The following is a 57,671-nucleotide window of genomic DNA, read 5'->3' as shown; positions in this document are numbered from 1 at the left end:
CCCAGGTAACGGGTGGTGCCTTCAGGACTCAGTTCCACGACCTGTGTGGCCACCTGGTTAATGAAGTACCGGTCATGAGAAACGAACAGGATGGTGCCGTCGAACTCATTTAAGGCGGTCTCTAAGACTTCACGGCTGTCGATGTCCAAATGGTTAGTAGGTTCGTCGAGCATCAAGAAGTTATCGTGACGGAGGGCGAGCTTGGTCAACAGTAAGCGGGCGCGTTCACCACCACTCAGGCTGTGAACGCTCTTGTCGACATCGGCCCCGGTGAAGAGAAAGCTACCTAGGATCGACCGAATATCCCCCTCAGGAGTTGTCGGATGGTCATCCCACAACTCGTGGAGGACGGACTTCTTGTCATGCAAGGTGGCTTGGTCTTGGTCGTAGTACCCAGTATCCACCCCGGTGCCAAAGATAATTTGGCCCTGAATGGCGGGGATACGACCCAGAATCGTCTTGAGCAGGGTGGACTTTCCAATACCGTTAGGCCCCACGATGGCGACCGACTGGTGTTTCTTGATATCCAGGGTGACGGGAGCCGCCAAGATATGGCCATCGTACCCCACAGCGCCATTGACGACGTCGAGCACGACGTTTCCACTTTGACGACGGGGCTTAAAGCTGAAACGTGCCGCCTTGTCGTCGCCCTCGGGTCGGTCAAGCTTGTCCATCTTTTCCAATTGTTTTCGCCGGGCCTGCGCGCGTTTCGTGGTCGAGGCTCGGACGATGTTCTTATTCACAAAGTCCTCGAGCTTACTGATCTCAGCCTGTTGCTTGTCGTATTCCTTCCAGGATAACCGAAGGCGTTCAGCCTTGGCGGCGATGTAGTGGGAATAGTTGCCGGGATAGTGGTCCAGCCCGCCGTGAGCCATGTCGTAGACGTCATTGACCACATGATCGAGGAAGTACCGGTCATGGGAAACGACCAGAATGGCACCAGGATAACCTTGCAGGTAACCTTCTAACCAGGTTAAGGTTTCAACGTCCAAATGGTTAGTGGGTTCATCTAAGATGAGCAGGTCAGGTCGTTCTAGCAACAGTTTGGCCAGGGCCAACTGGGTTCGTTGCCCGCCGGAAAGTTCGTTGATTGGCTTATCATAGTAGTCTTCATCGAATTCGAATCCATGCAGGACGCCACGAATTTCGGCCTGATAGCCGTAACCGTTCTGGTCGCTGAAGTCTTGTTGGAGTTGATCGTAGCTACTGGAGACCTGGGCAAACTGCTCCTGATCGGCGGTAACGTTGGGATCACTCATCTGAGCTTCAAGTTCATGCATGCGTTTTTCCATGGCAATCAGCTTGGTAAAGACACTGAGCATCTCATTCCAAACGGTCTTGGTGGATGCCAGGCCGGCGTTTTGTGCCTGGTAGCCCATGGTTAGGCCTCGTTTCGTGGTGATTTGACCCACGTCCGGTGTCGTTTCGCCGGCGATCATTTTCAATAGAGTGGATTTCCCCGCACCATTACGGCCAACTAAGGCCACGCGACCGTGCTCGGGAACGTCCATGCTCACGTTTTCGAAGAGCACACTGGCCCCGAAGCGCCGGGTGACTTGTTGAACTTGTAAGAGTATCACGGTGAACCAACCTCCTTTTTTCATTTCACTGAGTTAATACCCACTATTTTAGCATATTCTGGAGTCAGACCGAAATCCAAACTAACTTGTGAAAACTTTTTGCAAATTCTTTCACAAGGAGAGTGGTTATGCTATAATTTGTAAGAAAGTTAGTTTCACAATCCAGACAAATAGGCCGTAAAAAACCGGTGCTTGTGAACACCGGTAAGAGATTTTGATTAGGAGGTTTCAAGCTTTGACTGAACATAAGATTCCCCGGGCGACAGCGAAACGACTGCCCATTTATTACCGTTATCTGAACATCTTACTGGATGCGGATAAGACCCGGGTCTCATCGACTGAATTATCAGATGCCGTAAAGGTAGATTCAGCCACTATTCGCCGGGACTTTTCGTATTTTGGTGCGCTGGGTAAGCGAGGCTACGGATACGACGTTGAAAGTTTAATTAAATTCTTTAAGAAAATTCTGAACCAGGATCGCCTGACGAGTGTGGCATTGATTGGGGTCGGGAACCTGGGTCATGCGCTGTTGAATTTCAACTTCCATCAGGATGGCAATGTGCGAATCAGTGCTGCCTTTGATGTGAAGGACTCGATGGCTAACACCGTTCAGAGTGGGGTGCCCATCTATCCCATGACCGATCTGCGCAAGCAATTGGAAGAACAGCAGATTGAAGTGGCGATCTTGACGGTGCCCGCCGACGTTGCCCAACAAGTGACGGACGAAACGGTTGCCGGAGGTGTGAAGGGAATTCTAAACTTCACGCCACTGCGGATCACGGTGCCTAAGGGTGTCCGGGTTCAAAATGTTGATTTGACCAATGAATTACAGACGTTGATCTACTTCTTGGAACACTACAACAACTTAGGTTAGACGACTGAAGAGTCTGGGAGAAATCCCGGGCTCTTTTTTGTTGCCTGGGTCGAGTTAATTGAATCAAAAGCCGGAAGACAAGTGCCCGTAAGCTCCGGGCGTGTCCTCGGAAAATTCGTCTACCAAATTCCTTGATTTTTAAAACGAAAAACCATATATTAGATATTGTGATTAGCACTTATGTTAGTCAAGTGCTAACAGTGCTAAAAAGTAAGTTCATTGGAGGGATTTAAGTGTTAAAACCATTAGGAGACCGTGTCATTTTAGATCAACCAGAAGAAGAAGAAACGACGGTTGGCGGCATCGTGCTCGCAAGTAACGCCCAAGAAAAGCCCCAAACGGCGAACGTTGTTGCTGTTAGCGATGGCCGGGTATTAGACAATGGCGATAAGGTGGCCCCAACTGTTAAGGTTGGCGACCGAGTATTGTTTGATAAGTACGCTGGTACGGAAGTTAAGTACCAAGGCAACACTTACCTTGTTTTACACGAAAAGGACTTAGTCGCAGTGATTGACTAGGACTTTCCCACTGATACCAAATCGACAATATAAAAACTAATATGAGGTGAATTGGAATAATGGCTAAAGAATTGAAATTTTCTGAAGATGCACGTAGCAAGATGCTTGCTGGTGTAGATAAGTTAGCTGATACTGTTAAGACCACCTTGGGACCTAAGGGACGTAACGTTGTTTTGGAACAAAGTTACGGTAACCCAACCATCACCAATGATGGTGTGACGATTGCTAAGGCAATTGAACTTGAAGATCACTTTGAAAACATGGGCGCTAAGTTAGTTTCCGAAGTTGCTTCCAAGACCAACGATATCGCTGGTGATGGGACGACGACTGCAACGGTTCTGACCCAAGCCATCGTTAACGAAGGGATGAAGAACGTCACTGCCGGTGCTAACCCTGTTGGCATTCGTCGTGGGATTGAAAAGGCCACGAGTGCGGCTGTTGAAGCCTTACACAAGATGTCTCATGATGTTAAGACGAAGGAAGACATTGCGCAAATCGCTTCTATTTCATCAGCTAGCCAAGAAACGGGTAAGTTGATTGCCGACGCCATGGAAAAGGTTGGTAACGACGGGGTCATCACCATTGAAGAATCCCGTGGGGTTGATACCAGCTTGGACGTTGTCGAAGGGATGCAGTTCGACCGTGGGTACATGTCACAATACATGGTTACCGACAACGACAAGATGGAAGCTAACCTGGACAATCCTTACATCCTGATTACGGACAAGAAGATTGCCAACATTCAAGACATCTTACCATTATTACAATCCGTCGTTGAACAAAGCCGTTCACTCTTGATCATCGCCGATGATATTACTGGTGAAGCTTTGCCAACGTTGGTTCTCAACAAGATGCGTGGGACCTTTAACGTCGTTGCTGTCAAGGCTCCTGGCTTTGGTGATCGTCGTAAGGCCCAATTACAAGACTTAGCTATCCTGACTGGTGGGACGGTCATCACTGATGATTTAGGCCTCAACTTGAAGGACACCACGATTGACCAATTAGGCCAAGCCCAAAAGGTTAACGTCACTAAGGACAACACGACTGTTGTCGAAGGTGCTGGTGCTAAGGACCAAATCGCTGAACGTGTTGCTGAAATCAAGGGTCAAATTGATGACACGACCTCTGACTTCGACCGTGACAAGCTGAAGGAACGTCTGGCTAAGTTAGCCGGCGGTGTTGCTGTGGTTCGGGTCGGTGCTGCTACCGAAACCGAATTGAAGGAACGTAAGTACCGGATCGAAGATGCCTTGAACGCAACGCGTGCCGCTGTTGAAGAAGGCTTCGTTGCTGGTGGTGGGACTGCCTTAATCAACGTCATTGGTGACGTGGCTAAGGTTGAAGCCGAAGGCGACGAATTGACCGGGGTTAACATTGTCCTCCGTGCCTTGGAAGAACCCGTTCGTCAAATCGCTGAAAATGCCGGTGTTGAAGGCTCAGTTGTTGTTGAACACCTTAAGGGTGAAAAGCCTGGTATTGGGTACAACGCTGCTGACAACAAGTACGAAGACATGGTTAAGGCCGGGATTACCGACCCAACCAAGGTTACCCGTTCTGCTTTACAGAATGCGGCTTCCGTTTCTGCCTTGTTGCTGACGACTGAAGCTGTCGTGGCTGAAAAGCCTAGTGACAACCCAGCCCCAGCCGCACCAGCTGCCGGTCCTGGAATGGGCGGCATGATGTAGAAATTAACGCGCTAGTTCGCTAGTGCTGAATAAAAAGAAGCCAACCGATTCATTCGGTTGGCTTCTTTTTATGGTTATTCGGGTTGTTTAGCGGCCGCGATTAGGTCGTCAAAGCTTGTGCTGTCGGGTTTAAATGGCTGGATGGCATCGGTAGCGACCAGGTTGCCAATCTTGTCGATGAAGCTTTCGATCGGCTCGTCGGGAGTCACCCCGTGGAAGTCACCGAAGCCATATTGCCACCATTTCAGCGCGATGAGTTGGTCGATGACCGCCTGTGGGAAACGGTACTTGAGTACGCGTGCTGGGATACCACCGACCACGGCATAGGCTGGCACATCCTTAGTGACCAGAGCGCCACCGGCAATGACAGCGCCATCTCCAACCGTAGCACCGGCCGGGGTGAAGCGGACATCCTGGCCAATCCAGACGTCGTTGCCGATCACAATCGGCCCCCCGTTGTGAACCGGACTGGGTTTGCGTTCAAAGGTGTTTTCGGTGGTACCTAAGTAGTCGTTGAAGGCCGTGACCCGGTCATCGTAAGTGAGCATGGATGTTGTGAAACGGGTTGTCGGGTGACTGCCCTGCATGCGAGTGACGTTGGTGGCAATGGATGAGTAGCGACCGATTATCGTGTTGACTGGAAGATTACTATTGGTGGAGCTAAAGGCCCCCATACTAAAGAAATGGCGGCCAAATAGGAACTGGCTGTAAGGCTCGATCTGGAGGTTAACGGGGAGCCGAACGGGCCGCAGAGAGTGAATGCGGTGGCTTCCTGGATGTCGCGAACGAGTATAGATGTGTCGGGCCGTTAGAAAATCGGCAAGTTCCGGCGTAAACGGCACAGTTTGGCTACGATGTGAGTGGGTCGCCACTAGATTATTTTGAAAAAAGGTGACCCCATTGATTAGAGTTGACATCTCAAAACACTTCTTTCTTTGGTCCTAGCATACTATAAAACGATAATAAGTTGATAAATAATCAACCAGTTTTGTAAGCGGTTTAACAATGATTAGCCACAACTATTGACGGGAAACAGGGTGTACGATTCGACCACGACTTGTCAGATGCCACGGCAATGAAACCGATACCAGAAAAGTTCCCGAAGACCAGCAACATAATTTGAATAAAATCAAGGCTTTATTTCCAGCAAAGGTTGCCGGATAATGGGGAAGTTCGTCTACCACTATTTGCGGTTGCTAACTGCGGTAATTGTGGTAATGTTTAGACAGTTGTAGTAGAATTACGTCTGCACTTGAACTTCAATAAATCAAGCATCTTAAGCGGGTTTTGACCCGTTTTCATTATTTATGGAGATAAGGAGTAACTAGTCATGTGGCATTATTTAAAGCGGGTTTTAATTGGGAAACCTCTAAAAACCATGGACGAGGGCGGTCAAGCGTTGACCAAGTTTAAGGCATTAGCCTTACTGTCATCCGATGCTCTATCCTCTGTGGCATATGGTACTGAGCAAATCACTACAGTTCTGATCACCTTATCCGCAGCGGCCATGATGTATCAATTATACGTTGCGGCATTGGTTTTAGTTCTGTTATTTGCGATTACGCTTTCTTACCAGCAAATTATTCATGCTTATCCTTCCGGTGGTGGGGCCTATGTGGTTGCCAGCACCAACTGGGGTGAAGGTGCGGGATTAGTCGCGGGTGGATCATTACTGGTCGACTACATGTTAACGGTGGCCGTTTCTACGACCTCCGGAACTGAAGCGATCACGTCGGCTATTCCTGGTCTGTCGAAGTATTCCGTATTGGTCTCGGTATTAATCGTTGTTGGGATTATGTTAATGAACCTTCGAGGTATGCGTGAATCGGCGGCGTTCTTAACGTTGCCAGTGTACTTCTTCATTGCCATGATCTTCATCATGATTGCTGTCGGTTTCTATAATATCGTCACTGGGAACATCACCTACCATGCTGCGGCACCGGTAGGGGGCACAGTTTCGGGGATGACGTTGCTGCTGTTCTTCCGGGCGTTCTCCTCTGGGTCATCGTCACTGACCGGGGTTGAAGCCATCAGTAACGCGGTGCCAAACTTTAAGAAGCCTAAGAGTCATAACGCGGCCGCAACGTTGGCCATCATGGCAACCATCTTGGCGATCTTCTTTGGTGGGATTACCTTCATGAGTTACTACATGGGTATTCGACCACAAGCTAGTCAAACGGTGCTTTCACAAATTGGAACCAACGTTTTCGGCCATGGCGTCATTTATTATCTTTTCCAATTATCTACGGCCTTAATTTTAGCTGTCGCCGCTAATACCGGATTCTCAGCGTTTCCAATTCTGGCCTATAACTTGGCTAAAGATAAGTTCCTGCCCCACGCCTACCTGGACCGAGGAGACCGGTTGGGTTATTCCAACGGGATTATCTCATTGGCACTGGGTGCGATTGCCTTAATCTTCATCTTCCATGGGCAAACGACGTTATTGATTCCACTGTATGCCATTGGGGTGTTCGTGCCATTTACGTTATCGCAATCTGGGATGATTATTCACTGGTTTAGAACCCGTGAAGGCTTCTGGCAAGGGAAAGCTTTCATTAACTTTGTGGGGGCATTAATCTCTGTGGTCTTAGTGACCTTCCTCTTGATCACGCGTTTCGGCAATATTTGGCCGTACCTGATCATCATGCCACTGATTCTACGGTTGTTCTACCGCATTCACGAGCACTATGGCAAGGTGGCTAAGCAGTTGCGGGTAGCCGCAAAGGCCAAGGCCGAAGTTCACGAGTATGATGGGGCCACGGTTATTGTCTTGGTCAGCAACATCACCCGAGTGACGACGGGGGCCATCAATTACGCCCGGTCTATCGGAGATTACGTCATTGCGATGCACGTGTCCTTCGATGAAAATCCACAGAAGGAACACAAGACTGCTCAGGAATTCAAGGAAGAATTCCCAGACATTCGATTTGTGGATATCCACTCCTCTTACCGGTCCATCGCGACGCCAACGTTGCGGTTCTGTGATGTGATTGCTAAGCGGGCGGCCGAACGAAACTTTACGACCACCGTGCTGGTACCGCAATTCGTGCCACGGCATCCTTGGCAAAATGTGTTGCATAACCAGACGGCCTTACGTCTGCGGGCAACGCTGAACTCACGTGAAAATATTATTGTATCAACTTATAACTATCACTTAAAAGAGTAGTTGCGGTGCCGAGGAGCTTCCTCGGTGGCCCCAATACCCGGCGGTGGGCCTTCTGCCAGGAAGGTTCACCGTTTTTTTGATCCGGTTCTAAGGAAATTGTTTGGGCCAGTTAATGGCAGTTATCGTGGCAGTTGAATCGTTTTTTCACAAGGCCCATCAAATTATTTGTGGCACGAGTGATTCGGAATCGTTGCACTTGCGGAATCCCGTGGGCACAAAGATTGCCCAGAAGGGTGAAGGAGAATGTCGCGCGGCAGATTATTTGATTTATGAAACTGATTTCATGAGTTTGTGAATAATGGCACCGCTTAAATCTTCCGTAAGGTTCGGTGGCAACCCTAAAAGGCGGTTGTGTTTGATTTGTGAGATTTGTATAATTAGCAAAAGAACCGATAGAAAAGAAAGAGGACACTTTATGAAATTTGAGATTATTGTTAGCTTATTCGCTACCATGATTATCTCCGCAGTCCTAACGCCGTTTGTACGCCGCCTTGCGTTTCAAATTGGTGCGGTGGATAAACCAAATCAGCGACGCGTCAACAAGGTGCCCATGCCCACATTGGGTGGCTTGGCAATTTTCATTGCCTTCACCTTCTCGACCATGTTTCTACTCCGCGATCAGATGCCAACGCAGCAGCTCTGGGGATTGTTCGGTGGGGAATGTATTATCGTTGCCGGCGGGATGATCGATGATGTCTTTGAATTGCGGCCGCGGCAAAAGGTGATGTTTCAAACCTTGGCGGCCTTAGAAGTTTATTTTGTTGCCGGTGTGCGGATGCGTTACCTGACGTTACCCTTTGTCGGTGTTTGGCATTTCGGCTGGTTGGCCTTACCCATTACGTTGATCTGGATTGTGGCGATTATTAACGCCATCAACCTGATCGATGGCCTTGACGGGTTGGCAACGGGGGTTTCCATCATTGCGTTAACCACGACGGGGATCACGGGTCTCTTCTTCCTCAACGTGGCCAACACCTGGGTGGCTATCATGATTTTCGCCTTAGTCGCCGCTATGGTCGGGTTCCTGCCGTACAACTTCTTCCCAGCACGCATTTATCTGGGAGACACGGGGGCCCAGTTTATCGGGTTCATGATTGCCTGTTTCTCCCTGTATGGGTTGAAAAACGTGACATTTATCTCCGTGATTATCCCCGTGATTATTCTGGGGGTGCCGATTACCGATACGGTTTACGCCATGATTCGACGGATCTTGAACAAGCAACCAATCTCGCACGCCGATAAACACCATCTACATCACCGATTGATGCAGTTGGGCCTGACCCATCGGCAAACGGTGCTGGTCATCTACGGAATTGCCCTAATTTTTTCCTTTATTTCCTTGCTCTATCCGCTATCTACGATCTGGGGGTCGGTCCTTCTGACCATTGCCATCCTAATTGGGTTGGAACTCTTCGTGGAAGCCATTGGGCTGGTCGGTTCCGATCGACAGCCATTGCTACACTGGATCAATCACATTGTTAAAAAGTTGACGTCAAAAAATTCCGATTAGGGAAGTTGACGATAGACGAAAGGACTCGAATCCGCAAAGATTCGAGTCCTTTTTTATGATCCGAACGGGTATAGTCCAAGCGTGCACATTGACTGACCGCTTTTGTCACAATTTTCCTAAGCGTTAACGATTGCTGGCATGAATCTCAACAGGAACCTCGTGATAGGCCACGGGGCCCTCCTTAACCGTGAATTGGTTGCTGAGCAGATTGGTAATGGCCTCCTGAGTCGTAGTCACGGCATCGAGGTCAACGGCGATGGTCACTGCCACAGCATCGGTATAGGCCGTGTCTAGCACGCTGATGGCGTTCTCAGTTAGGTAGTGGGCCAAACGGTCGTAGAGGGGGTAAGACACGGTGAGGGTGAGCTCACGCTGTCTGACGAGTCTGACCACACCGGTGGCTTCGACACCCGTGGAGGTGGCATTGCTGTAAGCGCGGATTAAACCACCCGCGCCGAGTTTGATCCCGCCAAAGTACCGCGTGACGACGGTGATGGCGTTGTGGAGCTCGTTGCGCTTGAGCACAGTTAGGATCGGCACGCCAGCGGTTCCAGAGGGTTCACCGTTGTCACTTTCCCGTTGGATTTCATCGTGTTCGCCCAAAACGTAGGCCCAACAATGGTGAGTCGCCTTGGGTTCACGACCGATCACACCGGCGATAAAGGCTTGAGCCTCTTCCTCAGTGGTGACACGGCCAACGTCGGCGATAAATCGAGATTTTTTGATTTCTAGCTCGTGTTGGCCAGCTTCTTTGATGGTGAGGTAATCAGTTTCCATAAAATAACCATCCTTTACAAATTTTACGCTGTCGATTACGGAGTTATCCTTGAATGACTAGGAGGGATGACAAATGACAGCCTTTTCAGATTTATTTGGTCGCCGATCGCCGGTACCACTCCCGGGAGCTCCGGGTATGGTGACTAGTCACGCGATTGCGGCAGTCGGTCAACGCTGGCAGTGCCAACGTTGTAACCAATGGATTGCGGCAACCGATCGCTTGCCAAATGGGGACTGGTATTGTCGCACCTGCCTCCAATTGGGTCGGTTGACCTCTCGGGATCGATTATACACTATTCCGGAACCGAACCGGTTTGCGCGATTGGTGGCGGGAGGCCTGACTTGGCACGGACAGCTCAGTCCCTTGCAAATGCAGGCGGCCCAAGCCGTCCGAAAACACGCGTTAGGCGGCCAGCGGCAACTCTTGTGGGCAGTGACCGGAGCCGGCAAGACTGAGATTGTCTATCCGGCCTTGGCCGATGCGTTAGCTCGAGGATGGCGGGTGGCGTGGGTCTCTCCTCGAATTGACGTTTGCTTGGAGCTTGCCCCGCGTCTGCAACGTGATTTCGGTGGGGTCGAGCAGTGTGTGCTCTATGGTGGGCAACCAGTGCCGTATCATTATTGCCAGCTGACGATCTGTACGACCCATCAATTGTTGCGGTTCGATCAGGCGTTCGACTGGATTATTGTGGATGAGGTCGACGCTTTTCCCTTAGCCACCAGTCCGATGCTACAGGTCGCCATTGACCGCGCACAGAAGGCGCAGGGGAGTTGCCTGTATCTGACCGCAACGCCCGGAGAACGCCTGCAACGGGAGATTAAGCAGAGAAAACTAGCCGTCACCTATTTGCCACTGCGTTATCATGGCTATCTGTTGCCACGGCTTCAGCTCAAGATCAGTTGGCGGTGGCGCCAACAGTTGCGGCGAGGCCGGCTTCCAGCCGGATTGCAACGTCAGCTCCGTCTTTGGTGGACGACTCGGCGACCATTTTTAGTTTTTGTGCCGCACGTGGCCGATCTGCCGGTGGTTATGGCGGTGCTCATGCAGGCTGGCCTGAGTGGTGGAACCACGGTTCATGCCGCCGATCCTGATCGGCAGGCCAAGGTTCAGGCGTTTCGGGAAGGTCACTATCATTTCCTGTTAACAACGACCATTTTGGAGCGAGGGGTCACGTTTCCTAAGGTAGCCGTGGCCATCTTGGGGGCGGATGACCCGGTATTCTCGACGGCAGCCTTGGTCCAGATTGCCGGGCGGGTTGGCCGACTGGCCAGTGATCCCGGTGGGCAGGTTCTGGCCTGCTGTCATAGCAATGCCCGGCATGTCCAACGCGCCCGCGCGATGATCACCCGTCTGAATCGGCAGGGTCGGCGTCAGGGGGGACGACCATGTTAACCTGTGTGTGGTGTGGCCGAGCGTTTGCTCCGGCCATAACGGTGACCATGATTTGGCAATGGCGGCCATTGCCACAACCGGCGCTGTGTAAGACTTGTCGTGACCGTTTGACGCCGATTAGTCCGCAGCATTGTCCGCAGTGTGGTCGGCAACAGACCACCGTTGAAGTCTGCCGAGATTGTCGACGCTGGCAGGATAGTCTCTATAATCGCGCCGTGTATCGCTATGATGCGGGGATGAAGGCCTACATGCAACAATACAAATTTCAGGGGGATTATCGGTTGCGCTTGGGCCTGCAAGCGGCGTTAAGGACAGCCTTGGACCGGATGGACTATGATATCTTGGTTCCGATTCCTATTGATGAGCGAACTTGGCAGACCCGGGGGTTCAACCAGGTGACGGGCTGGTTGACGGGCCAACATTTTCAGCAAGCACTGGCCGTCACCGCAACCCACAAGGATCGGCCGCAGTCGGCCAAGACCCGACAGGAACGTCTCCTGACGCCCCAACCGTTTGAATTGGTCACTGGGGCTAGTGACCTTTTAGTCAACCAACGTGTTTTACTACTGGATGACGTGTACACGACGGGACGAACCCTGAGACATGCGGCTCAGCAAATTTATTTAGGCGGTGCGAAAGCGGTTACTAGCCTGACTTTAGCGCGTTAAGCGTCGATAAAAATGACAAGATTAATTGTTTATGAGAAGGCTTTCTATTATAATAAATGTAAGCAAAGCATATTAGAAGAGTGGTCCTTCTAGTGCTGAGCAAGCCAAGCAATCTCTTGGCTGAAGGGAGAGAAGTTTTATGCTCACATTTAATATTCGTGGTGAAAACATCGAAGTTACTGACGCAATACGGGATTACGTTGAAAAGCGTATCAGCAAGTTGGAGAAATATTTCGACAACAAAGTTGAGGCAATTGCGCATGTCAACCTGAAGGTCTACCAAAACAAGACAGCGAAGGTTGAAGTAACAATCCCACTCCCATACTTGACATTACGGGCGGAGGAAACCTCTCCGGACTTATATGCAAGTGTTGACCTGGTTACTGACAAGCTGGAACGTCAAATTCGCAAGTACAAGACCAAAGTTAACCGTAAGTCTCGGGAAAAAGGCTACAAGCATCTTGATTTCGCTTCAGAGGCTGCGGAAGAACCAGCTGAAAGTAACGAGCTCGAGGTTGTCCGGACTAAACGCGTTTCGTTAAAGCCAATGGATAATGAAGAAGCTGTTCTGCAAATGGACATGTTAGGCCACGACTTCTTTATCTACGAGGATGCTGAAACCAATGGGATCAGCATTGTCTACCGCCGCAACGACGGCCGTTATGGTTTGATTGAAGCCGACGACCAATAATGTTGACTAACTAACGAAGTACCGCCTAGGCGGTGCTTTTTTAGTCTCAGCACGCAAAGAATTCGCTTTCATCATTCGCTAGATGGGTAGAAAAGTTTCATCTTGCCTTGGTTAGTGTTAAAATGTAGGTTGATTTATTGCCAAGAAATAGGTAACTTTAAATAGACTTATAAAAGTACTGAAGGGAATTCTCACATGCCAAATATTTTGAAACGATGGGTCGAAAGTGATCGACGGACTTTACGACGCCTAAGTAAATTAGCGGATGAAGTTGGCGCTTACGCTGACGATTACGCAAAGCTGTCAGATGAAGACCTGAAAGCTAAAACGCCAGAATTTAAACAGCGCTATCAAGACGGCGAAACCTTGGATGATTTATTGCCAGAGGCCTTCGCTGCTATTCGTGAAGGTGCGAAGCGGGTCCTCGGCCTCTATCCATTCCACGTCCAAATCATGGGTGGGATTGTCCTTCACGAAGGTAACATTGCCGAAATGAAGACCGGTGAAGGGAAAACCTTGACCGCAACGATGCCAGTCTACCTGAATGCCTTAGCTGGCAAAGGGGTTCACGTTGTGACGGTTAACGAATACTTGTCTGCACGTGATGCCACTGAAATGGGTGAACTGTACAACTGGATGGGCTTGACGGTTGGTTTGAACTCTGCCGAAAAGTCTTCCGAAGAAAAGCGGGAAGCTTACTTGGCCGACATCACTTATTCCACTAACGGGGAAATCGGGTTCGATTACCTGCGGGATAACATGGTGGTCTACAAAGAAGATATGGTTCAACGTCCTTTGAACTTCGCCATTGTCGACGAAGTGGACTCCATCTTAATTGATGAAGCCCGGACGCCACTGATCATTTCTGGTCAATCCGAAGGTACGAGTGCTTTGTACCAACGAGTAGACCGGTTTGCTAAGACCCTGCATGAAGAAGACGACTTTAAGATTGATTTGGAATCTAAGACGGTTGCCTTGACTGATACAGGGATTGAAAAGGCTGAAAAGTACTTCAATCTGAAGAACCTCTACGATACCGATAACACGGCCTTGACTCACCACATGGACCAAGCCTTACGGGCTAACTACATCATGTTGCGTGATAAAGATTACGTGGTTCAAGAAGGGGAAGTCCTCATCGTTGACTCGTTTACTGGACGGGTTATGGATGGTCGGCGCTACTCCGATGGCTTGCACCAAGCGATTGAAGCCAAGGAAGGCGTTGAGATTCAAGAAGAAACCAAGACGATGGCCAACATCACCTACCAAAACTTATTCCGGATGTACAAGAAGCTTTCCGGGATGACGGGGACGGCGAAGACCGAAGCCGAAGAATTCCGAGAAATTTACAACATGGAAGTTGTTTCCGTGCCAACCAACAAACCGGTTGTCCGGGTTGACCAACCTGACCTGTTGTATCCAACCTTGGAATCCAAGTTCGATGCCGTTGTGACTGAGATCAAGACGTTACACGCCAAGGGTCAACCGATGTTAATCGGGACCGTTGCCGTTGAAACGTCCGAATACTTGTCAGAACGACTCGACCAGGAAAAGATTCCGCACGTGGTCTTGAACGCGAAGAATCATGCCAAGGAAGCCGACATCATTCAGAATGCCGGTCAACGCGGGGCCGTTACCATCGCCACCAACATGGCTGGGCGGGGGACCGATATTAAATTGGGACCCGGCGTGGTTGAAATTGGTGGGTTAGCCGTTATCGGGACTGAACGTCACGAGTCTCGGCGGATTGATAACCAACTTCGTGGACGTTCCGGTCGTCAAGGGGATCCTGGTATGACGCAGTTCTACCTGTCTCTGGAAGATGACTTGATGCGTCGATTCGGTTCTGACCGTGTTAAGGGCTTCTTGGAACGGATGAACGTTGAGGGTGAAGACGCTGTTATTCGGAGTCGGATGATCACCAAGCAAGTTGAATCCGCTCAGAAACGAGTCGAAGGGAATAACTACGACTCGCGTAAGAACGTTCTGCAGTACGATGACGTTATGCGACAACAACGTGACGTGATCTACGGTGAACGTAACGAAGTCATCAACCAAAGCGACTCACTGAAGTGGGTTCTGATGCCAATGATCAAGCGGACCGTTGACCGTGTGGTTAACTTACACACGCAAGGCGACAAGTCTGATTGGGATTTGGATACGTTACTTGATTTCGGAATTTCAGCCATGGTTTCTCCCGACAAGATCAGCCTCGCTGACCTGAAGGACAAATCCGCTGACGAGATCAAAGCCTTCTTCATGGGCTTAGCTGAAAGTGTTTACGCCGAAAAGGAAAAGCAACTCTACGATCCTGCTCAAATGCTGGAATTCGAAAAGGTTGTGCTTCTGCGAGTTGTTGATTCTCACTGGACCGATCATATTGATGCGATGGATCAATTACGTCAATCAATCGGTTTACGGGGTTACGGTCAATTGAACCCACTGGTTGAATACCAACAAGATGGTTTCCGGATGTTTGAAGAAATGATTTCAGATATCGATTACGATGCCACCCGGTTGTTCATGAAGTCAGAAATTAGACAAAATATTACCCGATAATCGGGAACTGGCGAGGCGGGAAGAGATTCCGGCCTCGTTTTTTTTAAAAGAGTGTGCTCATGGACGGTTAGTCGGCGAGTATTAACATCGCTAAGCTGAAAATCCCGGGGTGGGATTTTGGGCTTGGCAGGGTTAAACGGAGCTGGCTTCCCATGAGTGCACGTTTCCACAAGGTTAACAAACCAGACAAAATCTATTTACCAAAGGAGCCAAACAAAATGGACTTAAGCGATGCAAAACGGAACATTGCGGCCATGCAGGAACAACTCGACGGCTTTAGGGGGTCACTTTGACTTCGATGCCCTGAACGAGAGCATCAGCGTTAACGAGGCACAGATGGCCCAGCCAGGGTTCTGGGACGACGCGAATGCTGCCCAAAAACTGATTGACGAAACCAACGAAATGAAGGGAAAGGTCAGTGAGTTCGAAGCCTTGCGCGATCAGGTTGCCGATCTGGAAGTGGCGGTTGAGTTACTCCAAGAGGAACCGGATGCCGATATGCAGGCAGAGTTCGGCCAGAACTACACCAAGGCTGAGGATGCCTTGCGTCAGTATCGGTTGAACCTGTTATTAAATCAACGTTACGACCGAAACAACGCTATCTTAGAAATTCATCCAGGTGCCGGGGGAACGGAATCTCAGGATTGGGGCTCCATGTTAATGCGGATGTATACCCGTTGGGCAGAACAGCACCACTTCCAGGTGACCATCTTGGATTATCAGGCTGGGGATGTTGCTGGACTCGGGAGTGCTACGCTCTTGATTTCCGGACGCAATGCCTATGGCTACCTGCGTTCCGAGAAGGGGGTTCACCGGTTGGTGCGGATCTCACCATTTGATTCAGCCGGTCGACGCCACACGTCGTTCGCGTCAGTCGACGTCTTGCCAGAGCTAGACGAGACGGTGGATGTTGAGATTAATCCGGCAGACTTGAAGGTCGACGTTTATCGGGCTTCCGGTGCGGGGGGTCAGCACGTCAACAAGACCTCGTCAGCGGTGCGGATTACCCATTTGCCAACGGGGATCGTCACCCAGAGTCAGGCCCAACGATCTCAACTTCAAAACCGGCAAACGGCCTTGGCTATGTTGCGGGCCAAGTTGTATGAACGGGAAGAAGAAAAGAAAGCTCAGGAAAAGGCAGCCATCGAAGGCGAACAACTGGATATTGGTTGGGGGTCACAGATTCGTTCCTATGTCTTCCATCCCTATACCATGGTGAAGGACCATCGGACCAACTACGAAACTGGGAATGGTCAGGCCGTCATGGATGGCGATCTCGATCCGTTTATCGATGCCTATCTGCAATGGCAATTGAGCCAGAAGAATCCTCAATAGATTGCGGCAGTGATCAAGCTAAAGTGATGGGCAACCTGGTAGTAGGATGCGCCTTACCGGTCGCCGGTTATGGGCTGGAACGGTGAGAAATCTACTCACTGACTAAGGAGAACGACGCGCCTGAGCCCATAACCGGCGACCTCACGGCTTAGATAGTGGATCTGTGGCGCCAACTAGGTGATACCCGCTAAGTTGGCGGAGTAAGATTCATAGTCTTCAAAACAACAAAATTATGGTAGCTATCGCCAAGTAACAAGTGGGTGATGGCTACCATTTTTAGTTTAGCTGATTAGATTAGGACATTATGTTTGTGCAAAGGGAGAAAAAACAGCAGCTTAACTTCAGTTGTGGCAGTGTTCTACCTTAGCCGGAGGAGGCCAGGGATGGAGCCGGCCGTGGAGGTGGTGTAAGACCGAGTGGTTTTCTCGGCCTTACACCACGGGCGACTTTGAAGACCCGCGTTTCTGGCGGGGCTTCAAATCGAGCGAGAAGCCCAAAGGGCTGAAGCGTCCCCACAGCAGGCGTAATCCCTGGCAGCCGCAGGCGGCCGTCCACAACACCAGTCATAACTGGTAATTGTTCTAAATCAAGAACCTTTGGGCGGGTAACACGAATGTCGTGTTGCCTGTTTTTGTTTCATGCTATACTGGTGACAGTTATTTTTTCAGGAAAGGTGTCGATGACATGCGAACGTTGATAGCATGTGGCAGTTATCTTTTACAGCCGTTAGTTTGGCTGGCAGTCTTGCGGTTATGGCTGGTGAGTCGCGCACGTATCAAGCAGGAACGCAAGGATTTTGGGAGTGCTGTCTATAGTGATCACTTTGAATTACGCCATATGCTCACACAGGGGCTTTTGTTGGGGGTGGGGCTTTCTCTGGTCAATATTCTGGTCGGCTTTAGCCTACCGGTTGTTTGGATTTTGGTTTATGAGGCTTTGGCATTAGTCACGCTGATCGTTCTGCCAACGACGATTCTCCCGCTGACCCTGATTGTGGTGGCCACTGTCGTCACAGTTTGGAGCGGATCATACATAACAAATTCATTCAGCCTGGATTCAGTCGGGCTGACTTGGCAAGGCGTCGGGGCTCAGAATTATCTGTGGCTAGGCGTTCTGTTCTTCCTGTTAATGGGCCATTGGGTCGCACATTACGGGGGACGTTTTGTGAGTCCCCGAATCTATGCGAAGCAACGGGGAAAACGAATTGCTGGTTATCCTTGGCGTGAATTCTTGATTTTACCTATGGTGACCTTGGTTCCTGGTGACTGGTTCACCAGCCAATGGGCTTTCTGGCCAGTCGTTCATTTACACGGTCAGAGCTTTGCCATTCTGGTTTTGCCATTAGTCTTAGGGCTACGATTCACGGTGTTCCGTCAGGCGCCGCGTGACGTTTATCAACGGTTAGCGACAAAATTCGTCTGGCTAGGTGTCGTGGCTGCTATTTTCCTTGGCGCTAGTTTCTTATGGCCAACAATGACGCCTATTCTATTAATTTTACTGTTAGTTGGTTATGCACTCGTTCTTTGGCAAGCTAAACACTATGATGAGCGTCAACAATTCTGGTATTCTCAGGTTGATGACGGGGTACGGGTCTTGGCAATTCGGCCAGGAACGCCCGCGGCCAAGCTGGATCTGGCGGCGGGAGACATTATTCTTGAATGTAACCATCGCCCGATTAACAGTGAAACAAGCTTTTACGAAGCCTTATTGGCTAACTCCGCCTATTGCCACTTACGGGTGCGCGATATGAATGGCGAACTTAAAATGACCGAAACGGCCATCTATTCAGGTGCGCCCCATGAAATTGGTATTGTACTCTTTCGAGATCTGGAGGGATAACCCATGAGCAGAGTCCTAGTCGTAGATGATGAACCAGCGATTGTTACCTTACTACAGTACAACCTCGAACAGGCGGGTTATCAAGTGGTGACCGCGATTGACGGTGAACAGGCCTTGAATCTGGCCCTTCACGAACGGTTCGACGTGATCCTCTTGGATCTGATGTTGCCCAAGTTAGATGGGGTTGAAGTGACGAAAAAGTTACGTCAGGAAAAGGTTAGCACGCCGATTATTATGATTACTGCGAAGACTAGTGAATTTGACACGGTCTTTGGCCTTGAACTAGGGGCGGATGATTACATCACGAAACCCTTTAGTCCCCGCGAGGTTATTGCCCGAATGAAGGCCGTCATGCGCCGCTATCATGATGAAAATGATCAGCCACAGACGGGCACACGGCCAGCCGGTAACCTCTTACAGGTTGGCGATCTCACGATCGACCAGGATAAATTTCAGGTTAAACGGGATGACCGTTTGATTGATTTGACCCCTAAAGAATTCGAACTGTTATTGTTCTTTGCGAAACGGCCCGGCAAGGTCTGGAGCCGTGAACAGTTACTGGAAGGCGTCTGGGGCTTCGATTACAGTGGGCAAACGCGGATGGTGGACATTCATGTGTCCCATCTGCGCGAAAAAATTGAACGTGATCCCAAACATCCAACGCTTCTACGAACGGTTCGTGGGTTTGGCTATACGTTTGAGGCGCAACCATGAGACGGTTCATTGGCGTGTGGCTGATCTGTGGCCTGGCCAACAGTGTCATGGTCGCGTTGGTCCAACCTGCTAGTCTGACCAGCGCTTGGATCGTGGCCTGGCTGATTGGACTGCTTGAAGCCGTCGGAATCGCCTTTGGGCTTCGTTGGGCCGATCAGCGTATTGGAATTCTCACCAAGAAAGTGGAGGGGATTCGTCACGAAGAGGAACCAGCCCACGTGCTCCTCTCGCCGCACGATCCCTTTCAACAGTTGGCCTTGCAGATTAATTATCTGCAGACGCATCAACGTAAAATTCAGCGACAGATGGCGGGGCAGAACCAAGAATTTGCCACGTTACTGGATTACCTGCCAATCGGGGTCATGGTGATTGACCGTTACCGCAAGGTAGAATTGGCCAATCCGGCGATGGAGCAGTTTTTACAGCACAAGATCTCGCCACGGCGTCATCCATTTACTCAAGACGTGCAGCAATTTGAGTTAGCCAGTCTGATCAATTCCGCTTTGACGGAACGCCAGACCCAACAGCATGTGTTGAAGGTTAATGATCGCACGGTTGATGCCCGAGCCATCTACACGGCAACGTCTCAGGACTACTTTCAAGTTCTGGTGTTGCTCTACGATGTGACGGAAGTCTACGCCGTGGAACAGATGCAAATGGACTTTGTCTCCAATGCCTCACACGAATTGAAGACGCCAGTGACCGCGATCTCGGGTTTTGCCAAGACACTCTTAGCCGGGGCGCAGAACGATCCCGAGAAACGCTCGGAGTTCTTGCACATCATCGATCAGCAGAGTGAACGTTTGGTGGAACTGATCAACGATGTTCTGACGATCTCCCATCTTGAATCGGGGAACGCGGTCGAGGTCAGCATGGTGCCGGTGGGTCAACAGATTGCCACGCAGGTGACGCTGCTGGCACCGTTGGCTCAGGTTAATCAGGTCACACTAGTTAACCAGGTTGATTCGGCCTTTATGGCCGTGACCGATCAGCGCAAGCTCGATCAGATTTTGAAGAATGTCATGAGTAATGCCATTAAATACAATCGTCCGGGTGGTACCGTCACGCTCACCCTGGCGCAAACACCCCAGAATTGGACGCTCACGATTGCCGACACGGGAATCGGCATTGGTCCCCAGGATCAGCTCAGAGTCTTTGAGCGCTTCTACCGGGCCGATGTGTCGCATTCCAATCAGTTGGTTAGTGGGAGTGGCCTAGGCTTGGCCATTGTCCGTGAGCTCGTGCAGTCACTCAATGGTAAAATCAATCTACAAAGTCAGCTGGGCGTCGGAACCACGGTCATCTTGACCTTCCCAGTGACGATAGCTCCAGTTGATGATACACCAAATACAGATAACGCCTAAACGAGACCTGACACCCAGTCAGGCCTTTTTTGATCGCCTTAATTGACTACTGGGCGGGCTGGTTTGACCCGCAATTTTTCAACATCGGGTTACATTTACACAACCTTTACAATACGGCTACGAGACATTTACATTGATTCGGTATACTGACTTTTGTAAGGTCGAGCCGTGACGCTTGGCTAGTAGGAGGTTAGTGAAATGTCGAAAAAACACTGGTGGCAAGCCATCGGAGCCGTGATTATTGTGGCTCTGGGAATCTTTGCCTACCAAACGCGACAGGTCAGTCATGCTGGTGAATCCATCACCGCAGTCGGGTCAACGGCACTGCAACCCTTGGTGGAAGCGGCTGGAGAACAATATACGGGCGAACACCTAGGCACGTTTATCAACGTCCAGGGTGGGGGAACCGGGACCGGTCTCAGCCAGATTCAAGAGGGGGCCGTCCAGATTGGAAATTCCGACCTCTTTGCCGGCGAACAGAAGGGGATCAAAGCCGCCGCCTTGATCGACCACCGAGTCGCTGTCGTCGGGATTACACCCATCATTAACCGCAAAATTGGACTAAAAAATTTAACGACCCAACAACTCATTCAAGTCTTTACCGGCCAAGTCACCAATTGGCGTGAACTCGGCGGAGCCAACGTGCCAGTCGTGTTGATTAACCGGGCGCAAGGAAGTGGTACGCGGGCGACCTTCGAACAATTTGGGTTGACTAATCACCGTTCCAAGACCGCTCAAGAACAGGATTCTTCGGGGATGGTTCGTCAGATCGTGGCGACGACTCCCGGGGCAATTAGCTACGTGGCCTTTTCCTATGTGAATTCGACCGTTCAATCGCTCAGTCTAAATGGTATCAAGCCAATCGAAGCCAATGTGAAAACCAATCGGTGGCGTATCTGGTCTTACGAACACCTCTATACCAAGGGTCAACCGCACGGCTTAACCCAGCGGTTCATTCAGTACGTTCAATCACCAGCGATTCAAAAGACGCTGGTGCGCCAATTGGGTTACCTGTCACCGGATCAAATGAAGGTTGAACGGGACGTCCACGGCAACGTCACACGACTGGAAGGTGGCAAGTCATGAAAACAACCCAACAATTAGAAAAACAACTCAAGCGGCACTCCAAGGCCGCCAAGTTGGAAATCTGGGGCAAGGTTGTGAGTTTCTCAGCTTTACTCCTGATCGTCGCGGTGGTTGTGGGGATTATCGGTTTCGTTGCGTCCAAAGGGATTGCGACCTTTACCAGTAATCACGTCAATCTCTGGGATTTCTTGACGGAGAAGAAATGGAATCCGGGCATCACGGATGCCAATGGGAAGCCTGAAGTTGGCGCGCTACCCATGATTGTCGGGTCATTTCTCATCACAATTCTTTCGGCCATTGTGGCCACACCGTTTGCGATTGGAACGGCGGTGTTTATGAACGAGATTTCACCAAACAAGGGGGCTAAGATTCTCCAACCCGTGACGGAACTGCTGGTGGGGATTCCCTCCGTGGTTTATGGGTTTATCGGTCTCTCAGTGGTCGTACCGGCGACACGAGCAATCTTTGGGGGCAGTGGGTTCGGGATTCTCTCCGGAACCTGTGTGCTCTTCGTCATGATTCTGCCGACCGTGACCTCAATGAGTGTGGATGCCTTGCGAGCGGTTCCACGGTACTACCGGGAAGCCTCACTGGCGCTCGGGGCGACGCAGTGGCAGACCATCTACAAGGTGGTTTTGCGGGCCGCCACACCAGGCCTCATGACCGCCGTTGTTTTCGGGATGGCGCGGGCCTTTGGTGAAGCACTGGCCGTTCAAATGGTTATCGGGAACGCGGCGCTCATGCCGGGGAGCCTAGTGGATCCGGCGGCAACACTGACCTCCGTATTAACCACGGGGATCGGAAACACCGTTATGGGCTCCCTACAAAACAATGCCCTGTGGTCACTGGCCCTGGTATTGTTACTGATGTCACTGGTCTTTAACCTCATTATTCGCCTGATCGGCCGAAAGGGGCGTCTTCAATAGTGAATCCAAAAACGCAAAATAAAATTGCCATTGGGACGTTGTACGGCGTTGCCGGGTTGGTTGTCTTGATTCTCCTAGCATTGCTCGGCTATATTCTGGTTAGCGGGCTTCCCCAGTTGAGCTGGCACTTTTTGACGGCACCCGCCAAGGCCTTTCTCAAGGGCGGTGGGGTTGGGGTGCAACTCTACAATTCCTTCTATCTCTTGATTTTAGCGATGCTGATTTCCTTTCCCATTGCCTTGGGAGCGGCGATCTACCTCTACGAATACGCCCGGGACAATTGGGTGACGACCACGATTCGAACGGCCATTGAAATTCTCAGCTCACTGCCCTCGGTAGTGGTCGGTCTGTTCGGCTTTCTGTTCTTCGTGGTGAAGCTCCGGCTGGGATTCTCCATTCTCTCCGGGGCCTTTGCCCTGACCTTCTTTAACTTGCCACTTCTGACCCGAAGTATCGAGGATTCTTTGCGAACCATCGACCTCTCGCAACGTGAGGGGGGACTGGCGTTAGGATTATCGCGCTGGGAGACCATCACGCGGGTCATCTTACCTGCGGCGGTGCCGAGTATCCTCACCGGGGTTATCCTGAGTGCGGGACGGGTTTTCGGGGAGGCAGCGGCCTTGATTTACACGGCCGGCCAGAGTGCCCCCGCCCTTGACTTCACGGATTGGAACCCATTCAACATTTCCAGTCCATTGAATCCGATGCGTCCGGCCGAAACGTTGGCCGTCCACATCTGGAAGATTAATTCCGAAGGGATCATGCCAGACGCGAAGGCTATTTCGTCCGGGTCGTCGGCGGTCTTGGTTCTCGCAATCTTGATCTTTAACTTCGCCGCGCGCTATCTGGGTAAGCGGCTTTACAAGCGGCTCACGTCAGCCTAAAGGAGGGGTGTCATGTTTGTCAGTAACGATGTTTCAACCACCGGGACCATGCAGGAACGGCACATCGTGCAACCACGAGACGCCCAACACCCGATTGTCCTGTCGACCGAGGAACTCCACGTTTTTTATGGGAAAAAGGAAGCCATTTACGAGGGTGATCTCCAGTTTGCCCGTAACCAGATTACGGCACTCATTGGCCCCTCGGGCTCGGGTAAGTCCACCTATCTCCGCTCATTGAATCGGATGAATGACCGGATCGCCACGGTGACGGGACGCATCATGTATCGGGGCGTCGATATCAATCAACCAGACATTGACGTTTACAAGATGCGGCGACGGGTGGGAATGGTGTTTCAACGTCCCAATCCGTTTGCCAAGTCGATCTATGACAATATCGCCTTTGCCCTGCGGTTGCGGGGGACGACCGACAAACATGAGCTAGATGAGATTGTCGAAACGTCACTCAAACAGGCGGCCCTCTGGAATCAGGTCAAGGATGATCTCAACAAGAGTGCACTGGCCCTATCGGGAGGCCAGGCACAACGGTTGTGTATCGCCAGAGCGATCGCGGTTAAACCAGATATTCTGTTGCTGGATGAGCCGGCGAGTGCCTTGGACCCGGTATCCACGAGTCAACTCGAGGACACTTTGTTGGAATTAAAGAAGCAGTACACGATTATTATTGTCACGCACAACATGCAACAGGCTGGTCGGATCAGTGAATATACGGCATTTTTCAATCAGGGACGGGTGTTGGAGTATGACACCACGAGCCATATCTTCACGAATCCACAGGTTCAAATTACCAGCGACTATGTTTCGGGGAACTTCGGCTAAGAGGAGGAGACAACACCATGAGTGAGGAAATTTTAACAACACAGGATTTACACCTGTATTACGGGGAAAAGGAAGCATTGAAGGGCATCAACCTGAACTTCACGGACAAGGGGATTACGGCGTTGATTGGGCCGTCTGGGTGTGGGAAATCCACCTATCTGCGGACCTTGAATCGCATGAATGACTTGATTCCCAATGTGACGATTACGGGAACGATTAAGTTCAAGGGGCAAGACCTTTACGCGCCTAGCGCCGATACGGTTCAGATTCGTAAGGAAATCGGGATGGTCTTCCAACAACCCAACCCCTTCCCATTCTCCATCTACGACAACGTGATCTATGGGTTACGGATTGCCGGCGAGAAGGACAAAGAGAAGTTGGACGCGGTCGTCGAAAAGTCACTGCGACAAGCTGCCGTGTGGGATGAGGTCAAGGACCACCTGCATGAGAGCGCCTTGGCGCTCTCCGGGGGACAACAACAGCGGGTCTGTATCGCCCGGGTCTTGGCCGTTTCACCAGAGATTATCTTGTTAGACGAACCGACAAGTGCGTTGGATCCCGTGTCCAGTAGCCAAATTGAGGCAACTCTCTTGAATTTGCGGCACGATTATACGATTATTATAGTAACCCACAACCTTCAGCAGGCCTCGCGGATCGCGGACCGGACGGCGTTCTTCATGAATGGTGAGTTAATTGAAGTGGACCAGACAAAGAATATCTTTATGAATCCCGCACAGAAGCAGACCGAAGATTATATCAGCGGTCGATTCGGTTAGGAGGCCAGTAATGCGTAGATTATTTGATGATGAGTTAGCCGAATTAGACGCTGACTTTACAGAAATGGGGATGTTGGTGAGTGAGGTTATCCAGCAGTCGGTGGATGCGTTCATGAATCGCGACACCGTTGCTGCACAGAAGCTCATTGACCAGGACCACCAGATTAACGAACGTGAAATTGCGTTGGAGCAGAAAACCTTTGAAATGATTGCCTTGTATCAGCCAGTCACGACCGATCTTCGTGAGATTGTGACCATTCTAAAGGCCGTCTCCGAATTGGAACGCGCCGGGGACCACGCCAGAAATGTGGCACATTCGGCCATTAAGTTTGGCACGAAGCAGAAGATTCCCGTGTTGGAACAGCTGATTGCCGAGATGGGGCGCCTGACCACGCAGATGATGAAGGACGTCCTCACGGCCTATGTGAACAAGGATGAGCATGAGGCCCGTGAGCTGGCGGATATTGACCGCAAGCTGGACCGCTTGAATCACCAAGTGCGTGCGGATAGCTACGAACAGATGCGTCAGGATCCCTCATTCGAGACGGGGGCCTCGATTTACCTCAACGTTTCACAAGATCTCAGTCGTATTGGGGATTATGTGACGAACGTCTGTGAATGGATTATCTATCTTAAGTCTGGTCAGATTATCGAATTGAATTCGGCCAGCTCCGGCACCGAGGGGTAAAAACCTTAATCTAAATTGAAGATTCGCCCAGACGGCCACTGATAACTTGATTTCAGTGGCCGCTTTCGTTATTCTTGGCCTAATAGCTTGACGTGTGTTGACTTGGTGTGGCCGGGTCGCACTTAAAAATCAAAAAAGGAGTGGCCTTTAATGGCAGAAAAAAAGCGTTTTGAACGGTCCCGGACCAACCGCCTTGTCGGTGGGGTTCTGGGTGGTATTGCGGAATATTTTGGCTGGAATGCTAACCTCTTGCGGGTCATTTACGTGCTGATTTCGATCGCCATTCCATTTGGTCACGTGGTTGTCGGTCTCTTGGTGTACGTGATCTTGATGACCTTTATGCCCCAGGAACCGATTCAACCGGGTGGGGGCAGTCTCGGCGATCTCTTCCGTGGCGCAACACAACCGAAGCCAAATGATGGTCGCAAGGTGATTCATGACGTGACCGAACATGATGTTTCCGATTCACATAAGGATGGTGAGTAGTGTGCGGTTTTGGCCTCGAATTTTTGTTAACGCTCTCATCTTTCTGGCGCTAGCTGGGTTCTTCCAGAGCTCACTGGCCGGGCATTATCAGAATGCCTTCTACGTGTCAGGTGTCGCCGTAGCGCTGATAGCGAGCTTCGTGTTGGCGTTACTCAATGCGATTGTGAAGCCTATTCTGTTCGTGCTATCGCTACCAGTGACCATCTTGACACTGGGATTGTTTGGCTTCGTTCTGAACGCCATCATGCTGGAATTAACCTCATGGGTGATGGGCAGTGGCTTCACTTTTTCATCGTTTGGGGTCACACTGATTGTGGCGATTGTGATGGCCCTCTTTAATGCCATCATCAGCGATCATTTCGCCCGGAATTAAGTTGACCTCTCCGAACGAATTTGGTGGGAGTCACCCCGTGAAAGTGCTAAAATTAGAGTAGTTTACTATGCAATGAGGAGGAACTCCTATGCCTGAAAGTGTCACAGTAGCCGACCTGGTGAAGGTTACCCGCCTGGAAGTTTATTCCGGGGAAGAAGACTTGGACCGTGAAATCACAACGAGTGATATCTCCCGGCCCGGGTTGGAATTAACCGGATACTTTAACTATTATCCTGCTAAACGAATTCAATTATTGGGAATTACCGAAACGTCCTTCGCAAAGGGCATGACGCATGAGAAGTTATTAGATGTCATGCAGAAGATGTGTCAACCGGAGACGCCGGCCTTTGTGGTGTCCACACAACTGGATCCCCCTGAGGAACTCAAACAAGCCACCAAGGAAGCCCACATCCCCTTACTGGAGACAAAGCTGACGACGTCGCGGATCTTGAGTAACATGACCAACTTCCTAGACGGCAAATTAGCCGAACGGCAGTCGGTTCATGGGGTTCTCGTCGATATCTACGGTGTTGGGGTCATGATTACTGGTGATTCTGGTGTTGGTAAGAGTGAAACGGCGTTGGAATTAGTCAAACGTGGTCACCGGTTGATTGCCGATGATCGGGTGGAAGTCTACCAACAAGATGAACAGACGTTGGTTGGGACGGCCCCAGCTATCCTGAGTCACTTACTCGAGATTCGGGGGATTGGGATCATCGATGTCATGAACCTGTTCGGGGCTGGTGCTGTGCGTTCCGAGACGGATATTGATCTTATTGTCCACTTGGAATTGTGGCACGATGACAATCATTTCGACCGTTTAGGAAACAACACGGAGTCACAACGTTTCTTCGACGTTGAGGTGCCCAAGATTACTATTCCCGTTAAGACTGGGCGTAACCTGGCCATCATCATTGAAGCTGCTGCCATGAACTTCCGGGCCCGTTCCATGGGTTACGATGCGACACAGGTCTTCGATGACAACCTGAATCGTTTAATCAAACAAAACTCAGATAAAAATAACAAAAAGTAAGGGAGATGGGCGATATCTTTTCACCAATTATGGCGGCGCTTAATCCCATCGCCATGCGTCTAGGGCCGATCTCCGTTCACTGGTATGGGGTGATTATCGCCACTGGGGTGGTCATTGCCGTCATGCTGGCTGTCCGTGAGGGACAACGTCGGGGTATCAAGCCCGACGACATCTACGACATGATTCTGTGGGCCCTGCCAGCGGCCTTGATTGCCGCCCGGACATATTATGTGGTTTTTGAATGGCCTTACTACGCCAAGCATCCCGGCGAAATCATTGCCATTTGGGATGGGGGTATTGCCATTTACGGGTCGCTCATTGGGGCGGGCCTGGTGGTCTTCTTCTTCTGTCGCTCACGGTTCATCCCGACATGGCTGATGCTGGATATTGCGGCACCAACCGTGATTCTGGGGCAGGCTATTGGTCGCTGGGGAAACTTCATGAACCAGGAGGCCTTTGGCCGGATTACCAGTCTCGCCTTCTTACAGGGGTTGCATTTACCAAGCTGGATCATTAATCAAATGTTGATTAATGGGGCCTATCGGCAGCCAACGTTCCTGTATGAATCAACGTGGGATCTGTTAGGTTTCATCGTCCTCATGAGTTTGCGTCACGTTCCGGGACTCTTCAAGCAAGGTGAAGTTTTCCTCAGTTACGTGATGTGGTATTCATTGGGTCGGTTCTTTATCGAAGGGATGCGGACGGACAGTCTCTGGTTGTTCCACATTCTTCGAATTTCTCAAGCGTTATCTGTCGTCTTATTCGTGGGGGCACTGATTATCTGGATTTATCGCAGACGACAATCAGCACCTCTCGATTACTTGGCGGGCAACCCATTTCAAGAAAAAGCAAAACTTACTAAATAAGGAGAATCCATTACTATGTCAGAGAAAATTGCAGTACTCGGTGCCGGTTCTTGGGGATCAATTCTAGCGAGCGTCCTTGATGAAAATGGCAATGACGTGCGCCTATGGTCCTACAATCCCAAGCAGGTTGAGGAGTTAAATACCGAGCATACGAATTCGCATTATATTAAAGACTTCAAGTTTTCTCCATCGTTAGTCGCTTATTCTGATTTGGAAAGTGCGTTGAAGGATGTGCAAACCATTCTCTTCGTTGTCCCAACCAAGGCGATTCGTTCGGTTGCTGGTGAAGTTGCAACGATCTTAAAGAAGACTGGCCTACAACCACAATTGATTCACGCCAGCAAGGGAATTGAACAAAATACTTATAAGCGGTTGTCACAGGTCTTAGCCGAAGAGATTCCGGCTGAGAACCGGCAGGCCATCACGGTGCTGTCTGGTCCTAGTCATGCCGAGGATGTTGCCCGCCATGATTTGACCTTGATTACCGCAGCCAGTGAAAACCTGGACGCCGCAAAGCACGTTCAGAAGCTCTTCATGACGCCATACTTCCGGGTTTACACGAACCCTGATGTGATCGGTGTTGAAATCGGTGCAGCCTTGAAGAATATTATTGCGTTGGGTGCCGGGGCCTTACATGGCCTGGGCTACGGCGACAATGCCAAGGCGGCCTTGATGACTCGAGGCTTGGCCGAAATTTCTCGGTTGGGCACGTCCTTCGGTGCTGACCCCATGACCTTTATCGGGTTATCTGGGGTTGGGGACATCATTGTAACCGCCACGAGTTCCAATTCACGGAACTGGCGGGCCGGTGATGAACTCGGCCGTGGTGAGGCACTTGACGACGTTGTGAGTCACATGGGCATGGTGATCGAAGGGGTTGCCACGACCAAGGCCGCATATGAATTATCTAAGGAACGTGGCGTTTCAATGCCAATTACGGAAGCCATTTACCAAGTCTTGTACGAAGGTAAAGACATTAAGCAGGCTATCTCAGAGTTGATGCAACGTGAGGGCCGTTCCGAGTTTTAAAATTTTTTTGTAGGGAACCAGGGAGGATATTTAAAAATGAGAAAAGTTAGAAAAGCAGTCATTCCAGCAGCGGGTTTGGGTACTCGTTTCTTACCAGCAACGAAGGCCTTGGCCAAGGAAATGTTACCCATTGTGGACAAGCCAACGATTCAATTTATCGTTGAAGAAGCCCGCAAGTCTGGGATCGAAGACATTGTGATCGTTGATGGTAAGTCAAAGCGTTCCATCGAAGACCACTTCGACTCCAATCCAGAATTGGAAGCCAACCTGGCTGCTAAGCACAAGGATGAGATGTTACGCCAGGTTCAAGAAACCACTGGCATGAATCTCTACTTCATTCGGCAACCTTACCCACGTGGGTTAGGGGACGCTGTTTTGACTGCCAAGGCCTTTATCGGGGATGAACCCTTTGTGGTCATGCTCGGTGATGATATGACCTCTAGCAAGGTGCCTTTGACGAAGCAACTGATCGATCGCTATGAAGAAACCGGTGCCTCAACGCTGGCCGTTATGCGTGTGCCTCATGAGGAAACATCCAAGTATGGGGTGATTAACCCCTCCGAAGAGACCGCTCCCGGCTTATACAACGTAACAAACTTCGTGGAAAAGCCAGAACCAGCCGACGCCCCTAGTGATCTCGCGATCATTGGTCGTTACCTCTTCACGCCAGAAATTTTCGAGGCGTTAGAGAATACCCCAGTCGGGTTGGGAAATGAACTTCAACTGACTGATGCGATTGATAACCTCAACAAGACCCAGCGCGTCTTTGCCCACGAATACACGGGCAAGCGTTATGATGTCGGCAATAAGTTTGGCTGGATTCAGACCAACATCGAATATGGACTGAAGCATCCCGAAACCAAGGATCCTTTGCGTCAGTACATTAAGGACCTCGGTCAGAAGCTGGCCAAGGAAGATGAGAAGCCTTCCAAGTCGAAATAGGTGACAAACTTCCTTTTTACTAGTAAAGTATCCTAAAGGCTAAGAGCAGAAAGGAGCGTTAACTTTGAAGAACTATGATGTGATTGTGATTGGAGCGGGTCCCGGCGGTATGACCGGTGCGTTGTATGCCTCCCGTGCCAACCTCTCGGTATTGATGTTAGACCGCGGAATTTATGGTGGTCAAATGAACAATACCGCCGCTATTGAAAACTATCCGGGGTTCAAGTCGGTTCTCGGACCAGACTTATCCAAGGACATGTATGATGGTGCCACCCAATTTGGTGCCGAATTTGCCTACGGTAGTGTGGAAAACATTGAAGACCATGGTGATTACAAGATCGTCAAGACTGACGATGGTGATTACAAAGCAGGCGCAGTGATTATTGCGACCGGATCTGAATACAAGAAGCTGGGAGTTCCCGGCGAAGATAAATTTGGTGGGCGTGGTGTTTCGTATTGCGCGGTCTGCGATGGTGCGTTCTTTAAGAACCGTGAAGTCGTGGTGATCGGTGGCGGTGACTCAGCCATCGAAGAAGGCCTATACCTCGCGGGGTTAGCCTCCAAAGTTACCATTATTCACCGGCGCGACCAACTGCGGGCCCAAAAGATTTTACAGGACAGAGCGTTCGCTAACGACAAGATTGAATTTGTCTGGAACACCAACGTTACTGAAATCTTGGGTGATGACATGAAGGTCACTGGTGTCGCGACTAAGAACAATCAAACTGGCGAAACCGGCGAGATTGCGGCTAGTGGGGTCTTCATTTATGTGGGGACTTTACCAATGACTTCTTCCTTCACCACCATGGGGATTACCGATGATGCTGGCTGGATCAAGACCGACAACGACATGGCAACCGCCGTACCTGGCGTGTTTGCGATTGGCGACGTTCGGCAAAAGACACTGCGGCAGATTACGACTGCCGTTGGTGATGGTGGGATTGCCGGCCAAGAAGCTTTCAGTTATCTGGAAACTTTGAAGGACAAAACGGCTTCCGCCCAATAAAGGTTAAAGTTAGCGGAAACAACCCTCGAGGTCGTTTCCGTTTTTTTGCGAAATTAAAATGAAGAGGAGTGTCGCGAACATGGGGATGAATCAATTTTTACAGAGTCTGAGTGATTTGGAAACGATTGACCGGGCACCGGGGTACTTTAAGTTTGAACAGCATTCGGTGGCGGCCCACTCGTTTAAGGTGGCCGAGGTCGCCCAGTTCTTGGGAGACGTCGAGGAAAATGCCGGTAACCAGGTTAACTGGCGGCTACTCTATGAGAAGTCATTAAACCACGACTATACGGAACGCTTTATCGGGGATATCAAGACTCCCGTGAAGTATGCCACACCTGAATTACGACAGATGCTGGCCGACGTTGAGGATTCCCTGACTGCTAACTTCATTGAAAATGAAATTCCGGAACAGTTCCAGGCCGCCTATACCCGGCGACTAGGAGAGGGAAAGGACGCTTCATTAGAAGGGCAGATTCTTTCCGTCGCTGACAAGATTGATCTCTTGTACGAATCATTTGGTGAAATCCAAAAGGGTAATCCCGAACCCGTCTTCACCGAGATTTACCGGGAAAGTCTGAGCACGGTGCTGAGGTTCAAACAGTTGGTCTGTGTGCAGTACTTCTTAGCCGAAGTTCTACCGGAAATGCTGGCGGCGGACTTCAGTGATCGACAGAAACTGGCAGCGTTAACCAATGAGTTATTGAAGCAGGAGGACTAACATGGCATTAGCAACAGTGTGGAATCAACGATTGAACGGGGTTACGGCCCGGGAGTTAACTCATGACGATGATGCGTTAATCTACGCCTTTCAGGCAGCTCATCCGGCCTATTTTGGCCACTTCCAGGATCACCCGGTCACTCGGCAAGAAGCCATTCAAGATGTCACGGATATTCCCCTCAACGCCGTGCCAGAACAGAAGGCCTATCTGGGTCTGTTCCAGGATGGTGAATTGAAGGTGTTGGTGGACCTCATCGTGGATTACCCGCTCCCTAGTCTCGCTTGGCTAGGGATGTGGATGGTGGCTAAGGACGTTAGCACTGACCAGTCGGCAGCGTGGTATCGCAGTTTGACCGCTACGCTACAGGAAGCGGGAGCGGTGCAACTTCAGCTCAGCGTCTTCATGGGCGATCGCGTCATGAAGCCATTCTGGGAGGATCTTGGACTGACAGCGGTTCAGACCACTACGGTGATTAAAGGGGACCGAACGGCGAACGTGACGATTTACCAGGATAAGTTTTAACCTGCAAGCAGGCTACTGGCGAAAGTATGTTCGGTATGGTAAAATATTCGAGCGTGATGGGAAGCAGATCGCTTCCCATTTTTCTGATGAAAAAATAATTTGGTAGGGAGGTTATGCCATGATCGATCGACAAACGGATCGCAAGTTTGACCTGGTGTCTAAGTATCAGCCAACGGGGGATCAACCCGAGGCGATTGCCCAGCTGACAAAGGGCATTAAGGAACATGAGAAGGCACAGATTCTGTTAGGGGCCACTGGGACGGGGAAGACGTTTACAATTTCAAACGTCATTCAGCAGGTGAACAAGCCAACCCTGGTGCTTTCCCACAATAAGACGTTGGCGGGACAACTGTACGGTGAATTTAAACAATTCTTCCCGAACAATGCGGTGGAATACTTTGTTAGTTATTATGATTACTATCAACCCGAGGCCTATGTGCCTTCGAGTGATACCTATATCGAAAAAGACTCATCGATTAACGATGAAATCGACAAACTACGGCACTCCGCGACGAGTTCCTTGCTAGAACGAAACGATGTGATCGTGGTGGCCTCCGTTTCCTCAATCTTTGGGTTGGGGGATCCTACCGAATACAAAAACCATGTGGTCTCACTGCGAGTGGGGCAAGAGATTGAACGAGATGCGCTGTTGCGTAAGCTCGTCAATATTCAATTTGAACGCAATGACTATGACTTCCAGCGGGGCCGGTTCCGGGTTCACGGTGACGTCGTCGAAATCTTCCCAGCTTCTCGGGATGACCGGGCCTTGCGCGTCGAATTTTTCGGCGACGAGATTGATCGGATTCGTGAAGTGGATTCGCTGACGGGTGAAATTGTTGGCGACCGCGAACACGTAGCGATCTTCCCAGCGACGCACTTTATGACCAACGATGACGTCATGGCGAAGGCCACAGCCGGCATCGAAGGTGAACTCAAGGATCGCGTCGATGAATTGGAAGGCGCCGGTAAGTTGTTGGAGGCCCAACGGCTTAAGCAACGGACGACTTACGATTTAGAAATGATGCGTGAGATGGGCTACACTAGCGGGATTGAAAACTACTCACGTTGGATGGACGGTCGTAAGGCCGGGGAACCCCCATACACGCTGTTAGACTTCTTCCCCAAGGACTTCTTGATGGTGGTCGACGAATCTCATGTCACCATGCCGCAGGTTCGGGGGATGTATAACGGTGACCGGGCACGGAAACAACAGCTGGTGGACTACGGTTTCCGTCTGCCGAGTGCCCTGGATAACCGGCCATTAAAGTTAAATGAAGTGGAACAGCACATTAATCAAGTGATTTACATGTCGGCAACGCCCGGTCCTTATGAACATGAGCAGACCGATCACGTGGTTCAGCAGATCATCCGACCTACCGGGCTGTTGGATCCCACGATTGAAGTGCGACCGATTATGGGGCAAATGGATGACTTGGTCGGTGAAATTAACGCGCGGGTCGATGCCAATGAACGGACCTTTGTCACGACGTTAACCAAGAAGATGTCGGAAGATTTGACCGACTATCTGAAAGATTTGGGCATCAAGGTCGCCTATCTCCATTCCGATATCAAGACGTTGGAACGAACCGAAATTATGCGGGATCTGCGACTGGGCAAGTATGATGTCTTGGTTGGGATCAACTTGTTACGAGAAGGGATCGATATCCCTGAAGTCTCGTTGGTCGCAATTCTAGATGCCGACAAGGAAGGGTTTCTGCGTAACGAACGGTCATTGATTCAGACGATCGGGCGGGCCGCTCGGAATTCTCATGGGGCCGTGATCATGTATGCGGACTCCGTGACGGAGTCGATGCAGGCGGCCATGGACGAAACGGCTCGGCGTCGTGAAGTTCAGATTGCCTACAACAAGAAACATGGAATTACCCCAACCACGATTATCAAACCAATTCGTGATCTGATCGCGGTCACGAAGACCAACGACCATGAGGGCGAAAAGGATGACTTCGTGGCGAGTGACTTTGAAGATATGTCCAAGGAAGACCAAGAGAAGTTGATCTCGCGGCTTGAAGATGAAATGCGAGCGGCTGCCAAGAAGCTTGATTTCGAACAGGCGGCTTCCTTACGGGATACTGTCATGGACATGAAGACTGAGATCGGGGACTAGTGAGGAGAATGTTATTTGGCAAACGATAAAATTATCATCCATGGGGCACGAGCCCATAATTTAAAGGATGTTGACGTAACGATTCCCAAGAACAAGTTGGTGGTCATCAGTGGCCTCTCTGGTTCAGGGAAGAGTTCCCTGGCCTTTGACACCTTATACGCCGAGGGCCAACGCCGTTATGTGGAGAGTCTCTCTTCTTACGCGCGTCAATTCTTAGGTCAAATGGATAAACCGGATGTCGACTCCATCGATGGGTTGAGCCCGGCCATTTCCATTGACCAAAAGACGACGTCTAAGAACCCCCGGTCAACGGTGGGAACGGTCACGGAAATTAATGACTACCTCCGACTCTTGTGGGCACGAGTGGGTACGCCGATCTGTCCCAATGATGGGACCAAGATTACCAGCCAAAGCGTGGAACAGATGGTTGACCAGGTCTTGGCCTTGCCTGAACGGACGAAGCTCCAAGTCTTGTCCCCGATCGTGCGGGCCAAGAAGGGTCAACATAAGAAGATTTTTGAAAAGATTCGGCGCGAAGGTTTCGTCCGGGTCAGAGTTGATGGCGACATCATGGACATCGACGACGTCCCAGAATTAAATAAGAATCAGAGTCATGACATTGCGATCGTGATCGACCGGATTGTGGTGAAGTCAGGGATTCGTTCCCGCCTCTTCGATTCCTTCGAAGCAGCTCTGCGGCTGAGTGGTGGTTACGCCATTGCTGACGTGATCGGTGGGGATCCCTTGGTCTTCTCCGAACACTATGCCTGCCCAGTCTGTGGGTTTACAGTGGGCGAGTTGGAACCACGGCTCTTCTCCTTTAACGCGCCATTCGGGGCTTGTCCCGATTGTGACGGGCTTGGTGTAAAGTTAGAGGTCGACTTGGACCTCGTCGTGCCTGACAAGTCCAAGACCCTCCGTGAGGGCGCCCTGGCACCCTGGAATCCAATCAGTTCGCAATACTACCCAGCTCTGCTGGAACAAGCCTGTGCGGCCTTTAACGTCGATTTAGACACGCCATTTGAAGACTTGACGCAGGATGAACAGGACCTGGTTTTATACGGATCCCACGAGAAGACCTTCCATTTCCATTATGAAAATGACTTTGGTGGCGTTCGTGACGTGGATGTGGCCTTTGAAGGTGTTGTGCCTAACGTTGACCGGCGTTACAAGGAAACCAACAGTGAATTTACTCGCGACGTGATGCGCAAGTACATGGCCGAATTGACCTGCCAAACCTGTCACGGCTATCGGTTAAACCGTAAGGCCCTGAGTGTTCAGATCAACCATCAACACATTGGGGCAGTCTCTGACTTACCTGTTGATAAGGAACTGAGTTTCTTTAAGGATCTCAGCTTTGGCGAACAGGACCAGGTCATTGCGCAGCCAATCCTAAAGGAAATTCGGGACCGGTTAACGTTCTTACGTAACGTGGGTCTGGATTACCTGACGTTGAGTCGTTCTGCTCGGACCCTGTCCGGTGGGGAAGCCCAACGAATTCGATTGGCGACGCAGATCGGGTCAAACCTTTCTGGTGTGCTCTACATTCTAGATGAACCTTCGATTGGGTTGCATCAACGAGACAATGATCGACTGATTGCCTCCCTGAAACAGATGCGTGATCTTGGGAACACCCTGATTGTCGTTGAACATGATGAGGACACCATGCGGGCCGCGGACTACATCGTCGACGTGGGGCCAGGCGCTGGGGAGAACGGGGGCCACATCATGGCTGCCGGAACTCCCAAGCAGGTCATGCGTTCGCGGAAGTCTCTGACCGGGCAGTACCTGGCTGGGAAGCGCTACATTCCGGTGCCATTGGAACGTCGATCTGGCAACGGGAAGATGATTCAGGTGACCGGAGCTGCCGAAAACAACCTCAAGGACATCACGGTTGACTTCCCATTGGGTGAGTTTGTCGTGGTGACCGGGGTTTCCGGTTCCGGTAAATCAACGCTGGTTAATACCATTTTGAAGCGGGCGTTGGCACAGAAGTTAAATCGTAATTCAGAAAAGCCAGGAAAGTACAAGACGATCTCTGGCATTCAAAACATTGAACGATTGGTTGATATCGACCAAAGTCCAATCGGACGGACCCCACGAAGTAACCCAGCAACCTACACGGGTGTTTTTGATGATGTGCGGACCTTGTTCGCGCAGACCAACGACGCGAAGCTGCGGGGTTATCAAAAAGGTCGGTTCAGCTTTAACACCAAGGGGGGCCGTTGTGAGGCCTGTCATGGTGACGGGATCTTGAAGATCGAAATGAACTTCTTACCCGACGTGTACGTGCCTTGTGAAGTTTGTCATGGGACGCGGTACAACTCCGAAACCTTGGAAGTTGAATACAAGGGGAAGAACATTGCCGACGTGCTCGACATGACGGTCAGTGAAGCCTTGAAGTTCTTTGAAGCCATTCCTAAGATTACCCGGAAACTTCAGACGATTCAGGATGTTGGTTTAGGTTACGTCAAATTGGGGCAACCCGCGACGACCTTGTCTGGTGGGGAAGCCCAACGGATGAAGCTAGCAGCCGAACTGCATAAGCAACAGAACGGGAAGAACTTCTACATCTTAGATGAACCCACGACTGGGTTGCATACCGACGACATCAAACGTTTGTTGGCAGTCCTGCACCGATTGGTGGACAAGGGTAACACGGTCCTGGTTATCGAACATAACCTGGATGTTATCAAGACGGCGGACCACCTGATTGACCTCGGTCCAGAGGGTGGGGAAGCCGGCGGTAACGTCGTGGCTACTGGGACGCCCGAAGAGCTCGCTGAGGTCAAGTCGAGTTATACGGGTCAGTACCTGAAGCCAGTTCTGGAGCGGGATAAGGCCCGTACAGAAGCCGACGAGAAACCCGCGTCATCGAAACGTTAATAAACTGTCATCAGTAACGGTCAAGCCGGTCTTTCACGGTTTGGCCGTTTTTTTAGGATCAGTGGTCCTTGTGAGAATCCTGTAAAACCAGTACAATAGGTAAAAACCGGTCGCCACTTGACCGGAACTGTGAGGAGATGCAGTCAATGTTTAATATGAATCGGACGCGCTGGGGGTTTGACTGGGGAGAGTTCATTCTTGGTATTTTATTCCTAGTGGCTGCTTTTGGCCTGGTACGGTCACCTAAGATTGGATTAACAGGATTAGCCATTATCTTTGCCTTTATGGCGCTATTGAGTGGGTTGACCACGATTGCGGGTTACCGTAAGTTGCATGAAGTGACGGGGATGCGCGCCAACTTTGCGTTGGTTCTCGGTATCCTGGATATCCTGATTGCGGTCGTGTTCTTCTTTGACATGAACAGTGCCATTGTGACCCTGGGTTATTTATTTGCCCTCTGGTTTATCTTGGATTCGATTGAACGTCTGATCGTGGCGAGCCACCTGCGTTCCTTCGGCGGGGGCTTCTTCTGGTTCTCCATTATCCTGGACGTCTTGAGTCTAGTGGTCGGGATTCTCCTGTTCGTGCATCCCGTGGTGGCCGCCTTATCCATCAACATGCTGGTGGCCTTGTTCTTTGCCGTCTTCGGGGTTAATGCGATCTGGATTGCTTTTGCTCGGAGCCGTCAGTAAGTTTACTTAATCATCAAAGTAAGGTCCCTGGAATTCTGCGGGGGCCTTTTTCATTGGTGATAGGGGGTATAAAAGACTGATATTTCGGGCGAACAGCGAATAAATTAGGAAAGACACGCCCGGTGTGTTATACTGCTTAAAGACGTTTTTTCAGGAAGCTGGAGGAGAACCATGACAGATGAGATTCATTTCGTCATTATTACGGGGATGAGTGGTGCCGGGAAGACCGTGGCCATGCAGAGTTTTGAAGACTTAGGCTACTTCTGTGTTGATAATCTCCCGCCCACATTGTTACCAAAATTTTGGGACCTGATCCGTGAATCCGGCAAGATCTCTAAAGTGGCGTTGGTCATTGACCTCCGTTCACGGGCTTTTTACGACGAGATCGTCCGGATGCTAAATGACGTGGCGGTTCATGGCAGCATGAACGCTCAGGTGCTCTTCTTGGACGCTTCCGATGAGGAACTGGTCTCCCGTTACAAGGAAACCAGACGCTCCCATCCACTGGCCCGTAATGGCCGCGTGATGGAGGGTATTCAACGGGAACGGACCCTGCTCGCGTCCATTCGGCAGGCTGCTCAGCTGGTGATCGACACCACGAACCTGAGCCCCCGGAAATTACGTGAAGAAATTTTCCATAATTATGAAACGGAATCGGCCCAAGTTTTCCACATTGAAGTGATGTCGTTTGGCTTTAAGTATGGGTTACCCATCGACGCCGACATCGTGATGGACGTCCGATTCCTGCCAAATCCTTACTATGTTCCAGAATTAAGACCCCAGACCGGGTTGGACCAGCCTGTCTACGATTACGTCATGAGTCAACCGCAGACGGAGGAGTTCTATGGCCAATTTCTGAAGTTACTCACGACGATTGTCCCCGGCTATAAAAAAGAGGGCAAGGCCAATCTGACCATCGCGATCGGCTGTACGGGCGGGCAACACCGTTCCGTGGCCCTGGCGACGCGAATTGGACAGGCACTCGGGAATACTTATCCCGTACATGTGACCCATCGTGACATCAACAGGCGAAAGGAGTCCACCAACCGCTCATGAGAGATCCGTTACGTACCCGCCGTCCCAAGATTGTGGTGATCGGCGGAGGGACGGGACTGCCGGTTATTTTAAGAAACCTACGCGATCAAGACGTCGACATCACGGCCGTAGTTACGGTCGCTGATGACGGGGGTTCTTCAGGTATCATTCGCCACTATGTCAACGTGGTGCCGCCTGGAGATATTCGAAATGTCATGGTTGCTTTAGCCGAAGTTCCCGCCATTTATAAAGAGTTATTTCAGTACCGGTTTGAAACGACAGACGACTTTTTTGCGGGCCATGCCATTGGCAACCTCATCATTGCCGCCTTATCCGAAATGCGGGGCGGTATTTTTGATGCCGTTCAAGAGCTTTCACAATTAATGCGAGTCAATGGTCACATCTATCCAGCATCTGACGAGCCTTTGGAGCTCCATGCGCAGTTCGCCGATGGGTCTACCCTGAGTGGGGAATCCGAGATTACGGCGGCTCACAAGCTGATTAAGCGGGTCTGGGTCGAGACCAGCGACCATCATGAGCAACCGACGGCGGTTCAACCCGTGATTGATGCCATCATGAATGCTGATCAGATTGTCTTGGGACCGGGGAGTCTGTTTACCAGTATCCTACCGAACTTGATGATTGATAGCGTCGGGCAGGCTGTTCGTGAGAGCCCAGCCGAGGTCGTCTATATCTGTAATATCATGACGCAGAAGGGTGAAACCCAGAACTTCACCGACGCCGACCACGTTCGCGTTTTGAATCAACATTTACACACAAATTTCATTGATACCGTCCTGGTTAACACCCGAAAGGTACCAGATAAATACATTGATTATCAGCGCTGGGACGAAATGTCTCAGCCAGTTCGTCATGACTTCCAAGGCTTGCGTGATCAAGGCTGCCGGGTGATTTCGACGGACTTTCTTGAACTAAGGGATAACGGGGCATTTCATAATGGGCAGGAGGTCGTACACGAACTCCTGAACCTGATTGGCCAGCCACGTTACCGGATGAAACGGAGGCCGTAACATATGTCGTATGCCAGCGAAGTAAAAAAAGAACTCACGACGCTCGAAGTTCATCGGGAGAATGCCAAGGCGGAACTAGTCGCCTTGATCCGGATGAATGGGGCGTTAGGGTTGGCAAACCACCATTTTGTCTTGAACGTTCAAACTGAAAATCCCGCCATTGCGCGCCGGATGTACCAGCTTTTGAAACAGTTCTACGATTTGGAAAGTGAACTGTTAGTTCGACGTAAGATGAAACTTAAGAAAAACAACCTGTATATCGTGCGGGTGAAGACTGGCGCGACGGAAGTCCTGTCTGACCTGGGAATTTTTGATGGGATGCAACTCTTAGAGTCCGTCCCTGATGAAATTCTGAGTTCTGACATGTCGGTGCGTTCTTACCTGCGAGGCGCCTTTTTGGCCGGTGGGTCTGTGAATAATCCGGAAACCAGTCGCTATCATCTGGAGATCTACTCACTATATGAGGAACATAACCAGATGATTGCCGAGATGATGAATCGTTATGACTTGAATGCCCGGACCATCGTTCGGCGTTCCGGGTACATCACGTATCTGAAGAGTGCCGAGGAAATTGCCGACTTTTTGTCCCTGATCGGGGCCACGACGTCGATGTTAAAATTCGAGGATATTCGGATCATGCGTGACATGCGGAATTCCGTGAACCGGCTGGTCAACTGCGAGAATGCCAACTTAGACAAGGTGGCCAACGCCTCGACGCGGCAAATCGATAACATTCAGTTCATCGATGCCACGGTTGGACTTAGCCAGTTGCCCGTTAAGCTACGTGAAGTGGCCGAGACGCGGATGGCGCATCAAGAAGTCAGCCTAAAGGAATTGGGCGATCTGGTTCCCGGGGGGCCTATTTCTAAGTCGGGGATCAATCACCGATTGCGTAAAATTAATGATTATGCTAAGCAACTGCGGGGAGAAGCTTCTGCGTAGTTAAACAGAAAGGGCGCCGTTGCCTCCGATGGGAGGTTACGGCGCCCTTGTTTGATCAAAAAAATCACATCGCGGCAATCGTGATGTGATTCGTAATTAACTTACTTCTTTTGTTCACTACTGTTGGTCATGATGTGGTCAATTAAACCATAATCGACGGCCTCTTGAGCACTCAAGTAGTTGTCTCGTTCAGTGTCTTGGTTCAGACGTTCAACGGGTTGACCGGAATTGTCAGCCAAGATTTGGTTGATTAATTGCCGAGTCTTCAAGATCTCACGAGCGGCAATTTCGATTTCAGTCTGTTGACCTTGAGCACCACCGGATGGTTGGTGAATCATCACTTGGGCATGTGGTAAGGCGAAACGCTTACCCTTAGTCCCGGATGAAGCCAAGACACTGGCCATGGAAGCAGCCATACCTAACGTAATGGTTTGTACGTCGGATTGGATGAAGTTCATGGTATCGTAGATTGCCAAGCCGGAGGAAACAACCCCACCTGGTGAGTTGATGTAAAGCGAAATGTCCTTAGTGGAGTCTTGGGCGTCCAAGAAGAGCAATTGCGCAATGATGGCGTTTGCCATGTCATCTTCGATTGGGCCAGATAACATGATGATCCGGTCCTTTAAGAGTCGTGAATAGATATCATAGGCCCGTTCGCCACGGGATGATTGTTCAATAACTGTTGGTACTAAATTCATGACAAGATAGCCTCCCTTATTAACGTTTGAATGGCTAGCGTTTCGCTAACATATTGTTAGTGTACCGCTATGGTCAAAACAGGTCAAACGATTAGACTCTGTTAATTCCCGCAACCATTTGACTAGAACTATCATACCAGAGTTTGACCAAACGTCACGTATTCTGTCACGGTTTTTTGGTACGGGTAACTGTCGTTGATTTGACCACTTGCGGAGCAAACGTGACCGGTTACGGGAAACCTATTTTATTTCCACACACAATATGGTTTACTAGGATTAACGAAAGGGGGTGAGTACTTGAAGATTCGAGTTGAAGTTGATGATCAGTTGGCAGAACCGGAGATTACGATTCGAACACCCGGGAACGTGGACGTCGATCAACTCGTCACCGCCATTCAAGGCGTGGGGGCCACGGCAACCCGCATGACCTTTAGTCAGCGCGGGAAGAACTATCAGGTGACCTTACGTGATGTCTTGTTCTTTGAGGCCGCGGATCACCAAGTCATGGTGCACACGCCAAGTGAGGTATTTTCCACGCGACAGCGGCTGTATGAACTGGAAGCGGCCTTACCCGCTAGCTTCCGCCGGGTCTCCAAGTCCGCCATCCTAAATTGTGATCAGGTCTTCTCACTCACAAAGTCTGTCACCGGTAATCTCGTTAAATTTCAGAATTCACACAAGCAGCTCTACGTGTCGCGCCGCTTTTATAAAGGACTCAAAGAAGCACTAGAGCGAAAGGGGTAATTAAAATGCATAGAAATTGGTTTTGGGGGACATTCTTCGTGCTTGCCGCGGGAATCCTCATCGCAAGTCAACTCGGGGTACTGAGCTACCATATCGGGTTTTGGACCCTCTTGATCGCCATGTTTTTAGTGGCAACGTTTGTTGGGAGTCTCATTCAGATCAGTGTGACGGGGATGATTTTTTCGCTGGCATTTCTGGCCATTATCTTCGCTAAGCCACTGGGTATTGTGGCCTTAGCCCCCTGGACGATTCTAGGGGCCGCGCTACTCTTGTCGATTGGGTTATCAATGATTATCAAGCCCCGTTGGCGTTGGCATCGTAATATCACTTGGGAGGGCCATCATGGTCGAGGCTGGGATAAGAACTTCCACCACGGCTATGACGACATTAAAACTGTCAATGAATCTGAAACGATCGTTGACGTAAACATGAGTAGTAGCATTCGCTACCTGCAATCCACGGATTTCAAGCAAGCCATGATTAAGGTTTCCATGGGGAATGCCAAGGTTTACTTTGATAACGTTGTCTTAGATGAAGACGGGGCAACCATTGTGGTTGACGGGTCCTTAGGTGGGATTGAACTCTATCTGCCACGGGCCTGGAATGTGACGTCAAACGTCAATACCAGTTTAGGTGTTGTCGAGGAGAAGGGAATTCAAGAGTCCGTCGAAGAAGGTCCCAAGGTGACGATTCAAGGCGACATTTCACTGGGGAGTTTAAACATCATTTACATCTAGAACCGGGAGAGCACGAGCGATCGTGTTCTTTTTTTGGCAAAAGAAAAGGTCCTAGGCAACTGCCTAAGACCAACCATTGGTGATATTGATGCGCCCGGAGGGAATCGAACCCCCATTTCAAGAACCGGAATCTTACGTGCGATCCATTACACTACGGGCGCAAATAATGTGAAACAATACCTTAACTACTATAACTGATTATGGATAAAAATACAAGGCAGGATCGGGTTTTATTCGGCAGAAACATGCTATAATAACGGCACTAACTTTTTGTGGAGGTTCGCAAGATGACGCGAGAGAAGACTTTTCGCCTGGTGGTTGATGCCTTATTGATGGCGATCGTGTTACTTCAAAATATTGTCCCAATTTTAGGCTACGTGCCCCTAGGTCCTTTTAGCATGACCTTAATCGGACTGACCGTGATTGTTGCCGGGACTGCCTTAGATGTCAGGGATGGGGCTCTCATTGGAGGATTCTGGGGATTAATCACCTTCGTACGGGCTTTTACGTGGCCTTCCAGCCCCGTGGCCCCCTTGATTTTTACGAACCCACTGATTTCGATTGTTCCTCGGTTGCTAATGGGGATGGTTGCCGGACTGGTCTATCGTTGGGCCCGGCAACGTTGGTCAATGCGAGGGGCTATGCGATTAGCAGCGGCCGCTGGTGCAGTGATTAATAGTGGGTTAGTCTTGGGCTTGGTGTACCTCTTCTACCAAACGCCAGCCGTGGCGACAGCCTTTGGGGCCCATGGTAGTCAGACACTGGGCTATGTTCTCCTAATTTCAGTGGCGACAAATGCGGTGCCCGAGCTGATTTTAGACGTGCTGGTTGCACCACTGCTGGCAGAGCCCTTACGTCGGCGTTGGGATCGCATGACTGTTTCGAAATAGCGTAAAAGAAAAGGTCCTAGGCAACTGCCTAGGACCGACCATTGGTGATGTGATGCGCCCGGAGGGAATCGAACCCCCATTTCAAGAACCGGAATCTTACGTGCGATCCATTACACTACGGGCGCATTGCGCTTGCTCTTCCGAGCACCTAACTACTATACCCGAAGCTGAATATAAATTCAAGGGGCCAGTGAGATTTTTCTGAAAAGGCCATTAAACACTGAGAATAATCCTGGGGAGACCTGACTTGCATTGTCCATTCTGAGGGCTTATACTATCAAAGGAAGGTTGGCATTAGTTGACCTCGATTTTTTTGGCCAGGGTGGGTCTTGAATAGCCCCCGCTGGTCGATCATCGTCCCACTAGGAGGTAAGCAGGATGCGTGAAGACTGGCAGTGGGTCAATGCAATTGTACCCAAGATGGTTACCAAACTGACCAGCCGTTTCCGTGTTCTCCAGGCCATTGCGAGTCTGCAACCCGTTGGGCGGCGGACGTTGGCAACCAGCCTAGATTACTCTGAACGGGCCGTGCGAACGACCACGGATGCCTTAGCCGAGCTGGGATTTATTCAGATGTCGGTCAAGGGGATGCAAATGACCCGGGCTGGCCAACAGCTTCTGCATGGATTGGGACCGGTTATGGAAGAACTCTTGGGGCGTCAGCAACAAGAGGCTGCCTTAGCGCAGAAGTTAGGGATTGCCCATTGTACGATTGTGGCCGGTGATAGTACCGCCCCAACCGGATCGCTGATGGGTCTCGCCCGAGCAGCCCGCCAGGTTTTGGCGGATCAACTGCCGCTGGGCGCAAGTACCGTGGCGGTAATGGGTGGCCATACGCTGGCGACCGTCGCTTCAGTTCTGACCCCATCATTAGCGGTGAACCGACACCTGTTGTTTGTTCCCGCTCGTGGGGGCGTGGGTGAGTCACCGGCCATTCAGGCCAATGCCGTCAGTGCCCAAATGGCACAGCGAACGAACAGTGATTTTCGATCATTGTTTATTCCCGAGCAACTCAACACGGCCACTTACAAACCCTTGTTTGCAGAACCGGCCATCCACGAGGTTCTGGAACTCATCGCGCATAGTAACGTGGTGATTCACGGGATTGGACAGGCATTGGTCATGGCGAAGCGGCGCAACATTGCCCCGCACGTGATTGATGACTTAACCGCGGCCCATGCGGTCGGGGAGGCCTTCGGGTACTTCTTCGATGCCGAAGGGCACGTGGTAAGTAAGTTTCCACGGATTGGCGTGGAGATTGAAGATTTAGCCGCTAAACAGCTCGTTATTGCCGTTGCGGGTGGTGCCGAAAAGGGCGCCGCAATCGCGGCATACATGCATTTAGCGCCAGCTTCGACTTGGCTCATTACCGACGAAGGAGCTGCTGACTTTGTTTTAAAAAAGTGATACACTTAACATGTACTGCTTTTTAAAAAAATTATTCTTTATTTGCTTCCTGAAGGAGGAAATCACAGTATGACTGTAAAGATTGGTATTAATGGTTTCGGACGTATCGGCCGTTTGGCTTTCAAGCGGATTCACGAACTCCACTCAAGTGACATCGAAGTAGTTGCCATCAACGATTTGACGACACCTTCAATGTTAGCTTACTTGTTGAAGTATGATTCAACTCATGGCCGTTTCCCTGGCGAAGTTTCTGCTACGGACAAAGGTATCGTGGTTGACGGTAAGGAATACCCTGTATACGCTGAACCTAAGGCACAAAACATTCCTTGGGTTAAGAACGATGGTGTTGACTTCGTTCTTGAATGTACTGGTTTCTACACTTCCGCAGAAAAGTCACAAGCTCACATCGATGCTGGTGTTAAGCGGGTCTTAGTATCTGCTCCAGCCGGTGCCGTTACGACCGTAGTTCCAGGTGTTAACTTGGACGTCCTGAGCAAGGATGACGTGATCGTTTCTGCTGGTTCTTGCACGACCAACTGCTTGGCTCCAATGGCATACTTCTTGAACAAAGAATTTGGCATTAAGGCCGGTACCATGACTACTATCCACGCCTTCACTTCAACTCAAATGATCTTGGATGGACCTCGTGGTAAGAAGATGCGGAACAACCGTACCGCAAGTATCAACACGATTCCTCACTCAACTGGTGCCGCTAAGGCTATCGGTTTAGTAATCCCTGACTTAAAGGGTAAGTTACAAGGCCATGCACAACGTGTTGGTGTTGTTGACGGTTCCCTGACTGAATTGGTTACTGTTCTGGACAAGAACGTTACGGCCGACGAAGTTAACGAAGCTATCAAGAAGCACACTGAAGGTAACGATGCCTTTGGTTACAACGGTGACGAAATCGTTTCAACTGATATCATCGATGACCCTCATGGTTCCGTATTTGACCCAACTCAAACGGAAGTTACCACTGCCGGTGACACCCAATTAGTTAAGACTGTTGCTTGGTACGACAACGAATGGGGCTTCACTTGTAACATGGTTCGGACGTTATTACACTTCGCTACCCTTTAATAGAGAGTTAGCGGCATAACGCCAATAAAATTGATTAACAAAGACGCGGCGGAGGAGGGAATTCTCCGACGCGTTTTTCATTGACACAAAGGACAGAAGTTCTTTGAAATTCCCGTGGATTTACGGTATATTGTGACCGTAATCTGATAAATTATTTGAGCACTCAAGGAGGTTTTTCTAAATTGGCTAAATTAACAGTTTCTGATTTAGACGTTAAGGGCAAAAAAGTCCTGATGCGTGTGGACTTCAACGTCCCAATTAAAGACGGTGTGATTGGTAACGACAACCGGATCGTGGCAGCTTTGCCAACGATCAAGTACGTTATTGAAAACGGTGGTAAGGCAATCTTATTGTCTCACTTAGGCCGGGTCAAGAAGGAAGAAGACAAGCCAGGTCTGTCCATGCGTCCAGTCGCAGAACGCCTGTCTAACTTGTTGAACAAGCCAGTTACCTTTGTCCCAACGACTGAAGGTAAGCAGCTTGAAGATGCTATTGATGGCTTAAACGACGGTGATGTTCTAGTTATGGAAAACACCCGTTATGAAGACGTCAAGGATGGCGAATACGTTAAGCGTGAATCCGGTAACGACCCAGAATTGGGCAAGTACTGGGCTTCATTGGGTGACGTCTTCGTTAACGATGCCTTCGGTACGGCTCACCGTTCCCACGCATCTAACGTTGGTATCGCTTCTAACATGGCCCAAACCGCTGCTGGTTTCTTAATGGAAAAGGAAATTACCTTTATCGGTGGCGCCGTGGACAACCCTGAACACCCATTCGTTGCTATCTTGGGTGGTGCTAAGGTTTCCGACAAGATCGGTGTTATCGATAACTTGTTAGCTAAGGCTGACAAGATTCTTATCGGTGGTGGGATGACCTACACCTTCTACGCTGCCAAGGGTATGAAGATCGGGAACTCTTTAGTTGAAAAGGACAAGATCGATTTAGCTAAGGAAATCTTAGACAAGGCTGGCGACAAGTTGGTTCTGCCTTCTGATTCTGTTGTTGCTGAAAAGTTCGATAACGATGCCGCTCACAAGACGGTTGAGGGCGATATTCCTGATGGCTACATGGCCTTGGATATCGGACCTAAGTCCGTTGCTGAATTCGAAGATGTTTTGAAGGACGCTAAGACCGTCGTTTGGAACGGACCAATGGGTGTCTTCGAAATGAGTAATTATGCAGAAGGTACGTTGGAAATTGGTAAGTTCTTAGGCACCTTGAAGGATGCTAAGACGATCGTTGGTGGTGGGGACTCCACTGCTGCCGTTCAACAACTCGGTGTTGCTGACCAATTTTCCCACATCTCAACTGGTGGTGGGGCTTCCCTCGAATACCTCGAAGGTAAGACTTTACCAGGAATCGCTGCAATTTCTGACAAATAACTTTATAAAGAGCTGTGGTGCCTGTCATCGCGGCTCTTTGTTCTGAGCATGGTCACCGTTGAAGCGTCTTCGCTGGCTTATCTGCCCCCAATTCGGTAAGATGATGATCGTAGTCAATTTATTTTTAGAGAGGGTGGAGTAGGTTGCGAATACCATTCATTGCAGGAAACTGGAAAATGAATAAGACGGTGGCGGAGGCGCAAAGCTTCATTACGGCCATCCAAGGTAAATTACCAGCATCCGATACCGTAGAAACGGCGATCGCTGCCCCAGCATTGTTTTTACAAACCATGTTGGACGCTAATCAGGAAAATGTCCTGCGTATTGCGGCTGAAAGCTGTTATTACGAGGATGAAGGGGCCTATACGGGTGAAACTAGTCCTAAGGCGCTCCACGCGATGGGGATTCCCTATACGATCGTGGGTCATTCCGAACGACGTCGGTACTTTAACGAAACGGATGATGTGATTAATCGTAAGGTTCAGGCCGTCTTTCGCAACGGTATGACCCCGATTATCTGTTGTGATGAAACAATGGGTCGCCGTGAATCTGGTGAAAGAATTCACTGGGTTGTCAACCAAGTTTCGGCTGCGTTGAAGGGTGTCAGTGCTGAAGATGCCGCAAAGATTGTCGTCGCCTATGAACCAAGTTGGGCGATTGGCAGTGGCACTACAGCCTCATCCGACCAAGCTGAAGAAGGTTGTTACCTGATCCGGCAGACGTTAGCCGACATCTATTCAGATGATTTGGCTAACGGCGTCCGGGTGCTCTATGGTGGGAGTGTTAAGCCAGACAACATTGCTGGTTTAATGAAAAATGCGAATGTCGATGGGGTGCTGGCCGGAGGCTCTAGCCTCGATGAACAGTCCTTTGTCGAATTAGCAAACTACCAAAATATGTAAATAGGTAAAATTGTGATTGAAAGTTCAAAGTTAAACTTATAAAATAAAGCATGGGATGGTTGTCTTGTTCCCGTGAAGCCAAACTTTCATAAGGAGAGAATACAAAAAATGTCTATTATTTCTGATATTTACGCACGCGAAGTCCTAGATTCTCGTGGTAACCCAACTGTTGAAGTTGAACTCTACACCGAAGCCGGTGCAATGGGCCGGGGGATCGTTCCTTCTGGTGCCTCTACTGGTGAACACGAAGCCGTTGAACTTCGTGATGGCGACAAGAGTCGTTTCATGGGTAAGGGTGTTACTAAGGCCGTTGACAACGTTAACAATTTAATTGCCAAGGAAATCATTGGCTACGATGTTACCGACCAACGTGCCATTGACCAAGCCATGATCGACTTGGATGGTACGCCAAACAAGGGTAAGTTAGGTGCCAACGCCATTTTAGGTGTTTCCTTAGCCGCTGCCCGTGCTGCTGCTGACGAATTGGGCCAACCATTGTACAACTACCTTGGCGGGTTCAACGGTCACGTATTGCCAACACCAATGATGAACGTTATCAATGGTGGGAAGCATGCCAACAACAAGGTTGATTTTCAAGAATTCATGATCATGCCTGTTGGTGCTAAGTCCGTTAAGGAAGCCGTTCGGATGGGTTCAGAAACGTTCCACAACCTGAAGGCTTTGCTCAACGAAAAGGGCTACTCAACTGCCGTTGGTGACGAAGGTGGTTTCGCTCCTGACTTGAAGAACAACGAAGAACCATTCGAAATCTTAGTTGACGCTATCAAGCGTGCCGGCTATGTTCCTGGTAAGGACATTGCTATTGCCTTTGACTGTGCCGCTTCCGAATTCTACAATGCTGACACCAAGAAGTACGAACTTAAGGGTGACAGCAAGGATTACACGGCTGACGAATTCGTTGGCTTGTTGGAAGAAATCGTTGACAAGTACCCAATCGTTTCCATCGAAGATCCTTTGGACGAAAACGAATGGGCTGACTGGCAGATGGCTACTGAACGCCTTGGCAAGAAGGTCCAAATCGTTGGTGACGACTTATTCGTTACGAACACGGACTACTTGGCAAAGGGTATCAAGATGGGTGTTGCCAACTCTATCTTAATCAAGCTGAACCAAATCGGGACTTTGACTGAAACTGTTGAAGCTGTTGAAATGGCTAAGCAAGCTGGTTACACGGCCGTTATCTCTCACCGTTCTGGTGAAACTGAAGACACGACTATTGCTGACCTTGTTGTGGCCTTAAACGCTGGCCAAATCAAGACTGGTTCAATGAGCCGTGGCGAACGGATCGCTAAGTACAACCAATTAATGCGGATCGAAGACCAATTAGGTAAGACTTCCGAATACAAGGGGATTCACTCCTTCTACAACTTGGATGAAGATGCCCGTTTGGCCATCATCAACAAGTAATTCAAATTAAGTTTTCAAAATCGGTCGACCTTTAGAGGTTGACCGATTTTTTTGATCTCGCGCCGAATTTTTCCAATTATTTTCCGGAGTTAACTTTAACGAAGGGGGAATTGGATGATGAATTTACAGGTAAAGCTGGCGCTGGGAGCTATGGTGATTGGAAGTCTTGGTGGCAGTGTTGTGACGGGGTATGCTGCGACTGGGGAGACAGTTACGGTGAAGGTGCGACACATGGTTAAGGCAACCGATGATGACGGGAATCTAGTGAATTGGGTTTATCAGCAAGAATCTCAGCTTGGAAAAATTGGTGAAGCGTTACGTTCAAATACTGACTTATCGAGATTTTTGACATACTCACTGCGTTCTTTTAGTGAGGACTCTGAGATTGATTGGAATTATCATAGTAGTTTACCGGCTCATGTATCGGTGACTTATAGTGCTGACGGACGAGCAGTTGGCGGATACGAGTCTACGGGTAAATTAACGAAAGGCGGTCGGGTGAAGTTGGTCGCACCGGCTGGTTACGCGTTGATGCCTGGTACAGCAGTGTTGCAGATGGCGACGAAGAAAAATGATAAATGGACAATTCCTGTAGTGGCAATTGGAGGTGTAGCTGAGGGTAATGGACCGGTCGTTGACAAGGAACCCGAGAAGCCCATCACTGAACGACCACCGGTCTTGGTACCTCCAGTGAGGCCAGTCTTACCACCAACGATTAATGTTCCGCAACCGCAACCGCAACCGCAACCACAACCAATTCCTGAAGAAGTTCCAAATAAGAAACCGATACCGCCAGTTCATCCGCTACCAGACTGGGCTGAATCTATTGACCATGAGATAGCGCCAATTACTACTGTGGATGCAGACAGACCGGAAAATGAGGAGGGAGAATCAGGACAACCGACAAAGACGAGTCAAAAGGGCCCGCAAGCTAAGCCAGCTCACAGGCGTTCTCATCGCTCCCGTTCGGTTAAGGAACAACTCCCCCAAACTAACGAGAAGCGTGGCCTATCGGGCTGGTGGGGGCTTCTCGTGGCAACCATTCTGGTTAGTCTAGCCAGTCTTCGCCGGCTTTTCCGTTAAATCCCGCCAAAACTGTGATAAACTAATTAGTAGACAAAAAATTACAGTGGAGGGATTGGCTAATGAAGCAGAAGCGACAAACACCGCATGATTTAACCCGGTTGAATGCTATTTTATTTGGAGCCCTGGTGGGACTTTTAGCTGGTGCGGTAGTTAGTATTTTTCGCTTAATCATTGAACACATGCTAACTGGTGTTCAGGTAATTTATGGTTGGCTTGGCCAACATCCCCTCTGGCTCATTCCATGGGCGATATTAATGGTGGCAGTAGCCGTTCTTATCGGGCATTGGGTCAAGACAACGCCAATGATCAAGGGATCTGGGATTCCTCAGGTTGAAGGACAACTGGCCGGCGAGATAGACTACGCCTGGTGGCCAGTTCTCTGGAAGAAGTTTGTCGGGGGCATTTTAGGGATCGGTTCCGGACTTTTTCTTGGACGAGAAGGTCCGTCAATTCAATTAGGTGGGACGGTTGCCCAGGGACTGGCTGACCGTTTAAGTTTTACCGGGACTCGCCGGCGGTTAATTATCGCTGGTGGTGCCGCTGCTGGGCTTTCCGCTGCGTTCAACGCGCCGATTGCGGCAACTCTCTTCATCTTGGAAGAGGTGTACCATAACTTTTCAACACTGGTGTGGCTGACGTCACTGACCAGTGCCGTCATGGCTAACTTTGTTTCAAACGAAGTCTTTGGCCTCACACCCGTGTTACATATTCTCTACGAACAAGCCTTACCGCTGAAATACTATGGCTTGTTATTACTCCTTGGGGTCTTGCTCGGTGTCTTGGGCTTTGGTTACCAGTGGATTACCTTGCATGCCAGTGATTGGTATGCCAAAATCAAATGGTTACCAGATCACCTGAATGGCATTATTCCATTCCTATTGGTGATTCCGGTGGGGCTACTTTGGCCGATCACGCTGGGTGGCGGAAATCAGATGATTGTGACCTTTGCTAAGCAAACGCCAATGATTTGGCCCTTGATTGGGTTCTTCGTCTTAAGATTTGTTTTTTCTATTATTAGTTATAATTCGGGACTTCCTGGTGGGATTTTCTTGCCAATCTTGGCGTTAGGAGCATTACTCGGGGCCATTGGTGCCCGCGGTTTTGTGAGTCTAGGTTGGTTACCGCCAATGTTTGTGGCGAACTTTATTATTTACGCCATGGCGGGGTACTTTGCGGGAATTTCCAAGGCGCCTTTTACGGCGATCCTCTTGATTACCGAAATGGTGGGGACCTTGCATCACTTGATGCCACTGGCTGTGGTGGCTATTGTCGCCTACATTACCGTGGATGTTCTAGGTGGTGCGCCAATCTACGAAGCTATGCTGCAACAATTGGTTACGCCAGCCCAACCCGACGCCGCGGGAATTACCGATCGAGTTGAGTATTCGATTGGCGAGAATTCTGGCTTTGTGGACAAACAGGTTCGGGATCTCTCCTGGCCAACTGGTTCACTGTTGGTTGCGGTCCGTCGTGGTGAACGAGAAGTCATTCCTCATGGGGATACGCTCTTGCGAGCAGGAGACACACTAATTGTTTTGACCTATCATCGTAACCGGGCCTATGTCCGTCAGCGATTAGGAAGATTAAACGATTTGCCAGAATGATCGCGAGATTAGGCCGGAGACTGGTAAAAACCCGGCGACTATGATAAATTAGACAGAGTATAGTTAGACCTATTAGACCTATTCGATAGGTAGGAGGCAAATTTGTGTATAATTTTTTAATGACCTGTATCTTAATTGTCAGTGTGTTGATCATCATCGCTGTTATGATGCAACCCGCTAAGACCAATGATGCATTATCCGCATTATCTGGTGGTGCCGATGATTTATTTGCCAAGCAAAAACCCCGTGGCTTTGAAGCCTTTATGCAAAAAGTTACGGTGATTTTGGGAGCCATCTTCTTCGGACTGGCATTGGCTTTAGTATATCTATCTTCACACTAGAAGAGATTAAGCCTCCTGTTTGTTCGTTACAGGGGGCTTTTTTACAGACTATCTCAACATCGTGGAAAGTGGTGGTTTGACATGATTCGAAAACCAGTCCCACTCTTCTTTGAAGGGGGACCACAAGCAGTGATTCTGCTCCACGCCTATTCGGGTAGTTCTAACGATATGCGTCTATTAGCACGTTATCTTCAGGGCCAGAACTATACGGTTCTGGCGCCAATCTTTACCGGTCACGCGACGGGCGATCCCGCAGATATCTTACGCGAGGGATCACCTCAGCAGTGGTGGCAAGACACCCAGGATGCGATCGCCTTCTTACGACAGCGAGGCTATCGGCGCATTGCGATCTTTGGGTTATCGCTTGGTGGGTTGTTTGCGACTCGAGCCTTACGCGAGGATCCCACGTTGGTGGGGGGCGGGACGTTTGCTTCTCCGGTGATTTTTCGGGGGACCACTCACGTACCGGAAGTCTTTGTTCGAATGGCGCAGACGGTCTATCGGCGAGAGAACCTCTCCGATGAGGAATTCAAAGCCAAGATGGTCTGGATTCAAGACCATCTGCCGGCACAACTCATGGCAATTCAAGCGTTTGCGGACACGACCGCAACGCATTTAACCCGGATTAAGCAACCCATCTTCATCGCCCAAGGAACGGCTGATGAGATGATTGACCCCCGATCGGGCCAATGGTTGGCGGCGGCTTTTCCGGCTACTCAGATTGATTTTCACGAATATGTGGGTGCGAGTCACGTGCTAACCGTGAACAGCGCACACCATGCTTTGGAAACAGACTTACAGACTTTTTTACACACAATCTTTTAAAATAACGAGGAATCGATAGTGCAAGATAATTTAAAGAATGATTTAACCGCGTTCTTCCGGGCACACTCGGACGAGAACTACACAGTAGAAGATATTTCTGACGCGCTCCATTACCATGGATCAGCGGCCTTTAAGCTGATCGTACAGGAGCTGGCACAGTTAGAACGAGACGGCTTGGTTCAGGTTACTGAACACGGCCATTTTCAACTTGATCCAAGCCAACGGACGTTGACTGGGATTTTCCATGGGAACGACAAGGGCTTTGGTTTCGTCGCTTATGACGAAGACAAAATTGAACCAGATGCCTACATCGCGCCTAACAATACGTTACGCGCTCTAAACGGCGATACCGTCAAGATTGAAATCGTTCGTGCCGGTGACCCTCGTACGGGTAAGGGTCCTGAAGGTAAAGTTACGGAAATCGTGGAACACCACTACGAACAAGTCGTGGGTGAGTTCATGCAGACCGATGACGATGCCGGTTACCTGGGACAAGTGCGTCTAACCGACAAGAAGATCATGAAGTACAAGTTCTACGTGACTAACGTGGGCTTGAACCCAACACCAGGTGAAGTGGTTACCGCTGAAATTACGGAATTTCCGAATGAAGCGCACCCTGATGCCGTGGTGGGAATTGCTAAGCAAGTGATCGGGAGTGTCGACGATCCTGGGATTGATATCCTACAGATTGTCTACCAACACAACATTCCATCAGAATTCCCAGAAGAGGTCATGCAGGCCGCCGATGAGATCCCGGATCACGTTTTACCTGAGGAATTAAAGGGCCGTGAAGACGTCACCAAGCAAAACTTGGTCACGATTGATGGGGAATCCTCTAAAGATTTGGACGACGCTGTGACGGTGTGGAAGTTACCTAATGGGAACTTCCATTTAGGGGTCCACATTGCCGACGTTTCCCATTACGTTAAGGAAGACTCAATCCTCGACAAGGAAGCCTACAAGCGTGGAACCAGTGTCTACTTGACCGATCGGGTTATTCCAATGTTGCCACGGCGTTTATCCAACGGGATCTGTTCTCTTAACGAGGGCGAGTTGCGTTTGTGCATGAGCTGTGACATGGAAATTGACCAGGAAGGCCACGTCATTAAGCACCGGATTCACCCTTCATTCATGCGCTCTAAGGCACGGATGACTTATACGGCGGTTAACCAGATATTGGAAGCCCACGATCCCGTGACCATGAAGCGTTACGATGAATTGGTTCCAATGTTTGAAGCAATGGGCGAACTTCACCGTATTCTGGTTAAGCAACGGAAGCGTCGTGGGGCCATTGATTTCGATGACCGTGAAGCAGAAATCATCGTGGACGACAAGGGTCACGCCATTGACGTGAAGTTGCGGACACGGGGGATGGCTGAACGGATGATCGAATCCTTCATGTTGGCTGCTAACGAAACGGTTGCGGAACACTACTTCCGTGCCAAGGCACCATTCCTTTACCGGGTCCACGAAACGCCAGATGGCGATCGTGTGAAGAGTTTCTTCGAATTCTTAACGGCCTTCGGGATTAACGTTAAGGGTGATCCGAACCACTTACGGCCTAAGATGTTACAAGGTGTCTTAAAGCAGGTTGCGGGTCAACCGGAAGAAACCATGGTTTCAGTGATGATGTTGCGGAGCTTGAAGCAAGCCCGTTATGCAGACCAATCACTGGGTCACTTTGGACTGGGTGCAGAGTTCTATACCCACTTCACTTCCCCAATTCGTCGTTACCCAGATACCATGGTTCACCGGATGATTCATTATTACGAAGACCATGGGATTAATGCCGCCAGCAAGGAAAAGTTTGCACCAATTTTGGAAGAAATTGGGGTTCACACTTCCGAAGCTGAACGTCGGGCAATCGATGCTGAACGTGACACTAACGACATGAAGATGGCTGAATACATGGCCGATCACGTTGGTGAAGAGTTCGATGCCGTCGTGGCTTCAGTCTTGAAATTCGGGATGTTTGTTGAGTTACCAAACACCATCGAGGGGCTGATTCACATCAGTCGAATGAAGGATGACTACTACGAATACGTCGAGAAGTTCATGGCCCTAGTTGGTCGGAACACGCGGCGGACGTACCGAATCGGTCAAGAGATTCGGGTTAAGTTAATCCACGTCGACAAGGAACAAAGTGAAATTGATTTTGAATTACTCAATCCGGAAGCTGCTCCGGTCAGTGACCTGTTACCACACCGTGAACATCGTTCACGTGGGGGCAACTACCATGGCCGTTCCAACAACCGTGCGGGTAATAACCAAAACGGCGGTAACCGCAATGGTAACCACCGGAATCAACGATCAACTAATCAGCGAGGCAATAACAGCAGCAGTCACCGTCAGAATAACAACGGCGGTCAACACCGCAACAACTCGCAAGGTGGTCGGCACTAAACGAGGTGACGAGACTTGGCTAAAACAAAATCCAAGAAAACACCAGATAATCTTTTGGCGCAGAATCGTAAGGCACGGCATGACTATCGTGTTACCGAGACGGTGGAGGCTGGCCTAGTTTTAACTGGGACCGAAATCAAATCGGTACGTGAGCGACGGATTAATTTGCAAGATGGGTTCGCCCAGATTCGCAATGGTGAAGCCTGGTTAATGAACATTCACATTAGTGAATATGTTCAGGGTAACCGGTTCAACCATGATCCACTTCGTAATCGGAAGCTACTTCTGCATAAGAAGCAGATTCACCGATTAGGACTTGCCACGCAGAACAAAGGGGTCACGTTGATTCCGTTGAAGGTGTATCTCAAGCATGGGTTTGCGAAGGTTCTCCTCGGCGTTGCCGAAGGGAAACGGGAGTACGACAAGCGTGAGACCATCAAGCGACGGGAACAAGACCGCCAGATTGCACGTGTGATGAAACGCTATTAGGGTTCTAAAATAACTGTTGTTGGTAATCAAGATTATTTCTTGCCTCAATTGTCAAATCAAGTGCAACACTAAGAATCTATTCTTAGAAGTGGTCT

The 57,671-nt window shown here is 50.0% G+C and carries 52 protein-coding genes and 2 tRNA genes (1 of these 54 running past the window's edge); 48 read left to right on the top strand and 6 right to left on the bottom strand.

What is annotated here, in order from left to right:
* Positions 1–1,580, bottom strand: the 5' portion of a protein-coding gene (locus tag IV54_RS07385; RefSeq protein WP_057878744.1) for an ABC-F family ATP-binding cassette domain-containing protein. It extends 373 nt beyond the left edge of the window; the window shows 1,580 of its 1,953 coding nt (coding positions 1–1,580); its start codon is at positions 1,578–1,580; the stop codon falls past the left edge of the window.
* A 235-nt stretch (positions 1,581–1,815) separates the two neighbouring features.
* On the opposite strand from IV54_RS07385, the gene IV54_RS07380 reads away from it, so the two are divergent.
* From IV54_RS07380 to groL, 3 genes are all read left to right on the top strand, one after another.
* A complete protein-coding gene (locus tag IV54_RS07380; RefSeq protein ID WP_057878743.1) occupies positions 1,816–2,454 on the top strand; it encodes a redox-sensing transcriptional repressor Rex in 639 nt (212 codons plus the stop codon).
* Positions 2,455–2,687: 233 nt separating this feature from the next.
* On the top strand, positions 2,688–2,972 hold the full coding sequence (groES, locus tag IV54_RS07375) for a co-chaperone GroES (protein ID WP_057878742.1): 285 nt from the start codon (positions 2,688–2,690) through the stop codon (positions 2,970–2,972).
* 59 nt (positions 2,973–3,031) lie between these two features.
* The gene (groL, locus tag IV54_RS07370) at positions 3,032–4,657 is read left to right on the top strand and encodes a chaperonin GroEL (protein ID WP_057878741.1); all 1,626 of its coding nucleotides are present in this window, start codon (positions 3,032–3,034) and stop codon (positions 4,655–4,657) included.
* 74 nt (positions 4,658–4,731) lie between these two features.
* Here groL and IV54_RS12195 read toward each other — a convergent pair whose 3' ends face one another.
* Positions 4,732–5,574, bottom strand: a complete 843-nt coding sequence (locus tag IV54_RS12195; protein ID WP_057878740.1) for a CatB-related O-acetyltransferase — start codon at positions 5,572–5,574, stop codon at positions 4,732–4,734.
* A 413-nt stretch (positions 5,575–5,987) separates the two neighbouring features.
* Between IV54_RS12195 and IV54_RS07360 the strand changes: the two genes are divergently transcribed.
* Both IV54_RS07360 and IV54_RS07350 read left to right on the top strand, forming a co-directional pair.
* A complete protein-coding gene (locus IV54_RS07360) occupies positions 5,988–7,823 on the top strand; it encodes an APC family permease (protein WP_057878739.1) in 1,836 nt (611 codons plus the stop codon).
* Positions 7,824–8,238: 415 nt separating this feature from the next.
* Entirely contained in the window at positions 8,239–9,333 is a 1,095-nt protein-coding gene (locus IV54_RS07350) for a glycosyltransferase family 4 protein (RefSeq protein ID WP_057878737.1), read from the top strand.
* 123 nt (positions 9,334–9,456) lie between these two features.
* On the opposite strand, the gene IV54_RS07345 is transcribed toward IV54_RS07350, so the two are convergent.
* On the bottom strand, positions 9,457–10,110 hold the full coding sequence (locus IV54_RS07345; RefSeq protein ID WP_057878736.1) for a YigZ family protein: 654 nt from the start codon (positions 10,108–10,110) through the stop codon (positions 9,457–9,459).
* 73 nt (positions 10,111–10,183) lie between these two features.
* Between IV54_RS07345 and IV54_RS07340 the strand changes: the two genes are divergently transcribed.
* The 29 genes from IV54_RS07340 (at position 10,184) to whiA (ending at position 41,557) form a co-directional block, all read left to right on the top strand.
* Positions 10,184–11,503, top strand: coding sequence for an ATP-dependent helicase ComFA (locus tag IV54_RS07340; RefSeq protein ID WP_057878735.1), 1,320 nt, complete (start codon positions 10,184–10,186; stop codon positions 11,501–11,503).
* Entirely contained in the window at positions 11,497–12,171 is a 675-nt protein-coding gene (locus IV54_RS07335; RefSeq protein WP_057878734.1) for a ComF family protein, read from the top strand. Before IV54_RS07340 ends, IV54_RS07335 begins: the two co-directional genes overlap by 7 nt.
* Positions 12,172–12,310: 139 nt before the next feature.
* Entirely contained in the window at positions 12,311–12,862 is a 552-nt protein-coding gene (gene hpf / locus IV54_RS07330) for a ribosome hibernation-promoting factor, HPF/YfiA family (protein ID WP_057878733.1), read from the top strand.
* A 195-nt stretch (positions 12,863–13,057) separates the two neighbouring features.
* Entirely contained in the window at positions 13,058–15,421 is a 2,364-nt protein-coding gene (gene secA, locus IV54_RS07325) for a preprotein translocase subunit SecA (protein ID WP_057878732.1), read from the top strand.
* Between the two features lie 218 nt (positions 15,422–15,639).
* Positions 15,640–16,756, top strand: a protein-coding gene (prfB, locus tag IV54_RS07320) for a peptide chain release factor 2 (RefSeq protein ID WP_191980413.1) whose coding sequence is annotated in 2 segments (ribosomal slippage) — positions 15,640–15,711 and positions 15,713–16,756 — 1,116 coding nt in all. Because the reading frame shifts where the segments join, the coding sequence is not laid out codon by codon here.
* Between the two features lie 684 nt (positions 16,757–17,440).
* The gene (locus IV54_RS07315; protein WP_057878730.1) at positions 17,441–18,595 is read left to right on the top strand and encodes a PDZ domain-containing protein; all 1,155 of its coding nucleotides are present in this window, start codon (positions 17,441–17,443) and stop codon (positions 18,593–18,595) included.
* A 3-nt stretch (positions 18,596–18,598) separates the two neighbouring features.
* Positions 18,599–19,309 (top strand): response regulator transcription factor, encoded by a 711-nt coding sequence (locus tag IV54_RS07310; protein ID WP_057878729.1) that lies wholly within the window; start codon positions 18,599–18,601, stop codon positions 19,307–19,309.
* Positions 19,306–20,673, top strand: coding sequence for a sensor histidine kinase (locus IV54_RS07305; RefSeq protein ID WP_057878728.1), 1,368 nt, complete (start codon positions 19,306–19,308; stop codon positions 20,671–20,673). Before IV54_RS07310 ends, IV54_RS07305 begins: the two co-directional genes overlap by 4 nt.
* A 198-nt stretch (positions 20,674–20,871) precedes the next feature.
* On the top strand, positions 20,872–21,759 hold the full coding sequence (locus IV54_RS07300) for a phosphate ABC transporter substrate-binding protein PstS family protein (protein ID WP_057878727.1): 888 nt from the start codon (positions 20,872–20,874) through the stop codon (positions 21,757–21,759).
* Positions 21,756–22,685 carry a phosphate ABC transporter permease subunit PstC gene (pstC, locus tag IV54_RS07295; protein WP_057878726.1) on the top strand — a complete coding sequence of 310 codons (930 nt, stop codon included), beginning with the start codon at positions 21,756–21,758 and terminating at the stop codon, positions 22,683–22,685. The genes IV54_RS07300 and pstC overlap by 4 nt, the downstream gene beginning before the upstream one ends.
* Entirely contained in the window at positions 22,685–23,569 is an 885-nt protein-coding gene (gene pstA / locus IV54_RS07290) for a phosphate ABC transporter permease PstA (RefSeq protein WP_057878725.1), read from the top strand. Before pstC ends, pstA begins: the two co-directional genes overlap by 1 nt.
* A gap of 48 nt (positions 23,570–23,617) precedes the next feature.
* Complete coding sequence (gene pstB, locus IV54_RS07285; RefSeq protein WP_420806175.1) at positions 23,618–24,406, top strand: phosphate ABC transporter ATP-binding protein PstB; 789 nt, start codon at positions 23,618–23,620, stop codon at positions 24,404–24,406.
* A gap of 17 nt (positions 24,407–24,423) precedes the next feature.
* Positions 24,424–25,182 (top strand): phosphate ABC transporter ATP-binding protein PstB, encoded by a 759-nt coding sequence (pstB, locus tag IV54_RS07280; RefSeq protein WP_057878723.1) that lies wholly within the window; start codon positions 24,424–24,426, stop codon positions 25,180–25,182.
* A gap of 10 nt (positions 25,183–25,192) precedes the next feature.
* Complete coding sequence (gene phoU / locus IV54_RS07275; protein WP_057878722.1) at positions 25,193–25,870, top strand: phosphate signaling complex protein PhoU; 678 nt, start codon at positions 25,193–25,195, stop codon at positions 25,868–25,870.
* A 150-nt stretch (positions 25,871–26,020) separates the two neighbouring features.
* The gene (locus IV54_RS07270) at positions 26,021–26,356 is read left to right on the top strand and encodes a PspC domain-containing protein (protein ID WP_057878721.1); all 336 of its coding nucleotides are present in this window, start codon (positions 26,021–26,023) and stop codon (positions 26,354–26,356) included.
* A 1-nt stretch (position 26,357) separates the two neighbouring features.
* Entirely contained in the window at positions 26,358–26,729 is a 372-nt protein-coding gene (locus IV54_RS07265) for a phage holin family protein (protein WP_057878720.1), read from the top strand.
* Positions 26,730–26,817: 88 nt separating this feature from the next.
* On the top strand, positions 26,818–27,762 hold the full coding sequence (gene hprK / locus IV54_RS07260; RefSeq protein WP_057878719.1) for an HPr(Ser) kinase/phosphatase: 945 nt from the start codon (positions 26,818–26,820) through the stop codon (positions 27,760–27,762).
* Between the two features lie 5 nt (positions 27,763–27,767).
* The gene (gene lgt / locus IV54_RS07255) at positions 27,768–28,628 is read left to right on the top strand and encodes a prolipoprotein diacylglyceryl transferase (protein ID WP_057878718.1); all 861 of its coding nucleotides are present in this window, start codon (positions 27,768–27,770) and stop codon (positions 28,626–28,628) included.
* A gap of 15 nt (positions 28,629–28,643) precedes the next feature.
* Positions 28,644–29,657 (top strand): NAD(P)H-dependent glycerol-3-phosphate dehydrogenase, encoded by a 1,014-nt coding sequence (locus tag IV54_RS07250; protein WP_057878717.1) that lies wholly within the window; start codon positions 28,644–28,646, stop codon positions 29,655–29,657.
* A 36-nt stretch (positions 29,658–29,693) separates the two neighbouring features.
* Complete coding sequence (gene galU, locus IV54_RS07245) at positions 29,694–30,599, top strand: UTP--glucose-1-phosphate uridylyltransferase GalU (protein ID WP_057878716.1); 906 nt, start codon at positions 29,694–29,696, stop codon at positions 30,597–30,599.
* A gap of 64 nt (positions 30,600–30,663) precedes the next feature.
* Positions 30,664–31,605: a thioredoxin-disulfide reductase gene (gene trxB, locus IV54_RS07240; RefSeq protein ID WP_083488549.1), complete on the top strand. Its 942-nt coding sequence runs from the start codon at positions 30,664–30,666 to the stop codon at positions 31,603–31,605.
* A 79-nt stretch (positions 31,606–31,684) separates the two neighbouring features.
* Positions 31,685–32,323 carry a YfbR-like 5'-deoxynucleotidase gene (locus IV54_RS07235; protein ID WP_057878715.1) on the top strand — a complete coding sequence of 213 codons (639 nt, stop codon included), beginning with the start codon at positions 31,685–31,687 and terminating at the stop codon, positions 32,321–32,323.
* Position 32,324: 1 nt separating this feature from the next.
* A complete protein-coding gene (locus IV54_RS07230; protein ID WP_057878714.1) occupies positions 32,325–32,846 on the top strand; it encodes a hypothetical protein in 522 nt (173 codons plus the stop codon).
* Positions 32,847–32,964: 118 nt separating this feature from the next.
* Entirely contained in the window at positions 32,965–34,971 is a 2,007-nt protein-coding gene (uvrB, locus tag IV54_RS07225) for an excinuclease ABC subunit UvrB (protein WP_057878713.1), read from the top strand.
* A 15-nt stretch (positions 34,972–34,986) separates the two neighbouring features.
* On the top strand, positions 34,987–37,857 hold the full coding sequence (uvrA, locus tag IV54_RS07220; RefSeq protein WP_057878712.1) for an excinuclease ABC subunit UvrA: 2,871 nt from the start codon (positions 34,987–34,989) through the stop codon (positions 37,855–37,857).
* 146 nt (positions 37,858–38,003) lie between these two features.
* Positions 38,004–38,549 (top strand): HdeD family acid-resistance protein, encoded by a 546-nt coding sequence (locus IV54_RS07215; protein ID WP_057878711.1) that lies wholly within the window; start codon positions 38,004–38,006, stop codon positions 38,547–38,549.
* A gap of 171 nt (positions 38,550–38,720) precedes the next feature.
* A complete protein-coding gene (gene rapZ / locus IV54_RS07210) occupies positions 38,721–39,605 on the top strand; it encodes an RNase adapter RapZ (RefSeq protein ID WP_057878710.1) in 885 nt (294 codons plus the stop codon).
* Positions 39,602–40,615 carry a gluconeogenesis factor YvcK family protein gene (locus IV54_RS07205; protein WP_057878709.1) on the top strand — a complete coding sequence of 338 codons (1,014 nt, stop codon included), beginning with the start codon at positions 39,602–39,604 and terminating at the stop codon, positions 40,613–40,615. The genes rapZ and IV54_RS07205 overlap by 4 nt, the downstream gene beginning before the upstream one ends.
* A 3-nt stretch (positions 40,616–40,618) precedes the next feature.
* Positions 40,619–41,557 carry a DNA-binding protein WhiA gene (gene whiA / locus IV54_RS07200; RefSeq protein ID WP_057878708.1) on the top strand — a complete coding sequence of 313 codons (939 nt, stop codon included), beginning with the start codon at positions 40,619–40,621 and terminating at the stop codon, positions 41,555–41,557.
* A 101-nt stretch (positions 41,558–41,658) separates the two neighbouring features.
* Here the strand turns inward: whiA and clpP are convergent, their stop codons facing one another.
* Positions 41,659–42,255 carry an ATP-dependent Clp endopeptidase proteolytic subunit ClpP gene (clpP, locus tag IV54_RS07195; RefSeq protein ID WP_048732353.1) on the bottom strand — a complete coding sequence of 199 codons (597 nt, stop codon included), beginning with the start codon at positions 42,253–42,255 and terminating at the stop codon, positions 41,659–41,661.
* Between the two features lie 297 nt (positions 42,256–42,552).
* Between clpP and IV54_RS07190 the strand changes: the two genes are divergently transcribed.
* Both IV54_RS07190 and IV54_RS07185 read left to right on the top strand, forming a co-directional pair.
* Positions 42,553–42,999: a LytTR family DNA-binding domain-containing protein gene (locus IV54_RS07190; protein WP_057878707.1), complete on the top strand. Its 447-nt coding sequence runs from the start codon at positions 42,553–42,555 to the stop codon at positions 42,997–42,999.
* A 5-nt stretch (positions 43,000–43,004) separates the two neighbouring features.
* The gene (locus tag IV54_RS07185; protein WP_057878706.1) at positions 43,005–43,736 is read left to right on the top strand and encodes a LiaF transmembrane domain-containing protein; all 732 of its coding nucleotides are present in this window, start codon (positions 43,005–43,007) and stop codon (positions 43,734–43,736) included.
* A gap of 89 nt (positions 43,737–43,825) precedes the next feature.
* On the opposite strand, the gene IV54_RS07180 is transcribed toward IV54_RS07185, so the two are convergent.
* Positions 43,826–43,897: transfer RNA gene (locus IV54_RS07180), tRNA-Arg, on the bottom strand.
* Between the two features lie 126 nt (positions 43,898–44,023).
* Here IV54_RS07180 and IV54_RS07175 point away from each other — a divergent pair.
* Positions 44,024–44,626, top strand: coding sequence for an ECF transporter S component (locus tag IV54_RS07175; protein WP_057878705.1), 603 nt, complete (start codon positions 44,024–44,026; stop codon positions 44,624–44,626).
* Positions 44,627–44,679: 53 nt separating this feature from the next.
* Here IV54_RS07175 and IV54_RS07170 read toward each other — a convergent pair.
* Positions 44,680–44,751 (bottom strand) — tRNA-Arg (locus tag IV54_RS07170).
* A 253-nt stretch (positions 44,752–45,004) separates the two neighbouring features.
* Here IV54_RS07170 and IV54_RS07165 point away from each other — a divergent pair.
* The 11 genes from IV54_RS07165 (at position 45,005) to smpB (ending at position 57,576) form a co-directional block, all read left to right on the top strand.
* Positions 45,005–46,033: a sugar-binding transcriptional regulator gene (locus tag IV54_RS07165; protein WP_057878704.1), complete on the top strand. Its 1,029-nt coding sequence runs from the start codon at positions 45,005–45,007 to the stop codon at positions 46,031–46,033.
* 69 nt (positions 46,034–46,102) lie between these two features.
* Positions 46,103–47,113, top strand: a complete 1,011-nt coding sequence (gene gap / locus IV54_RS07160) for a type I glyceraldehyde-3-phosphate dehydrogenase (protein ID WP_057878703.1) — start codon at positions 46,103–46,105, stop codon at positions 47,111–47,113.
* A gap of 182 nt (positions 47,114–47,295) precedes the next feature.
* A complete protein-coding gene (locus IV54_RS07155; RefSeq protein ID WP_057878702.1) occupies positions 47,296–48,498 on the top strand; it encodes a phosphoglycerate kinase in 1,203 nt (400 codons plus the stop codon).
* A 143-nt stretch (positions 48,499–48,641) separates the two neighbouring features.
* Positions 48,642–49,400, top strand: coding sequence for a triose-phosphate isomerase (tpiA, locus tag IV54_RS07150; RefSeq protein ID WP_057878701.1), 759 nt, complete (start codon positions 48,642–48,644; stop codon positions 49,398–49,400).
* A gap of 108 nt (positions 49,401–49,508) precedes the next feature.
* Positions 49,509–50,828 (top strand): phosphopyruvate hydratase, encoded by a 1,320-nt coding sequence (eno, locus tag IV54_RS07145; protein WP_057878700.1) that lies wholly within the window; start codon positions 49,509–49,511, stop codon positions 50,826–50,828.
* Between the two features lie 117 nt (positions 50,829–50,945).
* The gene (locus IV54_RS07140; protein ID WP_157054381.1) at positions 50,946–51,911 is read left to right on the top strand and encodes a hypothetical protein; all 966 of its coding nucleotides are present in this window, start codon (positions 50,946–50,948) and stop codon (positions 51,909–51,911) included.
* A 62-nt stretch (positions 51,912–51,973) separates the two neighbouring features.
* On the top strand, positions 51,974–53,518 hold the full coding sequence (locus IV54_RS07135) for a ClC family H(+)/Cl(-) exchange transporter (protein WP_057878698.1): 1,545 nt from the start codon (positions 51,974–51,976) through the stop codon (positions 53,516–53,518).
* A 104-nt stretch (positions 53,519–53,622) separates the two neighbouring features.
* On the top strand, positions 53,623–53,859 hold the full coding sequence (secG, locus tag IV54_RS07130; RefSeq protein WP_057878697.1) for a preprotein translocase subunit SecG: 237 nt from the start codon (positions 53,623–53,625) through the stop codon (positions 53,857–53,859).
* Between the two features lie 81 nt (positions 53,860–53,940).
* Positions 53,941–54,684 (top strand): alpha/beta hydrolase, encoded by a 744-nt coding sequence (locus tag IV54_RS07125; RefSeq protein ID WP_057878696.1) that lies wholly within the window; start codon positions 53,941–53,943, stop codon positions 54,682–54,684.
* 18 nt (positions 54,685–54,702) lie between these two features.
* On the top strand, positions 54,703–57,087 hold the full coding sequence (gene rnr / locus IV54_RS07120) for a ribonuclease R (protein WP_057878695.1): 2,385 nt from the start codon (positions 54,703–54,705) through the stop codon (positions 57,085–57,087).
* Between the two features lie 15 nt (positions 57,088–57,102).
* Positions 57,103–57,576, top strand: coding sequence for an SsrA-binding protein SmpB (gene smpB / locus IV54_RS07115; RefSeq protein WP_057878694.1), 474 nt, complete (start codon positions 57,103–57,105; stop codon positions 57,574–57,576).
* Positions 57,577–57,671 lie beyond the last annotated feature (95 nt).

Source organism: Levilactobacillus paucivorans (genome assembly GCF_001437125.1).
GTDB classification, from domain to species: Bacteria; Bacillota; Bacilli; order Lactobacillales; family Lactobacillaceae; genus Levilactobacillus; species Levilactobacillus paucivorans.
This window is presented reverse-complemented; position numbering and strand designations above follow the sequence as displayed.

Bases quoted from the DNA above. Each gene is read 5' to 3' on its own strand.
- IV54_RS07310 (WP_057878729.1), top strand. From the start codon at position 18,599: ATGAGCAGAGTCCTAGTCGTAGATGATGAACCAGCGATTGTTACCTTA.
- IV54_RS07215 (WP_057878711.1), top strand. From the start codon at position 38,004: ATGTTTAATATGAATCGGACGCGCTGGGGGTTTGACTGGGGAGAGTTC.
- IV54_RS07300 (WP_057878727.1), top strand. From the start codon at position 20,872: ATGTCGAAAAAACACTGGTGGCAAGCCATCGGAGCCGTGATTATTGTG.
- IV54_RS07335 (WP_057878734.1), top strand. From the start codon at position 11,497: ATGTTAACCTGTGTGTGGTGTGGCCGAGCGTTTGCTCCGGCCATAACG.
- hpf (WP_057878733.1), top strand. From the start codon at position 12,311: ATGCTCACATTTAATATTCGTGGTGAAAACATCGAAGTTACTGACGCA.
- IV54_RS07205 (WP_057878709.1), top strand. From the start codon at position 39,602: ATGAGAGATCCGTTACGTACCCGCCGTCCCAAGATTGTGGTGATCGGC.
- IV54_RS07305 (WP_057878728.1), top strand. From the start codon at position 19,306: ATGAGACGGTTCATTGGCGTGTGGCTGATCTGTGGCCTGGCCAACAGT.
- IV54_RS07140 (WP_157054381.1), top strand. From the start codon at position 50,946: ATGAATTTACAGGTAAAGCTGGCGCTGGGAGCTATGGTGATTGGAAGT.
- IV54_RS07135 (WP_057878698.1), top strand. From the start codon at position 51,974: ATGAAGCAGAAGCGACAAACACCGCATGATTTAACCCGGTTGAATGCT.
- phoU (WP_057878722.1), top strand. From the start codon at position 25,193: ATGCGTAGATTATTTGATGATGAGTTAGCCGAATTAGACGCTGACTTT.
- IV54_RS07185 (WP_057878706.1), top strand. From the start codon at position 43,005: ATGCATAGAAATTGGTTTTGGGGGACATTCTTCGTGCTTGCCGCGGGA.
- IV54_RS07165 (WP_057878704.1), top strand. From the start codon at position 45,005: ATGCGTGAAGACTGGCAGTGGGTCAATGCAATTGTACCCAAGATGGTT.
- pstB (WP_057878723.1), top strand. From the start codon at position 24,424: ATGAGTGAGGAAATTTTAACAACACAGGATTTACACCTGTATTACGGG.
- IV54_RS07345 (WP_057878736.1), bottom strand. From the start codon at position 10,110: ATGGAAACTGATTACCTCACCATCAAAGAAGCTGGCCAACACGAGCTA.
- rapZ (WP_057878710.1), top strand. From the start codon at position 38,721: ATGACAGATGAGATTCATTTCGTCATTATTACGGGGATGAGTGGTGCC.
- IV54_RS07340 (WP_057878735.1), top strand. From the start codon at position 10,184: ATGACAGCCTTTTCAGATTTATTTGGTCGCCGATCGCCGGTACCACTC.
- IV54_RS07230 (WP_057878714.1), top strand. From the start codon at position 32,325: ATGGCATTAGCAACAGTGTGGAATCAACGATTGAACGGGGTTACGGCC.
- IV54_RS07315 (WP_057878730.1), top strand. From the start codon at position 17,441: ATGCGAACGTTGATAGCATGTGGCAGTTATCTTTTACAGCCGTTAGTT.
- uvrB (WP_057878713.1), top strand. From the start codon at position 32,965: ATGATCGATCGACAAACGGATCGCAAGTTTGACCTGGTGTCTAAGTAT.
- whiA (WP_057878708.1), top strand. From the start codon at position 40,619: ATGTCGTATGCCAGCGAAGTAAAAAAAGAACTCACGACGCTCGAAGTT.
- secA (WP_057878732.1), top strand. From the start codon at position 13,058: ATGCCAAATATTTTGAAACGATGGGTCGAAAGTGATCGACGGACTTTA.
- hprK (WP_057878719.1), top strand. From the start codon at position 26,818: ATGCCTGAAAGTGTCACAGTAGCCGACCTGGTGAAGGTTACCCGCCTG.
- IV54_RS07235 (WP_057878715.1), top strand. From the start codon at position 31,685: ATGGGGATGAATCAATTTTTACAGAGTCTGAGTGATTTGGAAACGATT.
- IV54_RS07360 (WP_057878739.1), top strand. From the start codon at position 5,988: ATGTGGCATTATTTAAAGCGGGTTTTAATTGGGAAACCTCTAAAAACC.
- clpP (WP_048732353.1), bottom strand. From the start codon at position 42,255: ATGAATTTAGTACCAACAGTTATTGAACAATCATCCCGTGGCGAACGG.
- IV54_RS12195 (WP_057878740.1), bottom strand. From the start codon at position 5,574: ATGTCAACTCTAATCAATGGGGTCACCTTTTTTCAAAATAATCTAGTG.
- pstB (WP_420806175.1), top strand. From the start codon at position 23,618: ATGCAGGAACGGCACATCGTGCAACCACGAGACGCCCAACACCCGATT.
- galU (WP_057878716.1), top strand. From the start codon at position 29,694: ATGAGAAAAGTTAGAAAAGCAGTCATTCCAGCAGCGGGTTTGGGTACT.
- IV54_RS07250 (WP_057878717.1), top strand. From the start codon at position 28,644: ATGTCAGAGAAAATTGCAGTACTCGGTGCCGGTTCTTGGGGATCAATT.
- groL (WP_057878741.1), top strand. From the start codon at position 3,032: ATGGCTAAAGAATTGAAATTTTCTGAAGATGCACGTAGCAAGATGCTT.
- lgt (WP_057878718.1), top strand. From the start codon at position 27,768: ATGGGCGATATCTTTTCACCAATTATGGCGGCGCTTAATCCCATCGCC.
- IV54_RS07270 (WP_057878721.1), top strand. From the start codon at position 26,021: ATGGCAGAAAAAAAGCGTTTTGAACGGTCCCGGACCAACCGCCTTGTC.
- IV54_RS07350 (WP_057878737.1), top strand. From the start codon at position 8,239: ATGAAATTTGAGATTATTGTTAGCTTATTCGCTACCATGATTATCTCC.
- gap (WP_057878703.1), top strand. From the start codon at position 46,103: ATGACTGTAAAGATTGGTATTAATGGTTTCGGACGTATCGGCCGTTTG.
- pstC (WP_057878726.1), top strand. From the start codon at position 21,756: ATGAAAACAACCCAACAATTAGAAAAACAACTCAAGCGGCACTCCAAG.
- IV54_RS07175 (WP_057878705.1), top strand. From the start codon at position 44,024: ATGACGCGAGAGAAGACTTTTCGCCTGGTGGTTGATGCCTTATTGATG.
- IV54_RS07125 (WP_057878696.1), top strand. From the start codon at position 53,941: ATGATTCGAAAACCAGTCCCACTCTTCTTTGAAGGGGGACCACAAGCA.
- eno (WP_057878700.1), top strand. From the start codon at position 49,509: ATGTCTATTATTTCTGATATTTACGCACGCGAAGTCCTAGATTCTCGT.